The 57264-nt window shown below is 61.1% G+C and carries 52 protein-coding genes (1 of these 52 only partly in view); 34 read left to right on the top strand and 18 right to left on the bottom strand.

Annotated elements, in window-relative coordinates; translation table 11 throughout:
• Positions 1-890, top strand: an 890-nt coding sequence (locus tag EGI20_RS00440) for an NAD(P)(+) transhydrogenase (Re/Si-specific) subunit beta (RefSeq protein ID WP_498628709.1), incomplete at its 5' end; no start/stop codon positions are given.
• A 76-nt stretch (positions 891-966) separates the two neighbouring features.
• On the opposite strand, the gene EGI20_RS00445 is transcribed toward EGI20_RS00440, so the two are convergent.
• Positions 967-1590 (bottom strand): 3'-5' exonuclease, encoded by a 624-nt coding sequence (locus EGI20_RS00445; RefSeq protein ID WP_498628711.1) that lies wholly within the window; start codon positions 1588-1590, stop codon positions 967-969.
• On the opposite strand from EGI20_RS00445, the gene EGI20_RS00450 reads away from it, so the two are divergent.
• The 4 genes from EGI20_RS00450 (at position 1589) to EGI20_RS00465 (ending at position 5822) form a co-directional block, all read left to right on the top strand.
• Positions 1589-1927, top strand: a complete 339-nt coding sequence (locus EGI20_RS00450; protein ID WP_498628713.1) for a hypothetical protein — start codon at positions 1589-1591, stop codon at positions 1925-1927. The two genes, EGI20_RS00445 and EGI20_RS00450, sit on opposite strands and share 2 nt — an antisense overlap.
• A 79-nt stretch (positions 1928-2006) precedes the next feature.
• Complete coding sequence (gene moaA / locus EGI20_RS00455) at positions 2007-2999, top strand: GTP 3',8-cyclase MoaA (protein ID WP_498628831.1); 993 nt, start codon at positions 2007-2009, stop codon at positions 2997-2999.
• 208 nt (positions 3000-3207) lie between these two features.
• Complete coding sequence (locus EGI20_RS00460) at positions 3208-5148, top strand: type IV pili methyl-accepting chemotaxis transducer N-terminal domain-containing protein (protein ID WP_498628715.1); 1941 nt, start codon at positions 3208-3210, stop codon at positions 5146-5148.
• Positions 5149-5168: 20 nt separating this feature from the next.
• Entirely contained in the window at positions 5169-5822 is a 654-nt protein-coding gene (locus EGI20_RS00465; protein ID WP_498628717.1) for a response regulator, read from the top strand.
• Positions 5823-5882: 60 nt separating this feature from the next.
• Here the strand turns inward: EGI20_RS00465 and EGI20_RS00470 are convergent, their stop codons facing one another.
• Positions 5883-6194 (bottom strand): high-potential iron-sulfur protein, encoded by a 312-nt coding sequence (locus tag EGI20_RS00470; protein ID WP_498628719.1) that lies wholly within the window; start codon positions 6192-6194, stop codon positions 5883-5885.
• A gap of 248 nt (positions 6195-6442) precedes the next feature.
• Here EGI20_RS00470 and crcB point away from each other — a divergent pair, with 248 nt between their 5' ends.
• A complete protein-coding gene (gene crcB, locus EGI20_RS00475) occupies positions 6443-6826 on the top strand; it encodes a fluoride efflux transporter CrcB (RefSeq protein ID WP_124733860.1) in 384 nt (127 codons plus the stop codon).
• Here crcB and EGI20_RS00480 read toward each other — a convergent pair.
• Positions 6803-7723: a LysR substrate-binding domain-containing protein gene (locus tag EGI20_RS00480; protein WP_498628721.1), complete on the bottom strand. Its 921-nt coding sequence runs from the start codon at positions 7721-7723 to the stop codon at positions 6803-6805. The genes crcB and EGI20_RS00480 overlap by 24 nt on opposite strands.
• Before the next feature lie 124 nt (positions 7724-7847).
• Between EGI20_RS00480 and EGI20_RS00485 the strand changes: the two genes are divergently transcribed.
• Positions 7848-8819 (top strand): DMT family transporter, encoded by a 972-nt coding sequence (locus EGI20_RS00485; RefSeq protein ID WP_498628723.1) that lies wholly within the window; start codon positions 7848-7850, stop codon positions 8817-8819.
• Positions 8820-8912: 93 nt separating this feature from the next.
• Positions 8913-11270, top strand: a complete 2358-nt coding sequence (locus EGI20_RS00490; RefSeq protein ID WP_498628725.1) for a heavy metal translocating P-type ATPase — start codon at positions 8913-8915, stop codon at positions 11268-11270.
• 70 nt (positions 11271-11340) lie between these two features.
• Here EGI20_RS00490 and rsgA read toward each other — a convergent pair whose 3' ends face one another.
• Genes rsgA through EGI20_RS00505 form a run of 3 tightly spaced genes read right to left on the bottom strand, consistent with a single transcriptional unit; the run spans position 11341 to position 13771 of the window.
• Positions 11341-12204 carry a ribosome small subunit-dependent GTPase A gene (gene rsgA, locus EGI20_RS00495; protein WP_124733864.1) on the bottom strand — a complete coding sequence of 288 codons (864 nt, stop codon included), beginning with the start codon at positions 12202-12204 and terminating at the stop codon, positions 11341-11343.
• The gene (locus EGI20_RS00500; RefSeq protein WP_498628728.1) at positions 12201-12524 is read right to left on the bottom strand and encodes a 4a-hydroxytetrahydrobiopterin dehydratase; all 324 of its coding nucleotides are present in this window, start codon (positions 12522-12524) and stop codon (positions 12201-12203) included. Before EGI20_RS00500 ends, rsgA begins: the two co-directional genes overlap by 4 nt.
• Positions 12521-13771: a M48 family metallopeptidase gene (locus EGI20_RS00505; protein WP_498628730.1), complete on the bottom strand. Its 1251-nt coding sequence runs from the start codon at positions 13769-13771 to the stop codon at positions 12521-12523. Before EGI20_RS00505 ends, EGI20_RS00500 begins: the two co-directional genes overlap by 4 nt.
• A gap of 69 nt (positions 13772-13840) precedes the next feature.
• On the opposite strand from EGI20_RS00505, the gene orn reads away from it, so the two are divergent.
• The 6 genes from orn (at position 13841) to ompA (ending at position 21807) form a co-directional block, all read left to right on the top strand.
• Positions 13841-14386, top strand: a complete 546-nt coding sequence (gene orn / locus EGI20_RS00510; RefSeq protein ID WP_498628732.1) for an oligoribonuclease — start codon at positions 13841-13843, stop codon at positions 14384-14386.
• Between the two features lie 67 nt (positions 14387-14453).
• On the top strand, positions 14454-16103 hold the full coding sequence (gene pgi / locus EGI20_RS00515; protein ID WP_498628734.1) for a glucose-6-phosphate isomerase: 1650 nt from the start codon (positions 14454-14456) through the stop codon (positions 16101-16103).
• On the top strand, positions 16093-16587 hold the full coding sequence (locus EGI20_RS00520; protein ID WP_498628736.1) for a CinA family protein: 495 nt from the start codon (positions 16093-16095) through the stop codon (positions 16585-16587). Before pgi ends, EGI20_RS00520 begins: the two co-directional genes overlap by 11 nt.
• Before the next feature lie 234 nt (positions 16588-16821).
• A complete protein-coding gene (locus EGI20_RS00525) occupies positions 16822-18792 on the top strand; it encodes a sensor domain-containing diguanylate cyclase (protein ID WP_498628738.1) in 1971 nt (656 codons plus the stop codon).
• 154 nt (positions 18793-18946) lie between these two features.
• Complete coding sequence (locus EGI20_RS00530) at positions 18947-20596, top strand: formate--tetrahydrofolate ligase (protein WP_498628740.1); 1650 nt, start codon at positions 18947-18949, stop codon at positions 20594-20596.
• 176 nt (positions 20597-20772) lie between these two features.
• Complete coding sequence (gene ompA / locus EGI20_RS00535) at positions 20773-21807, top strand: porin OmpA (RefSeq protein WP_498628742.1); 1035 nt, start codon at positions 20773-20775, stop codon at positions 21805-21807.
• 89 nt (positions 21808-21896) lie between these two features.
• Here the strand turns inward: ompA and EGI20_RS00540 are convergent, their stop codons facing one another.
• A complete protein-coding gene (locus EGI20_RS00540) occupies positions 21897-23591 on the bottom strand; it encodes a methyl-accepting chemotaxis protein (protein ID WP_498628745.1) in 1695 nt (564 codons plus the stop codon).
• Between the two features lie 497 nt (positions 23592-24088).
• Between EGI20_RS00540 and EGI20_RS00545 the strand changes: the two genes are divergently transcribed.
• From EGI20_RS00545 to EGI20_RS00570, 6 genes are all read left to right on the top strand, one after another.
• Complete coding sequence (locus EGI20_RS00545) at positions 24089-25270, top strand: acyl-CoA dehydrogenase family protein (protein ID WP_498628747.1); 1182 nt, start codon at positions 24089-24091, stop codon at positions 25268-25270.
• 63 nt (positions 25271-25333) lie between these two features.
• A complete protein-coding gene (locus EGI20_RS00550; protein ID WP_498628749.1) occupies positions 25334-27049 on the top strand; it encodes an FAD-binding protein in 1716 nt (571 codons plus the stop codon).
• Positions 27043-28746 (top strand): FAD-binding protein, encoded by a 1704-nt coding sequence (locus tag EGI20_RS00555; protein WP_498628750.1) that lies wholly within the window; start codon positions 27043-27045, stop codon positions 28744-28746. The genes EGI20_RS00550 and EGI20_RS00555 overlap by 7 nt, the downstream gene beginning before the upstream one ends.
• Positions 28743-29516, top strand: coding sequence for an SDR family oxidoreductase (locus EGI20_RS00560; protein ID WP_498628752.1), 774 nt, complete (start codon positions 28743-28745; stop codon positions 29514-29516). Before EGI20_RS00555 ends, EGI20_RS00560 begins: the two co-directional genes overlap by 4 nt.
• 29 nt (positions 29517-29545) lie before the next feature.
• Positions 29546-30571: a 2Fe-2S iron-sulfur cluster-binding protein gene (locus tag EGI20_RS00565; protein ID WP_498628754.1), complete on the top strand. Its 1026-nt coding sequence runs from the start codon at positions 29546-29548 to the stop codon at positions 30569-30571.
• 474 nt (positions 30572-31045) lie between these two features.
• Positions 31046-31396, top strand: coding sequence for a hypothetical protein (locus EGI20_RS00570; RefSeq protein ID WP_498628756.1), 351 nt, complete (start codon positions 31046-31048; stop codon positions 31394-31396).
• A gap of 292 nt (positions 31397-31688) precedes the next feature.
• Here EGI20_RS00570 and EGI20_RS00575 read toward each other — a convergent pair whose 3' ends face one another.
• From EGI20_RS00575 to EGI20_RS00585, 3 genes are read right to left on the bottom strand one after another with little or no spacing between them, the layout of a single operon-like run.
• On the bottom strand, positions 31689-33251 hold the full coding sequence (locus tag EGI20_RS00575) for a hypothetical protein (protein ID WP_498628758.1): 1563 nt from the start codon (positions 33249-33251) through the stop codon (positions 31689-31691).
• Positions 33248-34102, bottom strand: coding sequence for an SDR family NAD(P)-dependent oxidoreductase (locus EGI20_RS00580; protein WP_498628760.1), 855 nt, complete (start codon positions 34100-34102; stop codon positions 33248-33250). The genes EGI20_RS00575 and EGI20_RS00580 overlap by 4 nt, the downstream gene beginning before the upstream one ends.
• Positions 34099-35532 (bottom strand): coniferyl aldehyde dehydrogenase, encoded by a 1434-nt coding sequence (locus tag EGI20_RS00585; RefSeq protein ID WP_498628761.1) that lies wholly within the window; start codon positions 35530-35532, stop codon positions 34099-34101. Before EGI20_RS00585 ends, EGI20_RS00580 begins: the two co-directional genes overlap by 4 nt.
• 260 nt (positions 35533-35792) lie before the next feature.
• Here EGI20_RS00585 and EGI20_RS00590 point away from each other — a divergent pair, with 260 nt between their 5' ends.
• From EGI20_RS00590 to EGI20_RS00605, 4 genes are all read left to right on the top strand, one after another.
• On the top strand, positions 35793-36611 hold the full coding sequence (locus EGI20_RS00590) for an SDR family NAD(P)-dependent oxidoreductase (protein WP_498628763.1): 819 nt from the start codon (positions 35793-35795) through the stop codon (positions 36609-36611).
• Positions 36612-36621: 10 nt separating this feature from the next.
• Positions 36622-37398 (top strand): SDR family NAD(P)-dependent oxidoreductase, encoded by a 777-nt coding sequence (locus tag EGI20_RS00595; protein WP_498628765.1) that lies wholly within the window; start codon positions 36622-36624, stop codon positions 37396-37398.
• Positions 37399-37401: 3 nt separating this feature from the next.
• On the top strand, positions 37402-38031 hold the full coding sequence (locus EGI20_RS00600; RefSeq protein ID WP_498628767.1) for a nuclear transport factor 2 family protein: 630 nt from the start codon (positions 37402-37404) through the stop codon (positions 38029-38031).
• Positions 38032-38219: 188 nt separating this feature from the next.
• Complete coding sequence (locus EGI20_RS00605) at positions 38220-39284, top strand: alkene reductase (RefSeq protein ID WP_498628768.1); 1065 nt, start codon at positions 38220-38222, stop codon at positions 39282-39284.
• A gap of 165 nt (positions 39285-39449) precedes the next feature.
• On the opposite strand, the gene EGI20_RS00610 is transcribed toward EGI20_RS00605, so the two are convergent.
• Positions 39450-40349, bottom strand: a complete 900-nt coding sequence (locus EGI20_RS00610) for a LysR family transcriptional regulator (RefSeq protein WP_498628770.1) — start codon at positions 40347-40349, stop codon at positions 39450-39452.
• Between the two features lie 112 nt (positions 40350-40461).
• Between EGI20_RS00610 and EGI20_RS00615 the strand changes: the two genes are divergently transcribed.
• Complete coding sequence (locus EGI20_RS00615; protein WP_498628772.1) at positions 40462-41325, top strand: Vmh family MBL fold metallo-hydrolase; 864 nt, start codon at positions 40462-40464, stop codon at positions 41323-41325.
• 66 nt (positions 41326-41391) lie between these two features.
• Positions 41392-42033 carry a DsbA family protein gene (locus EGI20_RS00620; RefSeq protein WP_498628774.1) on the top strand — a complete coding sequence of 214 codons (642 nt, stop codon included), beginning with the start codon at positions 41392-41394 and terminating at the stop codon, positions 42031-42033.
• Between the two features lie 73 nt (positions 42034-42106).
• Here the strand turns inward: EGI20_RS00620 and EGI20_RS00625 are convergent, their stop codons facing one another.
• From EGI20_RS00625 to EGI20_RS00655, 7 genes are all read right to left on the bottom strand, one after another.
• Complete coding sequence (locus EGI20_RS00625) at positions 42107-43294, bottom strand: acyl-CoA dehydrogenase family protein (RefSeq protein ID WP_498628776.1); 1188 nt, start codon at positions 43292-43294, stop codon at positions 42107-42109.
• Positions 43291-44439, bottom strand: coding sequence for an acyl-CoA dehydrogenase family protein (locus EGI20_RS00630; RefSeq protein WP_498628778.1), 1149 nt, complete (start codon positions 44437-44439; stop codon positions 43291-43293). Before EGI20_RS00630 ends, EGI20_RS00625 begins: the two co-directional genes overlap by 4 nt.
• A 1-nt stretch (position 44440) precedes the next feature.
• A complete protein-coding gene (locus EGI20_RS00635) occupies positions 44441-45754 on the bottom strand; it encodes an MFS transporter (protein WP_498628780.1) in 1314 nt (437 codons plus the stop codon).
• Positions 45755-45838: 84 nt separating this feature from the next.
• Positions 45839-47074, bottom strand: a complete 1236-nt coding sequence (locus tag EGI20_RS00640; protein ID WP_498628781.1) for an anaerobic sulfatase maturase — start codon at positions 47072-47074, stop codon at positions 45839-45841.
• A 5-nt stretch (positions 47075-47079) separates the two neighbouring features.
• A complete protein-coding gene (locus EGI20_RS00645) occupies positions 47080-48591 on the bottom strand; it encodes an arylsulfatase (protein ID WP_498628783.1) in 1512 nt (503 codons plus the stop codon).
• Between the two features lie 78 nt (positions 48592-48669).
• Positions 48670-49647, bottom strand: coding sequence for a flavin reductase (locus EGI20_RS00650; RefSeq protein ID WP_498628785.1), 978 nt, complete (start codon positions 49645-49647; stop codon positions 48670-48672).
• A 20-nt stretch (positions 49648-49667) separates the two neighbouring features.
• The gene (locus EGI20_RS00655; protein ID WP_498628786.1) at positions 49668-50450 is read right to left on the bottom strand and encodes an enoyl-CoA hydratase; all 783 of its coding nucleotides are present in this window, start codon (positions 50448-50450) and stop codon (positions 49668-49670) included.
• A gap of 130 nt (positions 50451-50580) precedes the next feature.
• Here EGI20_RS00655 and EGI20_RS00660 point away from each other — a divergent pair, with 130 nt between their 5' ends.
• The 8 genes in view from EGI20_RS00660 to EGI20_RS00695 are tightly spaced (at most 14 nt apart) and all read left to right on the top strand, a layout consistent with a single transcriptional unit that may run on beyond the window.
• A complete protein-coding gene (locus EGI20_RS00660) occupies positions 50581-51339 on the top strand; it encodes an SDR family oxidoreductase (protein ID WP_498628788.1) in 759 nt (252 codons plus the stop codon).
• Positions 51340-51353: 14 nt separating this feature from the next.
• Positions 51354-52091 (top strand): bifunctional MaoC family dehydratase N-terminal/OB-fold nucleic acid binding domain-containing protein, encoded by a 738-nt coding sequence (locus EGI20_RS00665; protein ID WP_498628790.1) that lies wholly within the window; start codon positions 51354-51356, stop codon positions 52089-52091.
• Positions 52092-52097: 6 nt separating this feature from the next.
• The gene (locus tag EGI20_RS00670) at positions 52098-52301 is read left to right on the top strand and encodes an OB-fold domain-containing protein (protein ID WP_498628833.1); all 204 of its coding nucleotides are present in this window, start codon (positions 52098-52100) and stop codon (positions 52299-52301) included.
• Complete coding sequence (locus EGI20_RS00675) at positions 52298-53359, top strand: acyl-CoA dehydrogenase family protein (protein WP_498628792.1); 1062 nt, start codon at positions 52298-52300, stop codon at positions 53357-53359. Before EGI20_RS00670 ends, EGI20_RS00675 begins: the two co-directional genes overlap by 4 nt.
• The gene (locus tag EGI20_RS00680) at positions 53356-53787 is read left to right on the top strand and encodes a MaoC family dehydratase (RefSeq protein WP_498628794.1); all 432 of its coding nucleotides are present in this window, start codon (positions 53356-53358) and stop codon (positions 53785-53787) included. The genes EGI20_RS00675 and EGI20_RS00680 overlap by 4 nt, the downstream gene beginning before the upstream one ends.
• The gene (locus tag EGI20_RS00685; protein ID WP_498628796.1) at positions 53784-54962 is read left to right on the top strand and encodes a lipid-transfer protein; all 1179 of its coding nucleotides are present in this window, start codon (positions 53784-53786) and stop codon (positions 54960-54962) included. Before EGI20_RS00680 ends, EGI20_RS00685 begins: the two co-directional genes overlap by 4 nt.
• A 10-nt stretch (positions 54963-54972) precedes the next feature.
• Positions 54973-56145 carry an acyl-CoA dehydrogenase family protein gene (locus EGI20_RS00690; protein WP_498628798.1) on the top strand — a complete coding sequence of 391 codons (1173 nt, stop codon included), beginning with the start codon at positions 54973-54975 and terminating at the stop codon, positions 56143-56145.
• On the top strand, positions 56142-57264 hold the 5' portion of the coding sequence (locus EGI20_RS00695; protein ID WP_498628800.1) for a long-chain-acyl-CoA synthetase. It continues 704 nt past the right edge of the window; the window shows 1123 of its 1827 coding nt (coding positions 1-1123); the start codon lies at positions 56142-56144; its stop codon lies beyond the right edge, outside the window. Before EGI20_RS00690 ends, EGI20_RS00695 begins: the two co-directional genes overlap by 4 nt.

Consider the following 57264-nt stretch of genomic DNA (forward strand, 5'->3'; position numbering starts at 1 on the left):
TGTTGGCGATCGCCATGGTCGGCTTCGGCGTGGTGTACTTCACCACCGACAGCCATGCTGCTTTCCTCGCCATGGTGGCAGTGGCGCTGGTGCTGGGTGTGACACTGATCATCCCGATCGGCGGTGCCGACATGCCGGTGGTGGTGTCGATGCTGAACTCATACTCGGGCTGGGCGGCAGCCGGTATCGGTTTCACCCTGAACAACCCGGTGCTGATCATCGCCGGTGCCTGCGTCGGCGCCTCCGGTGCCATCCTGTCCTACATCATGTGCAAGGCGATGAACCGCTCCATCGTATCGGTGCTGCTGGGTGGCTTCGGTGCCGAAGCGGCCGCTGGCGGCGGCGCGGCTTCCGGCCCGAAGAACTACAAGTCCGGTTCGGCTGAAGACGCTGCCTTCCTGATGAGCAACGCCGACAGCGTGATCATCGTGCCGGGCTATGGCCTGGCGGTGTCGCGTGCCCAGCATGCGCTGCAGGAATTTGCCAACTTGCTGACCGAGAAGGGTGTCAATGTGCGCTACGCCATCCACCCGGTGGCTGGTCGTATGCCGGGGCATATGAACGTGCTGTTGGCGGAAGCCGAAGTGCCGTACGAGCAGGTGCAGGAGATGGAGGAGATCAACTCCGACTTCGCCAACACCGACGTGGTGCTGGTGATCGGCGCCAACGACGTGGTCAACCCGGCTGCGCTGAAAGACAAGGCCAGCCCGATCTATGGCATGCCTATCTTGGAAGCGCACAAGGCGCGCACCGTGATCGTGGTCAAGCGTTCGATGAGCGTGGGTTACGCGGGTCTGGATAACGAACTCTTCTACATGGACAAGACCATGATGGTGTTCGGTGACGCCAAGAAGGTGGTCGAAGAGCTGGTCAAGGGCGTCGACCACTAAGCCCGTCTAGCAACAGATGTAAACAAAAGCCCGTCTCACTGCGACGGGCTTTTGATTTGAAGAAAGGGCGGAGCCTTTACACTGGTGCGTGCACCAGCCCTGCATCCAGTAAGGCCTGATGCACGCGAATGGCGGCATAGGCATCGTTGGCGGCATACAGCAACTGGCGTTCGGCCAGCTCTTTGCTGGCCCAGTTGGAGGTGCTGATGTGCTTGGATTTGGCCAGCTTCTGGCCAAACAGCATGGCGATGGCGGTTTTGGCGCCGATCTGCTGGCGATAGCCCTGGCGTCGGAAGGTGTGATCCAGATCGATAAGCTGCTGCGGAATAATGCCGAAGCGCTTGCCCAGATGGCCCAGATCGCTTTTTAACCCGAAGCCGACCTTGGCGACCTGTGTCGACTGCAGCACTTCAAATGCTGCTGCTAGTGTGTCGTGCTGATGGCTCTGGAATAGCCAGGCCCGGTCCAGGCTGGAAAACTGCAGCACATGCGGGCCTTCCGAATTCTGCCCTTTGTGGAAGGTGGGCCGCGATTCGGTATCAAAGCCCAGCGCCTGATGCTGTCGCATTTCCTGCAAGGCGGCTTCTGCGCTATCGCGACAGCGCACCACCGTGATGTGGTCCAGTGTCAGCCCGGCAAAAGGCGGCAAGGTGGCGATATGGGTTTTGTCCGGCGGGGTCAGGGGCAAAGGCGAAGGCATGGTGTTCCAGTTTTTTGGTCTGGTGCCATTGTCCAGCATTGTGCGCGGCATGGCTATGGTGGAGCCAGTCCGAAGTGGTCAGATACTGCGCTCATCGCTACCATGCCAGGGCAGGGTGGCTGGACTGTCGGCCCGGATGCCACTGCCGGCCGAGGGCCGCCTGTTTATGGGGGCGCTGTTTGTGGTCTTTCCACTCACGAGTCATGTGTTGTCGGCGACTGCGCGTGATGCGGCCACCCGGCATGATTTGCAGCTATTGGCGGGACAAGGTCGGATCAGCGGGATGACGCTTGCCACTACCGACTCGCTGCTGGTGCAGCAAGTGATGGTCTGCTGATTAGTTTGTCGTGCCTATGGCATGTTTCTCGCCAGGGTGGCACAGTGCGCGGCATACTTGCTTGGGGTTTGTTATGGTAATGCCTGAAAAGAATACGGCGCTGATCGATGGTTTTGGCCGTCGCATCGACTATTTGCGCGTTTCGGTGACCGATCGTTGCGATCTGCGCTGTACGTACTGCCTGCCCAAGGGTTTTAAAGGCTTCGAGGAGCCGGCGCACTGGCTCTCGCACGAGGAGATGGCCCGCCTGATCGGCCTGTTTGTCGGTCTTGGCGTATCCAAAGTGCGTCTGACCGGCGGGGAGCCCTTGTTGCGGCGCAATCTGACGGATTTGGCTGCGCGCATCACCGCCTTGCCGGGGCTGCGTGACCTGTCTTTGTCTACCAATGCAACCCAGCTTGCCCGCCATGCACATGCGCTGAAAGAGGCTGGCGTTAAGCGGCTCAATGTCAGTCTGGATACGCTGGATGCGGCACGTTTTGCCGAGATTACCGGGCGCGATTGTCTGCCCCAGGTGCTGGAAGGGCTGCTGGCGGCACGTGCTGCCGGCTTTGCGCCTGTCAAACTCAATGCCGTGGTGCAAGCCGGGGTCAATGAGGCCGATATTTCGCGGTTGCTGGTTTTTGCTTTGGAACACCGTTTTGTGCTCAGGCTGATCGAGACCATGCCCATAGGCGACACCGGACGCCAGGCGGCTTATATCGATGTGACGGCCTTAGGTGAGCGTATCGCGAAGCAATACCGGCTGATTCCCCAGGTGTTGGGGCAGGGGGCCGGGCCGGCCCGTTACTGGACCAGTGCCGATGGCGGCATGAGTTTCGGCGTGATTACGCCGATGTCGCGCCATTTTTGCGCGGCCTGCAACCGGGTGCGCCTCGGCGTAGACGGTACGCTTTACCTGTGTCTGGGACAGAACGATAGCGTGGCGTTGGGCAGTCTGCTGCGGGAGGGCGCGAGCGATGATGAACTGTTGGCCGCCATCCATGCGGCAATTGCCGCCAAACCGGAGCGCCATCATTTCAACGAGACGCCGGATAAAATCGTGCGTTTTATGTCGCAAACCGGTGGCTAAAACGGTTTTGTGCACGATATCGAACGTTTTATTGATGGCTTTACGGCGTATCCGCCGCGATACGGGCCTATTCGTCGCGCCCGGATGCTTTTTTGCCGCTGGTTTGTCAGTCTGATGCAAGCTGTCAACTTGCCGACGGTGCCTGCCTTGCTGCATGATGCGCACACTTTGAATACATGATGTTGCTTTACCCTCCCATTTGTGTGCCATGACTACACCAGACCCTGGCTTTACCGCCTCGCCTCCTGCTCTGTCCCAGCGCCTGTCTACCCGCATCGTTGCCAGTGCCATCGCCGCCCTGTTGCTGATCATGGCAATGATTTTGGGCACTTTGTGGCTGTCCTGGCAGCTCGAAGGTGCGGCGGCAGCGATCAATGACGCAGGTAGTCTGCGCATGCGGGCAACCAAAGTAGCGGTGGAGTTGCAAAAGCCTGCGCCAAATCTCACCGTCCATCAGTCAAGGGTGAACGCCGAGCTTGCGCTGCAAGATCTGACCCTGGCGCAACTGGTGTCGGGCAATCCGGCGCGCCCCTTGTTCCTGCCATCAGAGAGCCTTGTGCAAGAGCAGATGGCACAGGTGGTGCGCTATTGGCAAACAGTGCTCAAGCCAGCGGCGGCCACTTCGCTACAGACGGGCAGCAGTCAGCCGTATTTGCAGGCTCTGCCCGAGTTCATTCGCCACGCCAATCAATTGGTGTTGCTGGTCGAGCAGAACAACGAGCGCCAAAACGACTGGTTGCGCCTGTCGCAAGGCGTGCTGGCTCTGGTGGCGTGCGGCGGTACGCTGGTGATGATTTACCTGCTGTATTTGTGGATCATCTTGCCGGTACTGCGTTTGCAGCAGGGCTTGCAAAAAATGGCCCGCCACGAGTTCGGCGTGCGTTTGCCGATTGAAAGTCGCGACGAATTGGGCATGCTGGCGGGGGGCTTCAACCAGATGGCCGATGAGCTGGAAGGCTTGTATCGCGATCTTGAAGCCAGGGTGCAGGACAAAACGGCACAACTGGCGGCGCAAAACCGCGAGTTGTCCGCCTTGTATGAAATCGAGGCGTTCCTCAATCAGCCCGGCGATATCGAGACTTTGTGCCGCGGTTTTTTGCAGCGGGTCATGCCGCTTTTAGATGCCGAAGGCGGCAGTCTGCGCGTACTGGATGGTCACAGCGGTAAGTTGCACCTGACGGTGTCGGAAGGGCTGGCCGATGCCTTGGCGGCTGAGGAAAATTGTACCCGGCTACACGACTGCTTGTGTGGCGAGGCCAGCCAGAGCGGGATGGTGCTGGTGCATGATTTTCGCCAGCGTCCGCGAGCAGAGGGCTATCGCTGCAGCAAGGAAGGCTTTGCTGCGCTGGCCGCGTTTCAGATCATCGCGCCTGATCAGGTTTTGGGTACGTTTGCTTTGCATTTTCATGCGCCGCGCGACATCGGCTCGGCCGATAGCCAGTTGCTGCGCACCTTGGGCCAGCGGCTGGGTGTTGCATTGCTCAACCGGCGCCTGAGTGCAAAGGCACGCCAGCTGGCTGTGGTGGAGGAACGCTCGCTGGTGGCACAAGGCTTGCACGACAGTATTGCCCAGGGTTTGAATTTCCTGAATCTGCAGGTGCAGATGCTGGATGTGGCAGCCAAGGCCGATGATATGGCGGAAGTGCGTGAAATTGTGCCGCTATTGAAGACCGGTGTGGAAGAGAGCTATCAGGATGTGCGCGAGCTGTTGCTGAATTTCCGCAGCAAGCTGGGGCCGGGCGAGCTGATGAGCGGTATTGAAGACACCGTTGCGCGTTTTCGCCGCCAATGTGAAGCCGAGGTTGTGCTGAATGTGCAGGAGCAAGGTGGTGCACCCTTGCCGCCCGAGCAACAGTTGCAGGTGCTGTTTATCTTGCAGGAGGCTTTATCCAATGTGCGCAAGCACGCTTGTGCGAGCAAAGTTGAAATCATGATGCAAAATGGGGCGGACTTTGTGTTGCAGGTTAGTGACAATGGCGACGGTTATGATCCGGCCGAGGTGGTTTCCCGCGCTGAAGGGCATATTGGCCTGCATATTATGCAGGAGAGGGCTCGTCGTCTTAACGCAAGCCTGACCCTGAGTTCGGTGCCGGGTGAGGGCAGCAGCTTGCTGCTGAAGCTATCACAGGCGGTGCGCCAAGCCGCTTGAAAACAAAAAAGAGTCCAAAGATGACTATCCGCATATTGCTGATCGATGACCACACCCTGTTCCGTTCGGGCATACGCTTGCTATTGCAAAGACAAGATGATTTTGACGTCGTGGGCGAGGCGGCAGATGGGGTCGAAGGCATTAAACGCGCCAAGACCTTGCGCCCGGATGTGATCCTGCTGGATTTGAACATGCCGGGCTTGTCCGGGCTGGATACCTTGCAGTTACTGGTGCAGGATCTGCCCGAGGTGGCGATCCTGATCCTGACCGTGTCGGAAGAGGCGGACGAACTGGCGCAGGCCTTGCGCGATGGCGCGCGCGGTTACCTGCTGAAGAATATCGAGGCGGACACATTAAGTGCGGCCATTCGTGATGCGGCAGCGGGCAAGTCGGTGATTGCCGCCGATATGACGGCCAAACTGGTGGCTCAGTTCCGTACCCAGCCACGTGCCACGCCGGTGCCGGCTGTACCTGCCGAACATGACAAGCTGACCCCGCGTGAGCGCGAAATCGTGCAATGTCTGGTGCGAGGTGAAAGCAACAAGGAAATCGCCCGCCATCTGGATGTGGCCGAGAGTACGGTGAAGATACATGTGCAGAACGTGCTGAAAAAACTGGGGCTGTCCAGCCGGGTGCAGGTGGCGGTATACGGCGTAGAACACGGGCTGGGTTGAGGAGAGCACGCATAAAAAAACGGACCGCGAAGGTCCGTTTTTTTATGCAGAGGTTCGGGCTCAGGCCTTCTTGACCCAGGCGCTGCACCAGCCCTTGTTGGCGACCAGCTTGCCGCCGAAAATGGCGCAAGGTGCAGAGGCTGCAGTGGCTGCGCCTTGAAATAGCTGGCAATTGCCGCAGTACTGGTTAGCGGCGTGCTTGGGGAACTTGGTCTTGTCGACTTTGGCGGTATTAGCCTTGTAGCCCAGTGCGATGGCTTGCGGGTCGGTTTCTACAACGGCAGCAGGCGCGGCCATGGCCTTGCCGCCAAGTACGGCAAGTGCACCGGCAGCTGGGATTACTTTAAGCAGGAAAGTTCTACGGCTGGTCATTTCTTCACTCCTTCGGGTTTGTCTTGTTGCATCCACTTTATCCGGATGCACAGTTTATAATCTTACATTATGCCGATAGTATTTTTTGGCAATTTACCCGACATATGCTTGCGCCTGTTTGACATTTATCAAGCTTGATCTGCTTTGTATGCTTTTATTTGATCAGGTCTGTGTGAGGTTTGGTCTTTTATCTTTCCATGCGCTTAGTGCATGAATAAACTTGTACGTTTTGCCAGACAGAGCAAGTCATGAAACAAGTCATAGCCATTTGCTGCGGCGCCAGTCTGGGCGCCTTGTCGCGCTGGGGGCTGAGCGAATTGAACCGCCACTTTCCACTGCTGCCACCGGGCACCCTGATCGCCAATTTGCTGGGGGGCTACCTGATCGGCCTGGCGATTGCCTATTTTGCCCATGCCGATATTGCCCCGCACTGGCGCTTGTTTGTGGTGACCGGATTTTTGGGGGCGCTGACCACATTCTCGACTTTTTCGGTCGAGGTCACGTCCTTGTTGCAGCAGGGACGACCATTGTGGGCGTTGTTTGCCGTCAGCAGCCATGTATTGGGCTCGCTATTCATGACCGCGCTGGGTATGGCTAGCTGGAATGTCCTACACAAGGCCGGTTTGTTCTGATCTGTTTGATGTCGTGTCCTCAAGCAGGGCTTTCACCAGTTTTTGGCCAGGTGCGGGTAGCTCTTGCCAGTCCGTGAAGCAGATTTTCAGCTCCCGCTCTGCCCAGTGATCTTCCAGCCGGATAATGCGCAGTCCGTACAGCACTGCCAGTTGTTGTGCGCTTTTGGCAGGGAGTATGCCCAAGCCGCAGCCTTGTCCTACCATATTGGCCAGGGTCTGGAAGTTGGGCATGCGAACGCGTATACGCAGCGTGCTCCCCTTGAGCCTGGCCATGTCCTGCAAAAAGCGCTGCATGGCGCTGCTTTCGGATAAACCGACAAACGGTTGATCCAGTGCCTCGGCAAACTTCAGGCTGGTCCTGCCCGCCAAGGCGTGCGAAGCGGCACAAACCAGTACCAGCCGGTCGCGGGCAAATGGCAGTGTGCTTAGCTGGTTGATGCCCATGCTGCCATCCAGAATGCCGATGTCGATCGAACCTTGTTCCAGCTGGCCGATGATTTCATGGCTGGGTGCCTCGCTTAGCAGCAAGTCTATCTCTGGCTCATGCGCGAGCACATCGCCCAGCCTCTCCGGCAAAAAAACATGGCAGGCCATGGTGTTGCCGCAGATGCGTAGTGCGCGGCATTTGCCTTGCCCCAGTTCGACCAGTTCATCCTCCAGCTTGTCCGTCGCTTGTATCAGTTTGCGCGCATGCGCCAGCAGCAGCTCGCCCGCAGCACTCAGCGTGATGCCGCGCGAGTGCCGCTCAACCAGTGTCAGCCCATAGAGCGTTTCCAGTTTTTTCAGCCGTTGGCTCGCCGCCGATAGCGCCATAGGGAAGCGCAAGGCAGTCGTGCTCAGGCTGCCGCTTTCAGCCAGCAGCAGGAAAAAGCGCAGGTCTACCAAATCCAATCGCATTGATACCCTTCTGTTTTAATGAAAGCTTGTTATGGCAATGACAGAGGCTGGTTCAGCGTCTGTTGCGCATAATGACGGCTTCAAAGCAAGCATATTCATATATTTCATGAACAGGTTCAAGGTAATGATGGATCAAGCTGCCTTCGCAAAAAACAAAGGCTTATTACTGGCAGTTTTATCCGCCGCCGGATTTTCAGCCAAGGCTATTTTCGTCAAACTGGGTTTTGGCTATCACGCCAGTGCCGAAGCTTTACTGATGCTGCGCATGCTGTTTGCGCTGCCTTTTTTTGTCATCATGGCCTGGGCCTGTATCCGCCAAGGCGCTCTCAGGCGCATGGGGCGACAGGAGACGGCGGCGGTGATTATTTTGGGACTGTGCGGCTATTATCTTGCCAGTTTGTTTGACTTCATCGGCTTGCAATATATTTCGTCCGGACTTGAACGCTTGCTGTTGTTTCTTTACCCCACCGTGGTGCTGCTCATTTCGGTCTTGTTCCTCGGTAAGCGTTATCCGCAGCGTGTCTGGTTGGCGGTGTTGCTCGCCTACGCCGGTGCGGCACTGGCTTTGCAGCATGATCTGGCCGCAGCAAAGGCAAACGAGCAGGTATGGACCGGTGTCGCATGGGTTGGCGCCAGCATGTTAGTCTATGCAGTGTATGTTGCAGGTTCTGGCGAATGGCTTGCCCGCATCGGCGCAACGGCGTTTGCCGCCTTTGCCTCTCTTGTGGCTTGTATGGCGGTGATGCTGCATTTCGGTTTGACCAGTGCCTGGTCGTCGCTGATTTTGCCACCTCAGGTCTATATCATCGCGCTGGCTATGGCATTGTTCAGCACCGTGTTTCCAGTCTGGGCATTGAGTCAGGCCATACGGCTGCTGGGTGCCGGGCGTGCTGCTTCGGTCAGTACATTGGGGCCGGTGCTGACGCTGTTTATGGGATGGAGCATATTGGGCGAAAGCTTGTCTGGCTTGCAGCTGGCGGGCGCTGCGCTGACGATAGGCGGCGTGGTGCTGATTGCCCGAAGCGGGCAGCCAGGTGAAAAAACGACAGGTCATTGCGCAGCAAGGCTGGGCGCCAGGCAATCTGAGTGCGCATAAGTGTGCCGTTGTTGTATTGCAACTGATCATGCCTAGTTAAGGCATGAATCATGCCCACCCCCGCGGTGGGCCTTATTTTTTTGGAGTGTCGTCATGCGTACCGTAACCCTGACCTTGCCCATAGACGGCATGAGTTGTGCCGCTTGCGCTACGCGGATAGAAAAAGTGCTGGGGCGGCTGGATGGGGTGGAGGCCAGCGTCAGCTTTGCCAGCGAAAGCGTGCAGCTCAATCTGGACACCGACAAGCAAACCGTGCTGGCCGTCACGCAAGCCATTGCCAAGGCCGGCTTTAGCGTGCCGCAGGCGTCGGTTACGCTGGCGCTGGAGGGCATGAGCTGCGCGTCTTGTGCCACGCGCATCGAAAAGGTATTGAATCGCCTGCCCGGGGTGGAGGCGGTGGTCAATTTTGCCAGTGAAACGGTGCAAGTGCATTTTCCCGAGGGTACGCAAAGTGCCGGTGCCCTGATTGCGGCCATTCAAAAAGCCGGCTATGGCGCACGCGCGCTGACGGATGAAACTGACGGCGATGCCGCCAAAGTTCGCCATGCGGCCGCTTACCGGCATGAGCTGAAAATTTTCCTCTTGTCCTTGCTGCTGACTTTGCCCTTCTTGCTGGAAATGCTGGCCATGCTTGCTGGCGGGCATCATGGCTGGTTGCCGCGGTCTTTGCAGCTGGTCTTGGCAACGCCGGTGCAGTTTTATGTGGGCTGGCGCTTTTACAAGGGGGCGTATAGTGCATTGCGCGGTGGCGGCGCCAATATGGATGTGCTGGTGGCACTGGGCACCAGCATGGCATGGGGGTTTTCGGCTTGGGTCACGCTGGCAGGCCTGCACCATCTGCATGTGTATTTCGAGGCCAGTGCGGCCGTGATTACGCTGGTACTGCTGGGTAAATTGATGGAGGCGCGGGCCAAGGGCAAGACCAGCGGCGCGATCGAGGCGCTGATCCGTCTGGCCCCCAAGCAGGCCAGAGTCGAGCGCGATGGCGGTTTTGCCGATGTCGCTGTAAGCGAGCTGGTAGCCGGCGATATCGTGGTGGTGCGTAATGGTGAAAACGTGCCGGTAGACGGGGTCATCTTGTCCGGGCAAGCCAGTTTTGACGAAAGCCTGCTTACCGGAGAGAGCCTGCCGCTGGCCAAGGCTGAGGGCGCGCAGGTGTTTGCGGGCAGCAAGAGCCAGGACGGTATGGTCAAAATACGTGCCACCGGCGTAGGGGGGCGCACCCAGCTGGCGCAGATCGTCAAGCTGGTGCGCGAGGCACAAGGCTCGAAAGCGCCGATACAGCGCCTGGCCGATGTGATTTCCGGCGTATTTGTGCCGGTCGTGGTGGCGATTGCCGTCGTGACCTTTGCCGCCACCGGCTGGTTGACGGGCAGCTGGACGCAGGCGCTGGTGCATGCGGTGGCGGTGTTGGTTATCGCATGCCCGTGCGCGCTGGGTCTGGCTACTCCAACGGCGGTGATGGTGGGGATAGGCAACGGGGCGCGGCGCGGCATTCTGTTTCGCAATGCAGCGGCGCTGGAAACCGCCGGCCGGCTGAGTCTGGTGGTGCTGGATAAAACCGGCACGCTGACCGAAGGGCGGCCTGAACTGGTTGGCGTAATCGCGGGCTCGCGTAGCGAAAACGAAGTCGTAGCACTGGCTGCCGCTGTCGAGGCTGGCTCCGAACACCCGCTGGCGCGCGCACTATTGGCGGCGGCGCAAGCGCGCAGTCTGAGTTTGCCTGCCAGTCACGGTTTTTTAGCTTTGCCCAGCCAAGGGGTGCTGGCCGAGGTTGAAGGGGTAGGGCAAGTCAAGGTCGGGGAGCCCGCCTGGATAGGCGTGACCCTGCCCGAAGAAGCGCAAGCCTGGACGCGACAAGGCTGCACGGTGGTGGCGGTGGCTATCGCGGGCGAACTGGCGGGGCTGATGGCGATTGCCGACAAGCTTAAGCCGTCTTCGCGCGCGGCGGTGGCCGGCTTGCAGGCGCTGGGTATACGTGTGGTGATGCTCACCGGGGACAATCAGGATACGGCTGCCGCCATTGCCAGGGAGGCCGGTATCCGCGAATTCAAGGGCGAGGTCAAGCCCAAGCACAAGGCCGCCGAAATCGAGGCGTATAAAAAGACCGGTCTCAAGGTCGGGATGGTGGGCGATGGGGTGAATGATGCGCCGGCGCTGGCCGCCGCCGATGCAAGCTTCGCCATGGGCGCCGGTTCGGATGTGGCAATAGAAGCGGCCGATGTGACGCTGATGCATGGCGATCTGCTGCACTTGCTGGACGCTATCCGTCTGTCGCGTGCCACGCTGGCCAAGATCCGCCAGAACCTGTTTTTTGCTTTTATCTACAACACGCTGGGCATTCCGCTGGCGGCATTCGGCCTGTTGAATCCGGTCATTGCCGGTGCGGCCATGGCACTGAGTTCGGTGTCTGTCGTCAGCAACTCCCTGCTGCTCAGGCGCTGGAAATAAGGTTTGATTCCAGCGGCACAAACCAGACGGGCTTCATGGTTGCATGAAGCCCGTTTTGTATGGCTATTTTTTAATCCAGCTTGCCGCTGATCAGGCGCTGGAACAATTCCAGCCGGTGCGGGGCGATATCGCCGCGTGCGGCGGCGGCCTTGATTGCGCAGTCAGGCTCGTTGCGGTGTGAGCAATTGTGAAAACGGCACTGACCGATAAGCGGCCGCATTTCGGGGAAGTAGTAAATGAAATCGGTCGCGGCAATATGGGCCAGGCCAAAAGCCTGCAAGCCGGGGGAGTCGATCAGCTGGCTGTTTTCATCCAGATGGTAGAGCGCAGCATGGGTGGTGGTGTGACGGCCGGTATCCAGTGCGGTGGAAATGTCGCCCACGCGCGCATTGACATGTGGCAGCAGGGCATTGGTCAGCGTCGACTTGCCCATGCCGGACTGGCCGACCAGTACCGAGGTATGCCCCGCAAGAAACGGGCGAATGGCATCGGCGTTTTCCAGCGCCGACAGTACCACCACCTGGTAGCCCAGTTGCTGATACAGCTCAAGCTTCTTCAGCCATGCTGCCGTTTCCGGCAAATCGCTTTTATTGACGATAATCACCGGGTCGATATCGGCGGCTTCGGCGGCAATCAGGCAGCGCCCAAGCAGTTCCTCGCTGGGCGAGGGCACGGCGGCTGATACAAACAGGATGCGCGTCACATTGGCGGCGATGACCTTGGTTTTCCAGTCGTCCTGACGGTAAAGCAGGCTGCGCCGTTCCTGCGTGCCCTCGATGACCGCCTGCTCTTTATTCTGTATGGTGATGTCGACCCAGTCGCCACAGGCATAGTCGACCCGTTTGGCGCGGGTCGTGGCATCGTATTCGGTGTCGCCACACTCGACGATAAAACGGCGGCCGTAACTGCGGATAATCTGCCCGGTCGCCTTCATGCGTGTGCGCCTGCGAGCGCACTGCATTTGGCGGCGCAGATGACATCATTCAGTGTGATGCCGTTTGCGTCATGGGTGGAGAAGCGCACGACAACACGGTTGAAATGCACGGATAAATCCGGATGGTGGTTTTCCTTATGGGCAATAAAGGCCAGCGCATTTACAAAGGCCATGGTGCGGTAGTAGTCGGCAAAGTGCCAACTGCGCACCAGCGCGCCATCCAGCAACTGCCAGTCGGGCAAATCCTGCAGATGGATCAGTAAATCGTTGGCATCCAGCGCGGTATAGCTCTCGCTGCAAGAGAGATCGGTCAGTTTCATGCGGGTAATCCTTTGAGATGGGCGATACGCAGCGCCGCTGGCGGGTGCGAGTCGTAAAAAGCCGAATAAAGCGGGTCTGGCGTCAGTGTGGACGCATTATCGCGGTAGAGTTTGACCAGTGCCGAGATCAGGTCGCTGGCCGCCGTTTCGCCGGCGGCAAACGCATCCGCCTCATATTCATGTTTGCGCGACAGCAGGCTGGACAAGGGCGTCAGCGGAAAGGTGAAGAGTGGCATGACCATGAAAAACAGCACAAGGGCGATGGCATAGCTCTGGCTGGATAGGCCCAGGCCCTGATAAAACCAGAGATTAGTCAAGCATTGGCCCAGTACAAACAAAAAGACCAGCGCCAGCGCAAAGGTCGTCGCCATGCGTTTGGCGACATGTTTTTTCTTGAAGTGCCCCAGTTCGTGCGCCAGTACCGCTTCGACTTCGGCATGGCTTAGCGTGCCCAACAGGGTGTCGAAAAATACGATGCGCTTGGCAGCACCAAAACCGGTGAAATAGGCATTGCCATGACTGGAGCGGCGTGAGCCATCCATCACGAAAATGCCCTGGCTTTTAAAACCGGTGCGGGTGAGTAGTTTGTCGATGCGCGCAGCCAATACCTTGTCGTCAAGTGGCTGAAAGCGGTTGAAAAGCGGGGCAATCAAGGTCGGGTAAACCAGCAGCAAAAGCAGGCTGAAGCCGGCCCAAGCCAGCCATACCCATAGCCACCACAGCGTACCGGCGCCTTGCATCAGCCACAGCACCAGCGCTAATAGCGGCAAGCCCAGCAGCACCGACAGCAAGGTACTGCGCAGCAGGTCGGTGATAAAGAGGCGTGGCGTGACCTTGTTAAAGCCGTAACGCGCCTCGATGCCGAAGGTCGAAATCAGGGTAAAGGGCAGGCCGGCAAGCGAGCTTGCCAGTGTGGTCAGTGCGACAAACACAAGACCGCGGCCTAGCTCGTCCAGACCGGAAATGGCACTTGCCTGCCATAAATACTGCAAACCACCCCCCAGCGTCAGTACCAGCAGGAGCAGGGCATCAAACAGGCTGGAGGCCATGGCTAGGCGCATTTTGGCGATGGTGTAGTCGGCCGCATGCTGGTGGGTCGATAGCGGGATGCTGGCGGCGAACTCGGCCGGAACCGCATTGCGGTGCGTGCGTACATGGGCTATCTGGCGCTGTGCCAGAAACAGGCGCAAACACAGGCTTAAAGCCAGCGCAAAAAGAAACAGGATGTTAAAAAGGGGTGCGGTCATGGCGTGTGCCGTTTGCCGAACGGGCGGCAATCACGGAGAATAGGCAGTCTTTATAGAAAGCTGGCAAGTATGGCACAAGATCCGAACAAGCTCATCTGGCTCGACATGGAAATGACCGGGCTGGAGCCTGACTCCGACCGCATTATCGAAGTGGCGATGGTTGTGACCGATAGCCAGCTGAATGTGCTGGACCAGTCCGAAGTCTACGTGGTGCATCAGAGTGATGCGGTCATGAACGGCATGGATGAATGGAATACCAAGACCCATGGCCGCACCGGCCTGACCGAGCGCGTGCGCGCATCCTCCTTGAGCGAGGCTGAAGTCGAGGCAGCACTCTTGGCATTTATGCAACAGCATGTGGCAGAGCGCGTCACGCCGATGTGCGGCAATTCCATCGGCCAGGACCGTCGCTTTATGGCGCGCTGGATGCCCAAGCTGGAAGCCTATTTCCACTACCGCAATCTGGATGTCTCCACGCTGAAAGAACTGTGCAAGCGCTGGAAGCCTGATGTTTACAAGGGCGTAGTGAAAAAGGGCAAACATGAGGCGCTGGCCGACATCATGGAATCTATTGAAGAACTGCGTTATTACCGCGAAAATTTCATTCGCGAATAGGCTTTTTGCATATCATAATCAAAGGGTGATGCGTCGCCCTTTTTTCATTTTTGGCTGAACCTGACCCATGGCTGCTATCTGTTTCAACGACATCAATGCCTCGCAAGTGTGGGCCAAACTGCACCAGCACCAGCGCGCCACGCGCTATGTGGCCATGCGCGAACTGTTCGAGGCCGATCCGCAGCGTTTCGAACGCTTTTCGCTCAAGCTGGACGGCTTGCTGCTCGACTATTCGAAAAACCGCATTAGCGAGCGCACGCTGGAATTGCTGCTGGAGCTGGCCGATGTGGCCGATCTGTCCGGCTGGATGGCGCGCATGCGTGCCGGCGAGCGCATCAATGTCAGCGAAAACCGGGCGGTCCTGCATACCGCCTTGCGCCTGCCCAAGGATGTGGTACTTGAGGTGGAAGGCCGCAATATTGTGGCCGATGTACATGAAGAGCTTGCGCGTATCCGCGATTTTTCCCGGCGCGTGCGTTCAGGCTTGTGGCGCGGTCACGACGGGCGTGCGGTGACCGATGTGGTCAATCTTGGCATAGGCGGCTCGGATCTGGGGCCGTTATTGGCCACGGAAGCGCTGGCGCCCTATGCCCAGGGCGGGCCGAGGCTGCATTATGTCTCCAATGTCGACCCGGCCCATCTTGCGCGCACGCTGGCCAGGCTGGACCCAGGCACGACCTTGTTTATCATCGCTTCCAAATCGTTTACCACGCCGGAAACCTTGCTGAATGCGCAGGCGGCGCGGCGCTGGTTTGTCGAGCGCGTATCCGAAGCGGCCATAGACAAGCATTTTGTCGCGGTATCGACCAATGAAGCGGCCGTTGCCGGTTTCGGTATCGATACGGCCAACCGTTTCGGCTTCTGGGACTGGGTAGGCGGGCGTTATTCTGTATGGTCCACCGTGGGGCTGTCGGTCATGCTGGCGGTAGGGCCCGAATGTTTTGACGAATTGCTCGCCGGTGCCCACGCTATGGACGAGCATTTCTTCAATGCACCGTTTCAGGCCAATATGCCGGTGCTGCTGGCGCTGATCGGCATCTGGTACAACACCTTTTATGGTGCGCATACGCACGCCATCATGCCCTACGATCATGGCCTGCGCCGTCTGCCGGCCCATATTCAGCAACTGGATATGGAGTCCAACGGCAAGCGTGTCGGCCGCTATGGCGAGCGCCTCGATTTCGATACCGGCCCGGTGATCTGGGGCGAGGAGGGTGTCAACAGCCAGCATGCCTTCTTCCAGTTGCTGCATCAGGGCACCCGGCTGGTGCCGTGCGATTTTATCGTGCCGATGCAAGGGCATTACGATGCAAGCCAGCATCAGGTGCTGGTGGCTAATGCCTTTGCCCAGACCGAGGCGTTGATGCGCGGCAAGACCGGCACCGAGGCCATGGCCGAACTGGCCGGCATGGATGGCGAAGTGCTGGACATGCTGGCACCACAAAAGACATTCCCCGGTAATCAGCCCAGCAATACGCTGGCGCTGGAAAAGGTGACGCCACACAACCTGGGCATGCTGCTTGCTTTGTATGAACACAAGGTCTTTGTGCAGGGGGCGATCTGGGGATTGAATTCCTTCGATCAGTGGGGGGTCGAGTATGGCAAGGCGCTGGCGTGTACCATTTTGCCCGAGCTTAATCCTGGCAAAGGCGTGGGCGTGCATGACAGCTCGACTACGGGCTTGATCCATCACTATCGGCAAGTGCATGAACACTGAAGCGTTGTGTCGCCGCATAGGCGAGTGCTTATTGGCCAAGGGTCAGACGCTTGCAACGGCCGAGTCCTGTACTGGCGGCCTGATCGCCGCTGCGCTTACCGATATCGCTGGCAGCTCCGCCTGGTTTGGCTGGGGCATGGTCAGCTATGCTAATGCGGCAAAGGTCGGACTGTTAGGTGTTAAGCCGCAGACGCTGGATGACTATGGTGCAGTCAGCGAGGAGACCGTGCGCGAGATGGCGGCAGGCGCCTGTCGGGTGGCGGGGGCAGACTGGGCCATCGCGGTGTCCGGTATTGCCGGCCCCGGCGGCGGTTCGCCCGGCAAGCCGGTCGGTACCGTATGGCTGGCACTTGCCGGGCCTGAGGGGATCGAGGCCTTTGTGTGCCACTTTGCTGGCGACCGCGCTGCAGTGCGCCGGCAGACCGTAGAGGCAGCCTTAACTGTGCTTGATGCCCGGCTAAGTGCCGGGAAGGCTGTTTATTGACAGGTATCTTTCATAAGACATCTTGCAGTTGATGTGGGTATTTATTCCTTGTAGCCAATCGACAATGACGAAGGCATTGGTGTAGAGTCGTTTTGTCTTTAGAGAAGGCAGAGCCACGTCATGGAAGTAATGGCAAGATTAACCATATTCTGAGGGATGTAAATGCGCTGGAAACGCTCATGGCTGCCAGGTCCGCTTGCCCGAAGGACGGCGCTGATCCTGACCTCATCGTGTATGGTGCTTGCCCTTCTGATCGGGCTGCTGGGTCGTGGCCTGCTTATCCCTTCGTTTGACGCAGCAGAACGCCGTCTGGCTGAGGATGCCGCCACCCATACGCGTGATGTCTTTCTGGAAAGTGCCTATGGTTTGAGCCGTTCTGCCGCGGACTGGGCCAACTGGGATGAAGCCGACCGTTTTATCCGGACCGGAAACGCCAAGATTCTGCGCGGAATGTTCTCGCCCAAGCGCTTTGGCGATATCGGCATCGATTTCATGGCATTTTTCAATGCCGAAGGCTTAATGCTGCTCTCTGTTGAAAACGCTTCCAAGACTATGGTGTATAACCCGCCCTGGCTTGTGAAGGGCTTGGTTGCCGACAGCGAGTTTGGCCGTCATCTGTTCCAGCTGGTTACGACCTCCAATAGTGCAGTGCTGTCCGGTGTGGTGCGTTTGCCTATCGGGGCGTATTACATCATCTTGACGCCAGTGAGGCCGACGGCTGCGAAGGGGGCACCATCCGGTTATATGGCGTGGGGTGTGCGCGCGGATAAGATACTTTTACGTAACAAGGCGACTTTTTTCTCCAGTGATACGCGGATTCTGTCTGTGACTTCGCGCGACTTGCCCGATGAGGTGACTGCGTGGGTAGCACAAAAAATGCCCGGTGGGGATGTTTTGGTGTTGCCGGGCGATCATCGTATCGAGAGCTGGATTGCAGTACGCAATCTGGACAATAAGCCGGCTTTATTGCTGGGGCGCAGTGCTAAGCGCGAGGTGTCGGCGCTGGGTGTCTCCAACATCAATATCATGGCCTTGGTCTCGATTGCCGGTATTTTACTGATCGGGCTGCTTGCCTTGTATCTCTTGCAATTCAGGGTGGGTCGGCGTTTGCATCATCTGCTGATGGCTATCCGGCGCATCCGGGGGGAGGGGCAGGTCGAGCGGCTGATGCTGGATGGTCGCGACGAGGTGACTGATCTTGCAGGAGCCATCAATGAGCTGATTGACGACAAAAACCGGATGCTGCATGAACGCGATGAGAGCGAGCAGCGTTTTGCCTCTGTTTTTGCCAGCTCCATTGACGGTATGCTGCTGCTGCGCGATGGCCAGGCCTGCGAAATAAATGCCAGTGCGGCGCTGTTGTTTCATGAACCTTCGCCTCAACAATTGCTTGGCCGTGCCTTGGCCGAGATGCTGGATCCAACCGATATGCGTGCTGTGCAGTTACTGGCGATGCTGGATGGCGGGGTGAATGCCGGCGATACCAAACGCTGCGAATGCCGTTTCCGCCGGGCTGATGGTTCGGTGTTTGATTGTGATGCCACCGCTACGGTGCTGCTGCAAAATGGGTGCAAATTATTGCATTTGCATTTGGATGACATCACCGAGCGCAAGACAATTTTGCACCAGATCCGTCATATGGCTTTTCATGACACGCTGACCGGACTGGTGAACCGCAATCTGTTTCATGATCGTCTGGAACAGGCATTGCGTCAGCAGCAACGTGATGGTTTGCAGTTTGCCGTGCTGTTTATCGATCTTGATGGCTTTAAAGCCGTGAATGACCGCTTTGGTCATGCGGCGGGCGACGCATTGCTACAGGCCTTGGCTTTGCGCATGAGCGCATGTGTGCGTAGCCACGACACGCTGGCGCGTTTGTCCGGTGACGAGTTTGCCTTGCTACTGACCGGTAGCGCACAGCCCATGGCCGTGCTGCATCTGGCCAGGCGTTTGCTGGCTGAACTACGCCACCCCGTCGTACTGGGCGCAGATCTGGCTCAGGTGGGGGCCAGCATAGGCGTATTGCTGGGGCATCGTGGCTATACGGATGCCGAACGCGTGCTGCATGATGCCGATATTGCGATGTATCAGGCCAAACGCGGTGGCAGAAACCGTATTGTCCTGTACCGGCCAGACCCTTCCAAGGTCACTGCAGTGCCTGACTGCGTCAAAGATTGCGCTTATGTGCAGCAAGCGCAAGCCTGACTGACAGCTTATATTGCGCTTCGCGCATGCATGAGCCGCCCTCGCGTTTCATTTCAATCGCGGCATTGGCGACGCAATCATCTGATCTGGCTCATGGTTGAAAGCTTCCGCTTTCTTTACTCTATCGGCTCATCTCCTCCTGCCGAGTCTGCCGATGCTATCCGATATCGAAATTGCCCAGTCTGCTACGCTTATCCCCATTGATGTGTTAGCCGGTACGCTGGGTTTTTCTCCGAGCGAATACGAACCCTATGGCCGTGATAAGGCCAAGGTCACCCGTGCTCCTGGCAGGGCGCCTGCGGGCAAGCTGGTACTGGTTACGGCTACCAGCGGTACGCCGTCTGGCAGTGGCAAGACCACGGTATCGATTGCGCTGGCACAAGGTCTGAAGCGCCTGGGCGAGTCGGCCGCTTTGGCCTTGCGCGAGCCTTCGCTTGGCCCCTGCTTTGGCATGAAGGGTGGGGCGGCTGGCGGTGGTTATGCGCAGCTATTGCCTATGGAAGCGATCAATCTGCATTTCACCGGCGATTTTCACGCCATCACCAGCGCCAATAATCTGATCGCCGCCATGCTGGACAATGTGCGCCACCATGCGCTGGCTGATCTTGAAACCGTTTACTGGCGCCGGGTGCTGGATGTCAATGACCGCTCGCTGCGCCATATGGTGACCGGCCTTGGCGGGCCGGCGCACGGCATTCCGGCCGATACCGGTTTCGATATTACCGCGGCCTCGGAAATCATGGCGGTGCTGTGTCTGGCCGAAGACGAAGCTGATTTGCGCCGGCGACTGGATGGTTTGTTGCTGGGGCTGCGTAGTGACGGCACCCCATTTTATGCGCGCGAACTGGGCATCACGGGTGCCCTGATGGCCTTGCTGCTGGACGCATTCAAACCGAATCTGGTGCAGTCACTGGAAGGTAATGCAGCTTTTGTTCATGGTGGACCGTTTGCCAATATTGCCCATGGTTGCAACTCGGTGCGCGCGACCCGTGCCGCCCTGTCCTGTGCCGATTGGGCGATTACCGAAGCCGGTTTTGGTGCCGATCTTGGCGCGGAAAAATTCTTCAATATCAAATGCCGGCAAAGCGGGCTGGCACCTGCCGTGACCGTGCTGGTGACCTCGCTCAAGGCGCTGAAGTGGCATGGCAAAGTAGAGCTGGCGGCCTGTTCGCAAGCCCATCTGGCCGCGCTCACTGTCGGTCTGCCCAATTTGCACCGCCACCTGACCAATCTGGCAAGCTTTGGCCAGCGCGTGGTGGTCGCGCTCAACCGTTTTGCCGGCGATAGCGAAGATGAAATTGCCGTGGTCGCGCAAGCGAGTCGCGAAGCCGGTGCTGCTGGCTTTGCCGTCTGTGACGGTTTTGCCAGAGGCGGCGAAGGCGCGCTGGATCTGGCGCGCGCCGTGATGGCAGCTGGGCAGGAGTCGGCGCCGGCGGTACGCTTTAGCTATCCGGCGGATGCGACATTAAGCGAAAAACTGGATACGCTAAGCCGCCAGCTTTATGGCGGCGCGGGCGTCGCCCTGTCACCGGAGGCGGAGGATGATCTGGCGCGCTTGCAGGCATGGGGCCTGGATCGCTTGCCGGTGTGTGTGGCCAAAACGCCATACTCGTTTAGCCATGATCCTGCGCTGCGTGGTGCGCCGGATGGCTTCGTTTTGCCGGTTGCCAGATTGCTACCCAATACGGGTGCCGGTTTTGTCGTGGCGTTAGTGGGCAAGGTGCTGCGCATGCCCGGTCTGCCGCGTTCGCCGCAGGCTTACCACATCGATGTGGAGGATGGGCGCATCTGCGGTCTGGGCTGAGCATGCAACAATGCGTTGTGTTGTATTTCAGCTACGCGCTTCGCTCTTATATCCGGGTTTTAATGCAACAAAACATGGCATTTCGCGTTTTCGTCTACCCATACTGGAATCGTGAGTTGGGCGTAATGGGCGTTGCGCACAGCTTGTGTTGCCATCATCCGGATTAGGAGCGGTTCATGAAAAAATCTTTGCGCGTTTTGTTGTCACTTGCCGGCCTGGCTGCACTGCCTCTGGCGCATGCTGCTAATGTCGATGAGCCCGGCTATTTTGGGGCCAAGGTGGGTTGGTCTGATTTTTACAATCAAAACTATGCTCCCGGATTGATGGAGGGGCATAACAGTAATAGTGACGAGGTCGGCGGTGGTGTATATGGCGGTTACCAGATCAACGACTGGTTTGCGTTGGAAGGGGGCTATGACTACCTAGGCAAGCAAAGGGTTGATAAATTTTCCGGGCAAGAGGAAGGCAAGGCCAAATTCCAGATTTTGCAATTGTCGGGTAAATTCAGCGTACCCTTGGCCGATAGTCTGGATCTTTATTCCCGCATAGGTGTTGCTGCTTATCGTGCGGATGGCTTAGGCGAAAGCCATAGCGGTGCTTCACCCTTGGGGGCGGTAGGTCTTGATTATGCGTTCGATAAGAACTGGTCGAGCCGCTTCGAGTATCAATACAACTATCGGTTAGGTAAAACTGGAGACAACAGACTCCGTACTGACAATGGCTTGTTGTCATTAGGCTTGACTTACCACTTCGGCGGTGCGCCTGCCCCTGTGCCGGTTGCCGTGGTGACACCACCACCGGCACCTGCACCGGTGCAATTGATGGAGTTCGCCCTGAAGGGTGACACCCTGTTTGCCTTCAATAAGGCGAACCTCAATGATGCCGGCGTGGCTGAACTGTCGACCATTGCCCAGCAGATCAAGCAGGCACGCCCACAAGAAGCCGCCATTAATATTGCCGGTTACACCGACCGCATCGGTTCGGATGCCTACAATATGAAGCTCTCCAAGGAGCGTGCGGCGACGGTTGCGGATTTCCTTGTTCAACAGGGCATTCCAGCCGGCATCATCACCGCCGAAGGCTTTGGCAAGGCTGATCCTGTGACCGGCAACCAGTGCGACAATGTGAAACCGCGCGCCGAACTGATCAAGTGCTTGCAGCCTGACCGCCGTGTCATCATTCGCGTGAAGGGAATGGCGGTACAGCAGTAAATCCGTCATCAAAGCTTGAAAGCCCGACATCTTGTGGTGTCGGGCTTTTGTTTTTTATTCAGTATCCTGACAACGGCGCCTCGCTTTACTCAGACGCGGAAGTGCTCGACCTGTGCCTGCATCGCTTCGCTTAGTGCCGTCATTTGCTGCGCGGCAGAGGCTGCATTGTCAGCGACACGCTGATTCTGCTCGGCGATCACACCGATATTCTCGACATGGGCATTGATGTGGCTATTGGCACTGACATGTTCTTCGATCGCACGCGCAATCTCGGCGGTCTCGCGCTCCAGGTCCATCGTCCGTTTATGGATGGCTTGCATGGCGCTGCCTGCATCCTGAGCCAGTTTGACGCCGGACTCGACTTTGTTGCTGACGACCTGCATGCGCTCGACCGACTGTGCGGTGCCGTGACCGATTTCGCCTATTCGTTCCGAAATATCGGCAGCGGCCCGTGCGCTGCGCTCGGCCAGCTTTCTGACTTCGTCTGCCACCACCGCGAAACCACGCCCCTGCTCGCCGGCCCGCGCGGCCTCGATGGCGGCATTCAGTGCCAGCAGATTGGTCTGGTCGGCGACATCCTTGATCACCTGCACGATGCTGCCAATTTCGCTTCCCTTGCGGCCAAGTTCGCTTACCGAGCCGGCGGCGGCTTCAACGGCTGTAGCAATACCCTCGATCTCGCGCACGGTGGCGGTGATAATGCCTGCGCCGCGCTCGGCTACTTCGCGGGTATCCCGGCTTTGTGCATCGACCCGGCTGGCGGAGTGTGCCACCCCATCCATGCTGGCCGACACTTGCTGCATTCCGGCTTCCATGCCGCTGGCAGCCTCTGCTTGATGGCTGGAGCTTTTGGAAACCTCGCTGGCGGCATGGTCCATTTCTCCTGCCGAGATCGCGACCTCGCGGCTTTGTTCGCGCACACTGGCCAGCGTGCCTTGCAGCGACTGGCGCATGGTTTCAAGCTGGCCGAGTATGCTTTCACGGCCGGTGTAGCTCACTGCTTGCGAAAAATCGCCGGCGGCAAAGGTGGTAATGCTGCGATGGGCGCTGTCGACCGAGCCGCCAAGCTGGGTGCGCAAGGTGCGGTTAGCCAGCCACAGCGCGGTAAATATGGCGACCATCAGGCATGCCAGTAAAATTGAAATGCCGGTTTTGATCTGCTCTGCCTGGGAAACGGCCTGTGCCGAACGGGTTTTCAGCAAGCCAAAAAAGGCATCGACCGGTTTCATGATCTGGGCGATTTGGGCGTGATAGCGCGGGCCGTGTACCAATTCGCGTGCACGCGCCTGATCTTCCGGTGTGCCGCTTGCCAGTTTCATTGCCTCTTCTTCCAGCTTGATCAGCGCATCGGACGCCTGCTTTGCCTCATCCAGCTTGGCCAGCTCTTCCGGGGTGAAGCCGGCCTGCTTCATCAATTCAAGCAGGGCGACCTTTTCGCCGTCCGGGCGCGGCTTGCTGCCGCCAGCCTCAATGAAAGGCCAGTAAATGCGTTCGGCCTCCTGCGGGCGTGCGACTTTGCCGTCAAGCATGTCGGCAATAGTCTGGTATTCGCTCTGAAAGCGTGGATCACCGGTCACGACAAAGGTACGTGCGGTGCGGGTCAAATCATCCGAAGACTGGCGAAACTCGTCCGCGAGCAGGTAGGAGTGATATTGCGCCTGATAGGCCTGTTCAAGGTTGTTGCTGGCTTTCATCAAGCCTATGAAACAGGCCAGCAGTAGTGCAGATAGCGCACCAATCAGGATCAGTACACGCGCAAAGGGGTTGCTATGCATCATCATCATGAAATCTCCTAGAGTGAATTTTGCATTGCGTCAATTATGTCATAGATATTTTATTGCATTGTTATCAGTAAGGTTATTTGCCGATATTTTTATAAAAAGCGTCTGCCATCAATATAAAAAGCCCGGTCATGTGCCGGGCCTTGCTGGGCGGTTTAAAAATCGTGTCCGGTTTTAGCGATCTTTACCGGGCACTCATGGTTTGGACGTCGCCAATCAAGAAGCGACCAACGCGGCAGCCATTTGTTGCCGCGCCTTATCGAGTTGGGTTGTCTTCCTGCCCGCCAACCATGCCGCGCTGCCTTAGTTCAAGCAGAATTTCACGCGCCGGAGGGCCCGAGACGGTGGCTTTGGCCTAATTGCGCGTGGGGAAATGGGTTTTGTGGGCTTGAGCTTTTTGTGCAGCAAAGCCCCTAATCCAATCAGACGATTCCGTACTGGCGTCAAGGTGGAAGTATCTGCATCAGCCTACAGGGCTTAGACAAGCCAGGAGAGATGCCATGACCCAAGCCACCGCTGAACAACTGATTGCCCGTGCCCGCGCGCTGATACCGGCGCTGAAAGAGCGTGCCGAGCGCGCCGAGCGCGAACAGACCATTCCGGCCGAAACCATTGCCGACATGCAGGAGGCGGGCCTCTTTCGCATCTTGCAGCCCAAGCGTTATGGCGGTTACGAGATGCATCCGGCGGTGTTTGCCGAGGTGCAGTTCGCGCTGGCCGAGGGCTGCATGTCGACCGCGTGGATGTATGGGGTGGTCGGTGTGCATCCGTGGCAGCTGGGGCTGTTCCCTGATCAGGCACAGCAGGAGGTGTGGGGCGGGGACAGCAGCACGCTGATCGCGTCGACCTATATGCCGGTGGCCAAGGTCACCGAAGTGGACGGCGGCTACCGCATCAGCGGGCGCTGGAGCTTCTCCACCGGTTGCGAGCGTTGCGACTGGGTCTTCCTCGGCGGCAACCTCAAGCCCACAGAAGGCAAGGGCGGCGACACCTACCGCACCTTCCTGTTACCCAAGTCCGACTACCGCATCGAGCGCAACTGGGATGTGATCGGCCTCAGGGCCACCGGCAGCCACGATATCGTGGTCGAAGATGCTTTCGTGCCGGTGCACCGCACCCACGCGACCAACCAGCATGTGGAAGCGGCGCACCCGGGGCGCGAACTCAATACCTCGCCTCTGTATCGCATCCCGTTTGCCCAGATGTTTATCCCTGCAGTCTCCAATTCCTGCATTGGCGCACTCAAGGGCGCGACCGAAGCCTTCCGTGACTTCGCCACGCCGCTGGTCGGCAAGAATATGGGCAACCGCGCCATCGAAGACCCCAATGCGCAACTGGCGTACGCGCAGGCGATTACCGCTTACGAAGAAATGCGCACGCTGCGCCTTGAACACTACCGGCGCGCGTATGCGGCGGCAGAAACCGGCGAGCCGGTTGATCCCAACACGCGTATGGCCTGGCGCTATCAGCTCACCCGCGTTGCCTACCAGAGCGGCGAGCTGGTCAACCAGTTGCTGCGCTGCTGCGGTGGCGCCGGCACCTACCGCAAGAATCAGCTGACCCGCATCTTCCTCGACCTGATGACCGGGCGCGCGCATATCGCCAACAACACCGATATGTTCGGCCGCGGCCTGGCGGCCACCTTGCTCAAGAACGAACAGACGCTGGACCCGTTCCTGTAAGCCTGACTCAAGTGCTCGCGGCATTCGCTGCGGGCGGCGGATGCCTAGCAAAGGAATGGACCGATGAAACAGGAATTTGATGTGGTGGTGGTGGGCTCCGGCGCCGGCGCGATGCTCGCTGCGATCAAGGCGCACGACGAGGGCCTGAGTGTCGTGGTGCTGGAAAAAAGCGAACAGTACGGCGGCACTTCGGCCATTTCGGGTGGCGGCATCTGGATTCCGCTGAACGAGCAGATAAAAGATACGCGCGAGACGGCGCTCACGTATATGCGCGCGGCGGCGCAGGGGCAGGTCGACGACAAACGTTTGGTCGCTTATGTCGATACCGCCGCCGAAATGGTGCGCTATATGACGAGCGCCACTCGCGTGCGTTACGCCGCCTGTCATCGCTACCCTGACTACTATCCGGATCTGCCTGGCGCACGCGAAGGCGGGCGCACTATGGATCCTGAGCTGTTTGATGGCGCGCTGCTGGGGGATGAGCTTGCGCGCTTGCGCTCTCCGTCGCCGGCCACGCTATTGATGGGCAAGGTCAGCATGACTGCGCGCGACGCGCACAAGATGCTGGCCAAGGAAAAAGGCTGGAAGCTGATATTCGCCAAGCTGATGCTGCGCTTTATGCTCGACTGGCGCTGGCGCAAGAAAACCGGCCGCCGCACCGACCGCCGTCTGGCTCTGGGCAACGCGCTGGTGGCCGGCCTCAGGCACGGGTTGATGACGCGCCATATCCCGCTTTACCTGAATACGCCGCTACGTGCACTAAGCGGTAGCAGCGAGCGCGTCAGCGGCGTGCTGGCCGAACACGATGGCAAAGCGATTGAATTCGTGGCGCGCCGCGCCGTGGTGCTTGCTGCCGGCGGCTTCGAGCGCAATCAGGCGCTGCGCGACCAGTACCTGCCGCAGCCCAACAGCGCCCAGTGGGGCGTGACGCCGCCTAACAACACCGGCGACACACTCGTGGCGGCGCAGGCGCTGGGTGCGCAGACCGACCTGATGGGCTGGGCATGGTGGGTGCCGACGGTGGCCGTGCCCAAGGAAGACAGCCAGCGCGGCCTGTTTGCCGAGCGCTCCTTGCCCGGCTGCATCGCCGTTGACGGCGAGGGGCGGCGCTTTGTCGATGAAGCCAAGCCCTATCTCGAATTCGTCACCGCCATGCATGCGCGCCACCGAGAAAACGGGTGCTGCGTGCCGGCGTGGCTGATTTTCGATGCCGATTTCCGTTACAAATACCCGATGGGCCCCTTGATGCCGGGCCAGGTCGCACCGGACAGCCGCTTGCGTAAAAGCTGGCTCAATACCGTGTACTGGAAGGCGGACACGCTACAGAGCCTGGCGGCGCAGATCGGCATCGATGCCGCCGGCCTAGCCGCGACCGTCGTGCGGGTCAACGAGGACGCCGCCAGCGGCGTGGACCGCGACTACGGCAAGGGCAGTAATGTGTTCGACCGCTATTACGGCGATGTGAATGTGAAACCCAATCCTTGCCTCGCGCCCGTGAGCTGTGGGCCGTTCTATGCGATGAAGCTCGATGCCGGTGATATCGGCACCAAGGGCGGCCTGCTGACCAATGAGGACGCGCAGGTGCTGCACCAGAGTGGCGCGCCGATTGCCGGGCTGTACGCGATCGGCAATACCTCGGCCTCGGTGATGGGGCCATCCTACCCCGGTGCCGGCTCGACGCTGGGCCCGGCGCTGACCTTCGGCTATCGTGCCGCACAGCATATTGCGCGCGCGCCGTTGCCATCCGCCACCCCCTCTCAGGAGTATGCAATATGTTAAGCGCGCGCTGGACAGTCAAACCGCAAGTCAGCAGCAGCGAGGTGTTGCCGCCGCTACGGGTGGGCGACGCGACCGAAATTGCATGGGCGCAACAGACCGATGTGCTGGTGGTGGGCTTTGGTGCGGCCGGCGCGGCTGCCGCCTTGCAGGCGCGCGAATCCGGGCGCGAGGTGCTGGTGGTCGACCGCTTCGAGGGCGGCGGTGCCAGCCAGCTCTCGGGTGGAGTGGTGTACGCCGGTGGCGGTACCCGCCAGCAGCGCGAGGCAGGCATTAGCGATTCGCCCGAGGCGATGTTCGAATACCTCAAGCAGGAAACGGCAGGCGTGGTATCCGATGCCACGCTATTGCGCTTCTGCCGCGACAGCGTCGCCAATCTCGAATGGCTGGAAAAACATGGCGCGCGTTTTGCCAGCACCACGCCCAAACAGAAAACCTCCTATCCGCCGGACGGGGTGTTCCTCTATTACTCGGGCAACGAGACGGTGCCGGCGATGGCCGGCCAGCACCCGCCTGCCATGCGTGGCCATCGCACCGTGTCGGCAGGTCAGTCCGGCGCCACCTTGTATGGCGCGCTGAAAAAGGCGACCCGCGCCAGCGGCGCGATGGTGCAAATGCAAAGCGTGGTGCGGCGTCTGGTGGTGGATGCGAGCGGGCGCGTGATCGGCGCCGAGGTGTGGCAGATTCCGCCAGGCTCACAGGCGGCGGAGCGTCACAAGGCGGCACACCGCGAAGCCAACGCCTGCTATCCGTTCAACCCAAACCGCGCCGAAAGCCTCAGGCGCGAGACGCTGGAGATCGAGCTTGCGCACGCCAGGCCGACACTGGTGCGTGCCCTCCATGGCGTGGTGCTCGCCAGCGGCGGCTTCATGTTCAACCGCGAGATGCTGCAAGCCCATGCGCCGCGTTACCTCTCCAACTGGCGCAACGGCAGCACCGGCTGTGATGGGTCGGGCATCCGTCTGGGGCTGTCGGCGGGCGGGCGCGGCGCGCATATGAACAGGGTGTCGGCGTGGCGCTTTATTTCGCCGCCCTATGCCTGGCCCAAGGGCATTGCGGTCAATGCCCGAGGCGAGCGCTTTTGCAACGAAGAGGTGTATGGCTCGACGCTGGGCAACGAGATTATCGAACACCAGAATGGCCGTGCCTGGCTGATTCTGGATGCGCGCCTGCGCTGGCAGGCGATACGCGAGTGTTTCGGCAAGGAGTTGTGGGGCTTCCAGAAATGGCCGGCGCTGGCCGGCATGCTGCTGGGCGTGACCCGCGCCTTCACCCCCGAGCGTCTGGCCCGCAAGCTGGGCATGGAGCCGGCTGCGCTGCGTGCCGCCATCACCGCCAATAACCGCGCCGCACGCGGCGAGTGTGACGATGTGGTCGGCAAATCGCCGGCCATGCGGCGCGAACTCGCGCGCGGCCCCTGGTATGCACTGGATCTGTCGCCTGCATTCAAGTTTTTCCCCTTGTCGTCCATTACCCTGGGAGGCCTCGTTGTCAGCGAGGAGACGGGCGAGGTACTTTTGGGGAATGGTCAGGCCATACGTGGGCTGTATGCTGTCGGTCGCTGCGCGACCGGCATTCCGTCCAATATGTATATCTCGGGCCTGTCGCTGGCCGATTGCGTGTTCTCGGGCCGTCGTGCCGCCCGCCACGCCGCGCTTGAAATTTCCGACAAAGTCGCAAGCAAGGAGTTGACGCCATGAATGCAACAAGCAAGGCTGGCCGTCTGGCCGGCAAGGTCGCCCTGATTACCGGTGCCGCCAGCGGCGTCGGGCGCGAAGACGCACTGTTGTTTGCCGCCGAAGGCGCACGGGTCGTGATCAGCGATGTGAATGCCGACGCCGGTCTTGGGCTGGCCCGCGAGATCGGCGATGCCGCCATCTTTATCCGCCACGACATTGCCGATGCCAGCAGCTGGGATGCGGTGATGGCCAGGACGTTGTCGCATTTCGGCCAGCTTGACGTGCTGGTCAATAATGCCGCCATCTGCCCGATGGCCAGCATCGAAGACTGCACGCTGGAGGCGTGGCAGCAGGTGATGCGGATCAATGGCGACGGCTATTTTCTCGGCTGCAAGGCTGGTGTTGCCGCGATGAAGGAGCGGGGCGGCAGCATCATCAATATGTCGTCGGTCACGGCGCTGGGCGGCATGGAGTCCTTTGCCGCCTATGGCGCCAGCAAAGGCGCGGTGACGGCGCTGACGCGCTCGGTCGCCGTACATTGCCGCAAGCAGCGCTACCGCATCCGCTGCAACTCGGTTCATCCGGACGGTATCCTGACACCGCTCACCGCGGGCATGTACCCGAAGGGCATGGACATCAGCAAGCTCACGATAGATTACGACCCGATGGCACGGATGTGCCTGCCACGCGATGTTGCCAATATGGTGCTGTTCCTGGCTTCGGATGAGTCGCGCGCGGTCAACGGCAGCGAAATGCGCGTTGATAGCGGCCAGCTGGTGATGAGCTTGTAAGCACGGCCGATAACAATAAAGGACGCACCATGTCGCATTACCACACCCTGAGCGTCGAGCGCGTGATTGACGAGACGCACGACAGCAAGTCCATCGTGTTCAAGCTGCCGCCGGCACTTGGCGAAACTTTTCGCTATGCCAGCGGCCAGTTCCTGACCCTGCGCATTCCGCACCCCGATGGTGCCTTGCCGCGCTGCTATTCGCTGTCCAGCTGCCCGGGCATAGACGATGCGCTCAAGGTGACTGTCAAGCGCGTGCGTGACGGGCGGGCTTCCAACTGGCTGTGCGATGAGGTCAAGGCCGGCGATACGCTGCAGGTGATGGCGCCGGCCGGGGTGTTTACCTGCAAGCACCCGGGGCAGGATCTGTTGCTGTTTGCCGGCGGCAGCGGCATCACGCCGGTGTTTTCCATTGCCAAAAGCGCGCTCGTGCATGGCAAGGGGCGGGTGCTGCTGGTGTACGCCAACCGCGACGAGCGTTCGGTGATTTTTCATGATGAACTGCGCCGGCTCTCCGGCGACTATCCAGCACGCTTAAGCGTGATCCACTGGCTCGATAGCGTACAGGGCGTGCCATCGGCCGAACAGCTGGCTGCGCTGGCGCGCCACCTGCCCGAGGCCGAAGCCTTTATCTGCGGCCCGGCGCCGTTTATGGACGCCGCCGAGGCCGCACTGGCGGGGCTGGGTTTGGCCAGAGGCCGCGTACATGTAGAGCGCTTTGTGTCGCTGCCGGGAGAAAACGAGGCGGCGGCGGTGATCGAGGCGGGGAGCGGCCCGGCCGAAGTGAGCCTGAGCGTGACGCTGGATGGTGAAACCTACCGCATGGCGACCCACGGCGGCGAAACCCTGCTCGATGCCATGGACAAGGCCGGCATGCGTGCGCCGCATTCGTGCCGCGTCGGCGGCTGCGCCTCGTGCATGTGCCGCGTGACCGAGGGCGAGGTGAAGTTGCTGGCCAATAGCGCACTAGACGAGGCCGATCTGGCCGACGGCTGGACGCTGGCCTGCCAGGCGGTGCCCATGAGTACATCGGTGGTGGTGGCTTTTCCTGATTGACGGTCTGATTGTCCCAGACAAAGACGCCGGCCTAGTGCCGGCGTTTTGTTTGGCTATTACCCCGTTTTGTGTCCGCTGCGCGGACGTATTTTTTACTTGCCGCTTCCGCTGACCGAGCGCGGCAAGCGCAGCGGCGCGAGGGAATACATGCGGCCAGGGGCCGGATGCGCCCGGCCCCTGGCATCCCCGGCGCGAGCCCACGGGGTTGGGCTGCTGGCGCATGGGTGTCATTCATCGCCGACAGCAAACACACAACGTGTGTGGGATACAGCCAATTAAAATCCAATTTGCATGTTAAAATCCATTGCGTAGCATATGGTGATTTCTGGCGGTCTGCTATCAGACGCACTTAATTCCAAGTATTTGAAAAATAGATATAAATAGTGGAATGTGGCTGCTTGCTCTTACACGCTAGCTAGATGTGCACCTGTACAGATGTACATTTCACATTAGGCATTTTCTGGAGACCAACTTATGCACTTTGCAGACATCAGAAACGAAGTAGTCGCAATTCTTGGAGCTTCTCAAGGGCGCTTCCTGACTGCGTACCAAATCTGCCAACGACTTGAAGTGAGATCTGAACTAACGTGGCAAGCCCTCGTTACAGAATATCCTTCTGCTAATGCGGCAACTCCAATGGGTGAAGGAACCGGCCGCCAATACTCACCAGCATCGTTTGTGGCCAATGCACTCCGGCATTTTGTCGAAACCAGTGCAGTTCCAAATCTCAGGCAAGAGCTTTTAGAATGCGAAGGGGTTTCCTTCAACGGAATAGATCCTGGATTCACCGGTAATTTCGTTGGTATCTGGGCCATCAAGGCCTAATCTGGCGCTCAACCCCGTTCCTTCGCTCTCTGGTCGCTGCGCGATAAGGCCGCGCTGCGCTGGTTAAATCTACGTTAGGCGACTTACCTAATGCAATCCGCCCCACCATCTCCATGCCTGATCAACCGCCTCGTCATCACCTGCTCAACCGTTAGAGGTTCACTGCGCAGTTCGCAGGGGCGGTTAGCCGCTAAGCAGCGGCGCAACCCACCACGTTGCTAAGTGCCCATGGTGGGCATCACCAAACAAAACGCCGGCTTAATGCCGGCGTTTTGCTGACTGGCTGCCAAGCTCACAGCTTGACGCGGAAAGGCCCGGCGATGGAGTTGAACATCAGGTCGCCATTGGCGTGGAACTGGAAGATGGAATAGGCACCGTTGCCGTAGTTGTCGTGGCCGAACAGGGTGCGGTGGACGGTCTTGCCGCTGTTCCAGTCCAGCCCGGTCACTTCCCAGCCGTCCTTGGCCGTATAGCCGTTGACGAAGACGATGCCGGACGGGGTGCTGACGGCCGGCACCATGCTGGTCGATACCAGATCCGGACGGCTCCAGACGCGCTGCCAGCGGTCATTTCCCGTATCCCATTGCAGGCGCTCCGCCCCTTTGGGGGTCGGGGTTACCGGGCCGATGGCGACCACATCGATGATTTTGTCCTTGATCGGGACTTCGGCGATATTGTTGACGACAAAAGCGCCGTAGCCATTGACGCTGACCGACTGTTCGCTTTGCAGGAAAGCCGGCGGCTGCTTGTAGCCGGCCGTAATCTTGATCTGGTCGGCAATGCGCCGGCTTTTGGTGCCGGGCTTTTGCTGGAAGCCGGCCGGGATCTGGTCGCGCCAGAATGCCACCAGATTCATGTTGTTGCTGCCGTCGGTGATCACCACCAGCTTGTCCGGGTCCTGGCCAAAGCCCATCAGCGTCGGGGTCGAGCCGGTGCCGGTGCCCCATTTGATGGTGGGCGGAACGTCGCCGGTGTCGTAGCGGCTGCGCCAGCCGCCATCTTCTTCCTTGTCCGACAACTCCTTGCCGTTGAACACGATCTTGCGCAGGTAATGGTCGGTTGCGATATAGACGGCGTTGTTTTCATCCAGCGCGAAAGAGTTGGAGTTGATCTCGCCATCGCCGTATTCGAAAACCTGCGGCTTTTCCTTGAACTCGCGGTCCAGCGTGCCCATCAGGCTTTCCGAGGCGAATACCAGACGCCCGTTCCAGTCGATGCCCAGCCCGACCAGCGTGGTGCCCTTGCGTACATGTTCCTTGATATTGATGCTGCGCTTGAGCTCGATGCCTTCTTCGGGCTTGTCCGGGTTTTTCAGCCCCAGCGCCATGATGGTGTAGCCGGCGCTGACATACACGGTGTTGTCCTTGTCGGCCACGCTGTAGATGCCGTTACGCATCCAGGCCGCCGGCACGGCGCCGTAAGCCTTGCGTGTGGCGGCATCAACTTCGGCGACGCTCTTGTAGTTGCCGGTCAGCAAGGTGCGGTGCTGCTCCGGCTTGACCGGCTCCAGCCCCGGGTAGCTAAAGTAGGCGAGTCGTTTCCAGCCGCCATTGCGTGCATCGACGTAGCTGACGCGGTCGGTACTGATCGCCCACATAAAGCCCGGCACCGCCGCCTGCAGGTTGAAGTTGTTGAATACGCCGGCCTCGACCTGAGGCATGGTGGCGAGATTGACCTTGAAAGTGCCGCGCTTGACCTGATACGGAATCGCGTCGCTCTGGCTTGGGTCCATATGGGTGACGCCATAGACCGGGGCCGACAAATAGGGGTTGGCCGGAGGGCGCGGATTTGGTGCCGCCATTGCCGGCAGTGCCAGGCTGACGGCCAGTGCCAGCAGGGTACGGGGTGTGTTCATGATGCGTCCTTTGTCGGTGTGCGTAGCGTATCGCCGTCCAGTGCAAACTCCGGCACCTGGACGGTGCATTTTTGCCATGATTGGGTGTCGGTCGAACTGGCCAGCCAGTAGATGACGGCAGCAGGCAGCTCGGGGGCGTTGGCGCCCAGGCGCCGTGCCAGCTCGCCGTTGTCACCTATGGTGGCTTTCAGGGTTTCGGTGGCAACCACGCCGGGGTTGACGGTGTAGGCGCGGATGCCGGCGTCGCCAAGCTCGGTCGCGATCACGCCGGCCATGCGCGACATCGCTGCCTTGCCAGCACCATAGGCCACACCCCAGCCGCCCTCGGCTGCGGGTAGCGGCGGATCGGCTTCGCCGGCGCCAGAGCTGACATTGATGATGGCGCCGCTGCCTTGCTCCAGCATCACCTTGAGCGTGCGCCGTGTCAGCTGGTGTGGCGCGATCACATAGGCTTGCAGCACGCGCTCCCACTCCTGGCTGTCCAGCTCCATGAACGGGGCATTCAGTTGCCTGCTCTGGTAGACGGCGTTGTTGACCAGCGCGTCGATGCGGCCAAAGCGTGCCAGTACCGCGTCCAGCGCCGCATCAACCGAAGCGGCGTCCAGCAGATCCATGGGAATGGCCAGCGCCTCGCTGTCCCAGTGCTGCAGTTCGGCAAGCGTGCCGGTCAGGCTGCCGGGCAGGGTCTTGCCGTCGCGGGTTGGCACCTGATAGTCATGCTGCTGGCCTTCGGTCTGGGTGCGGGCGGTGATGGCGACATGCCAGCCTTCATGTGCGAACTTGAGCGCGGTGGCCTTGCCGATGCCGCGGCTGGCGCCGGTAATCAGCACCACGGGCTTGGCCGTATTCATGCGCCCACCCATTTTTTGATGGTGGCCATAAATTTGTCGTTGTAGGGCGGCAATACGCCCATGGCTTTTCTCGGGTCATACCAGCCGGCACGGTAGACGCTGCGCAAATGCGAAAACTGCTGGAAGCCCTCGCGGCCGTGGTAACTGCCCATGCCCGAAGCGCCGACCCCGCCGAAGGGCGCGTCCTGCAGCGCGGCGTGCATCATCACCTCGTTGATGGCGACGCCGCCCGACAACGTATGGTCGAGAATGTAGCGCTCCTCGGTGGCATCCTTGCCGAAGTAATACAGCGCCAGCGGGTGGGCACCGGCATTGATCGAGGCCACCACCGATTCGACATCGCGGTAGCTGCGCACGATCAGTGCCGGTCCGAATATTTCTTCCTGTGAAATGCGCAAGCTGCCTGCCGGATTGACCACGATGGCCATCGGCAGGCGGCGGCTGCCGTCGCCGGGCAACTCGCCTGCGGTTTCGATACGGGTGCCGGCGGCGCGCGCCTCGTCGACATAGCCTTTGACGCGCTGGTAGTGACGCTCGTTGACCACCGCGGTCACATCGGGGTTGTGGCTGATTTTTGGAAACTGGGCGATAAATTCGGCCTTGAGTGCGGCTACCAGGCTATCGAGCCGGCTTTCATGCACATACAGGGTGTCCGGCGACACACAGATCTGGCCCGAGTTATTGCCCTTGCCCAGCGCGATATGGCGCGCTGCGCGTTCAAGATCGGCACTCTTGCCGATAATCACCGGCGATTTGCCGCCCAGCTCGAGCGTCACCGGTGTGAGGTTGGCGCTGGCGTTCTGCATCACTTTCTTGCCGATGGCGGTCGAGCCGGTGAACACCAGGTGATCAAGCGGCAGGCGGGTGATGGCGTCAGCCACTTCCGGGCCGCCTTCGACCACGGTGATTTCTTCGGGCTTGAAAAATTCGGCGATGCCCACGGCCAGCGCATGCGCGGTGGCCGGCACGATTTCCGACGGTTTGAGGATGGCGCGGTTGCCGGCAGCCAGCACATAGGCCAGCGGGCTGATCAGGGTGAAGACAGGCGCGTTCCAGGTGCCGATGATGCCGACCACGCCTTTGGGCTGGTAGCGTAGCTCGGTTTTCTGGCCGAATAGCGAAAACGGAATCAGGCCGGCGCGGCGCTCGGTTTTCATCCACTTGCCGGCCATTTTGTGGCAGTGCTTGACCGAGGCGAGCGGCGCCAGCACGTCGTTCATCATGGAAAAACCGGGATGGCGACCACCGACATCGGCGTCCTGTGCCAGTGCCAGTGCTTCGGCGTGCTTTTTCAGCATCGCTTCCAGCCGCGCGAGTCTGTCCTGGCGCACGGCGGCCGATACATGGCCTTCGGCGATAAAGGCCTGGCGCTGGCGATCCAGCACTTCGGCGGCGGCAAGGCTGGCCAACTGGCCGACATGTGCATTCATCTGTCTCTTCCTCTTATTGTGCTGCGCTCACGCTAAGGCGCGGCGGCACTTCGCTCATCGTCTGATCGGACGAGTCGTGTTCAGGCCCAGCGTAAGGTCTGGTGACGAGTCTTTCAAATGTCATTACTAGGTGTATGGCGGGGCGTTGCATTGTTGCCATACAGCAATCGCCCCTAGTCTTCGCGGACGATGACCCTTTGTGTGCGCCGGCTGACCATGGCGCCATACCGGACAGGGTGTCCGTCTTCAGGAGAAGAGCGATGCGGTTTGCAGGCAAGGTAGCGCTGGTCACCGGCGCAGGGCAGGGCATGGGACGCGCCATTGCGCGGCAACTGGCAAGCGAAGGCGCGGCCGTGGTCGCGGTCGACATCAATCTGGCTGCCATCGAAGAAACGGTAGCCGGTCTGGAAAACAGCATCGCGCGTAGCGTCAATATCGCCGACAGCGCGGCGGTCGCGGCCCTGTTTGCCGAGGTGGACAGCCGCTATGGCCGCTTCGATGTGCTTATCAATAATGCCGGCATCGGCAGCAGCAAGAACGATGGTTTTGACAAGCTGATGACCCGTCTTGCCTTGCGTGGCGAGCAGCAGGCCCGTGGCGAGACCGTCACCGTCTACCCCGATCTGATTGTCGATATGGAAGACGAAGGCTGGCAGGGGGTGATGAACGTCAACCTCAATGGCAGCTTCTACTGCACGCGTGAAGCGGTGCGCCTGATGGTCAAACACGGCATCAAGGGCAGCATCGTCAATATTTCGTCAACGGCGGCCCTATCCGGCGAAGGCGGCTTGCACTATGTGGCATCCAAGGCCGCGCTGCACGGCATGACCCGCGCGCTGGCCCGCGAACTGGGGCCGCGCGGCATCCGCGTCAATAATGTGGTGCCGGGCCCGACCAATACCCCGATGATGCAGACCGTGGGCGAGGCGTGGATCAACAGCATGATTGCCGCCATTCCGCTGGGACGCATGGCCGAGCCGGAAGACATTGCCCGCACCGTCGCCTTTGTCGCCTCCGACGACGCAGCCATGGTCACCGGTGCCGACATCGTCGCCAACGGCGGCAGCTACTTCAAGTAAGGGGGCGATCATGGGCAACAGACTGCAAAACAAGGTGGCCTTTATCAGCGGCGGCGGCTCCGGTATCGGTGCGGCGACCGCGCTGCGCTTTGCCGAAGAGGGCGCCGAGGTGTTTATCTGCGGCCGGCGCGAAGAACCGCTGGCGGCGGTGGTCGAGGCGATACGCGCGCATGGCGGCAAGGCCGGCTATGTGGTGGCCGATGTCAGCGACGAGGCGGCTTTCAGCGGCGCGATCCGCGAGGCGGCGCGGCGCGGCGGCCGGCTCGACATCCTGGTCAACAATGCGATGGCCTACTCGTGGGGCAGTATCGCCGACACAGATACTGAGGCATGGCGCAGCAATTTTTCCACTACCGTTGACGGCACATTCTGGGGTACGCGTACCGCGCTGCAGATTTTTGCCGAGCAAGGCAGTGGCGGCGCCATCGTCAATCTCGCATCCATCTGCGGCCTGTTCGGCACCGCGTGGATGGCCGGCTATTCGGCCGCCAAGGCCGCGGTGATCAACTTTACCCGCGCCACCGCCAGCGAAGGAGCGGCCGCGGGGATACGCGCCAATGTGGTGATTCCGGGCGTGGTGGAAACGCCGGCCACCGCCGGCATGCTGTCCGATGACAAGACCCGTGCCGGCACCGAGCGCCTGATCCCGATGCGCCGCGTCGGCACGCCCGAAGAGCTGGCCAATGCCATCCTGGTCCTCGCCTCGGACGAAGCCAGCTACATTACCGGCGCCTGCCTGTCGGTCGACGGTGGCCGCGCGGCCGATCTGATCACCGCGCTGGAGTAAGCCATGCCCAGAGAAACATTGGATGAACGCATCGACCGGCTGGAGTCCATCGAGGACATCCGCCAGCTGGCCGGCAAATACTCGCTGTCGCTGGACATGCGCGATCTGGACGCGCATGTGAATTTGTTTGCGCCCGATATCCGTGTAGGCCGCGACAAGGTGGGGCGCGCGCACCTGAAAGCCTGGGTGGACGATACCCTGCGCCACCAGTTCACCGGCACCTCGCACCATCTGGGCCAGCACATCATCGAGTTTTCCGACCCAGACCACGCCATCGGCGTGGTGTACTCGAAGAACGAGCACGAGTGCGGGCGCGAATGGGTGCTGATGCAGATGCTGTACTGGGACGACTACGAGCGTATAGACGGGCGCTGGTTTTTCCGCCGCCGCCTGCCGTGCTACTGGTACGCCAGCGACCTTAACCAGCAGCCGGTCGGCGACATGAAAATGCGCTGGCCAGGGCGCGAGCCCTATCACGGCACCTTTCACGAGATTTTTCCGTCGTGGCAGGCGTTCTGGGCGCAGCGCCCGGACAAGGACAGCCTGCCCGAGGTGGCGGCACCCGCGCCGCTTGAAGGCTTTCTCAAGGCGATGCGCCGTGATGCGCAGCCACCGAAGATACGGGTGCGCTAAGTCGCGGCAGGTGCGGGGCGGCTGATCTGGCCGGGTACGGTGAGTAGGGTGGGTTAGCAGCTGACCGAGCGCGGCAAGCGTAGCGGCGCGAGGAAATGGCTGCGTAACCCACCGGCGTCCCCCGCTTCTGTGCCTTTCAGATTGTGCCTCCTGCGCCCACCCCCGCCATTTCACACACAGGACCCACCATGCCCACGCTATTTGACCCGCTCACCTTGGGTGAGCTCAAGCTGAAAAATCGCGTCGTGATGGCGCCGATGACGCGCAACCGCGCCGACGCACACGGTGTGCCGACCCCCGAGATGGTCGACTATTACGCGCAGCGCGCCAGTGCCGGCCTGATCGTGGCCGAAGGGACGTGGCCTTCGCCCGAGGGGCAGGCTTACTGTCGCCAGCCCGGCATCGCCACGGCGGAGCAGGTGCGCGCCTGGCGCGGCATCACCGATGCGGTGCACGAGGCTGGCGGCACGATCGTGCTGCAGATCATGCACGGCGGGCGCATCGGCAGCCGCCAGATCAAGGGAGAGGATGTGCGCACCGTCGCGCCGTCGGCCATTGCCGCGCGCGGCGAAATCTATACCGACGCGGCCGGCATGCAGCCCTTCGACACCCCCGAGGCGCTGACGACGGTCGAAGTGCGCGCGGTGGTGGCCGAGCACGCACGTGCCGCGCGTCTGGCACGCGAGGCCGGTTTTGATGGTGTCGAGCTGCATTGCACCAGCGGCTATCTGCCGATGAGCTTTATGTGTTCAGGCACCAACACCCGCACCGACGAATACGGCGGCACAGCCGAAAACCGTGTGCGCTTTGCAGCCGAATGTCTGGGGGCGATGGCCGATGCCATCGGTGCCGGTCGTGTCGGCCTGCGCGTCAATCCCGGCAACAGCTACAACGACACCTCCGATGTCGACCCGGCCGCGACCCATGCCGCGCTGCTGCGCGCCGCCTCGCCGCTGAATCTCGCCTATTTGCACGTGATGCGTGCGCCCAGCACCGACATCGACGCATTTGCACTGGCGCGCGACAACTTCAGGGGCGGCGGCATCATCCTCAATGACGGTTTTTCCGGTTCGGATGCCGATCTGGCGATTGATGCCGGCATCGGCGACGCGGTGTCGTTCGCGCGCCACTATGTCGCCAACCCCGATCTGGCGCGCCGGTTGCGCGAGGGCCTGCCGCTGGCGCGCTTCGACCGCAATACCCTCTATACCGCCGGCAGCAAGGGTTATAACGACTACCCGGTCTTGCCCTGACACTGGCCCCGCTCAGAAGGACTGCGCGGCTTGAGTTGCAAGCTATTCAGGCTCGCGGCTCAAGCCGTGCATGCATTCCGCTATGGTGCACGACAGTTGCGGTGAGTCGTTTGTATCGGTAGGCGCTTGGTGCCATGGGTATGAGGGATGTCGATTTTTAGCGGTTTAATCTCTCCACAGCGGGTCGAGCGCCATCCTCTCGAGCAAGAAATCGAGAAAGGTGCGCAGTAGCGGCGACATCTGTTTGCGCGTGCTGTATACCCCGTAGATATCGATTTTCTTCGGCTGCCACTTTATCAGCAGCGGGATCAGCTCACCCCGGTCGATATAGGGCTGTACCGAATAACGGGGCTGCATGCTGATGCCGGTCCCTTTGAGGGTCGCCTCCAGCAGCAGGTTGGAGATGTTTGCGCTTAAATTGCCGCAGACCGGTACCGATTCGGGGCCATCAGGGCCTGTGAATTCCCATATGCTCTTGCCGAAATAGGCATAGGACAGGCAATTATGCACTGCCAGATCCTGCACCTTCATGGGGGTTGGGTGCTTTTCCAGATAAGCCGGGCTGGCACATACGACCGAGTGACAAGTGCCAAGGCGGCGGGCCACCAGATTTGGATCCGGTTTATTGGTAATACGGAGCGCCAGATCAATCCGCTCTTCGACCAGATTGACGACTTTATCTTGCAGCAGGATATCGATAGATGTGCCGGGGTATCGAGCCAAATAGTCATTAACGACCCCTGCCAGCAGCGTTTGGGAAAGCGAGTAACTGCTGGTAATTCTCAGTAGCCCCTTGGGTTCTTCTGCATCGCGCTCGGCGATTTGCTTCATTTCGTCTTGCAGTGCCAGCATGGCCCGTGCATTCCTTAGCGCCTCTTCTCCCGGCCCCGTCAGACTGAGTCGCCGGGTCGTGCGGTGCAATAAGCGCACCCCCATCCAGTCCTCCAGTTCAGCCAGATAGCGCGACACCATGGCGCGAGACATGTCCAGTTTGTCGCTAGCACGGCTCAGGCTGCCTTGCTCGACAACGTTGACGAAGACCTGCAAGGCTGTCAGCCGATCCATCTTCAATCCTTATATGTCCGATTATTGCAACAGTCTAATGTCTTTTTTGCAGTATTTAAATAAGTGGATATTTCATATGATCAATTTCCACTTTTGAATAACGACAAAAAACATGATGAATACCTCCCTGATCCGTAAGCTGACCCTGGCGAGCACGCTGCTGAGCGGCGTGGCCATGGCTGGCCCGCTGAACGTGACTGTTTTCAACCCTGGTGAGAAGGCCATCTTCCCCGTCTCGTCATCACTGGTGAGCGGCGACAAAGAAGCCATCCTGATTGATGCCCAGTTTGATGTAAAAAATGGCGCGGCATTGGTCGACCTGATCAAGAAAAGCGGCAAAAAACTGACCACCGTTTATATAAGTGGCGGTGATCCCGACTTCTACTTTGGTCTGGAGCCCATCAAGGCGGCATTCCCCGATATCAAGGTGCTGGCTGATCAGCATGTGGTTGATCACATCAACAAGACCAAGGATGCCAAGCTGCGTTACTGGGGGCCTATCCTGGGCGACGGGGCGCCAAAGAGCCTGACCGTCCCCGAAGTCATGACTGCCAGCCGTATGCTGCTTGAGGGCAAGCCGATCGAGGTCAAGGAAATGAATACTCCCAACGCCTATCTGTGGGTGCCATCCATCAAGACAGTGCTGGGCGGGGTACCGGTTTACTCCGGCGTCCATGTCTGGATGGCGGACAACCAGACTGCACAGGCGCGCGCGAGCTGGATCAAGGCACTGGACAAACTGCAGGCACTGAAGCCCGAACGCGTGGTGCCGGGCCATGTCCTCGGCGCAGAGCCAAAAGGCACCGCCGCGGTGACTTTTACCCGTGGCTATGTACAGCGTTTCGAACAGGAACTGGCCAAGGCTAAGCACTCCGGAGAATTGATCAACGCGATGAAGCAGGCTTATCCATCCTTGCCCGTCGATGACGGACTGAGCATTGGCGCGAAGGTCAATACGGGCGAGATGAAGTGGTAATTCCCGTTTTTCCGAGTTTTCCGGGCCGGCTGGCCCGGTTCTTGATTGACTTGCGAGCACCTTGCCATGAATAGATCCAACCCGACTTTTCACTACATTTATGACCCGCTCTGTGGCTGGTGCTATGGCGCGGCCCCCTTGCTGCAGGCACTTTCAGCAATGCCGGATATAGCCATAGCGCTGCATGCCGGTGGGCTTTGGCTGGGAGATAGGCGCCGGCCGACAGGGCAGGCCTTGCGTGACTATGTGCGCCCCCATGATCAACGAATTGAGGCGCTCACCGGCCAGCATTTTGGTGATCGTTACTTCAATGAGCTGCTGCTGCGCGAAGGCGGCTTGCTGGATTCGGAGCCTGCTATCCGGGCCGTAGAGTCAGTACTTGCCTTGGGCGGGGATGGTCTGAAAATGCTGCACCGTATCCAGCGATCTCATTATCAAGATGGGCTATGGGCTGGCGAGTTACCCTATCTGGCATCTTTGGCGGCGGAGCAGGGGCTTGATCATGCCGCATTCGAGCATGCATACCATCAGGTCAATCTCGGCAATCATCTTGCTGAAAGTCAGGACTGGCTGCGGCGCATGCGGGGACAGGGATACCCGACATTGGGGGTGGAGATTGATACGCAGATCACGGTGATTCCTGTCATGGATTTTCTGGGGCAGCCCGAACTTTTTTATCAGCATATTGCGACTCTCCTGAGAGCATGAGCAGGGGGCTGAAACTATCTGCTGCATGCTCAGCGGCAGCGGGCTGCTTGCAAAACGGCAGCAGTTGAACAGTTCAGCGGCCGCGGGCTTCCCTGGGCATGCCCAAGCCCCGCTCGGCGATCAGGTTGCGCTGAATCTGGTTGCTGCCACCATAAATGGTGTCGGCGCGGCTGAACAGAAACAGCGACTGCAGGCGCGTCAGCGCATAGGGCTCTCCGTCATTCGGGCACAGCTCGGCAGCTTCGCCCAGCACATCCATCGCCAGCTTGCCTAAGTTACGATGCCAGCTGGCCCAGTGCAGCTTGTAGACCAGCGCGGCTCTTTGTTCGTCGGCACCGGCGTCTTCGCTCAGCATCCTGAGCGCATTGGCGCGCATCACGGTCAGCCCCATCCACGCTTCGGCGATGCGGCTGCGGATGTTGGCTTGCCGCGCCGCGCCGTTTTCGCGCGCGATGCGGATGATTTCATCCAGTTCGGTACGGAACAGCATCTGCTGGCCCAGGGTCGAGACGCCGCGCTCGAAACCCAATAGCGCCAGCGCGATCTTCCAGCCGTCGCCGGCATCGCCCAGCAGGTCGCTGGCGCGTGCGTCATCGAAGAATACCTCGTTGAATTCGCTGCTGCCGGTAATCTGGCGGATAGGGCGCACGCTGATGCCATCCTGCGCCATCGGTACCAGAAAGAAGCCCAGACCGTAGTGGCCATGGCTTGTCGGGTCGGTGCGTGCCAGCACGAAACACCAGTTGGCGATATGCGCAAGCGAAGTCCATACCTTCTGCCCGCTAATGCGCCAGTGTCCGTCCGCATCCTGCGTGGCGCGGGTCTTGACCGCCGCCAGATCCGAGCCGGCTCCCGGCTCGGAGAAGCCCTGGCACCAGAGCTCCTTCCCGCTAACGATGCCCGGCAGGTAGCGCGCCTTTTGTGCAGGGCTGCCGAAGGCGGCGATGGTCGGCCCGGCCAGCCCCTCGCCGATATGGCCGATGCGCCCGGGGCCGCCGGCGCGCGCGTATTCCTCGGCGAAGATCACCTGTTGCGCGATGCTGGCACCGCGCCCGCCGTGCTCGGGCGCCCAGCCTAGGCAGGTCCAGCCACCGCTGGCCAGATGACGCTCCCACGCCTTGCGCTCGTCGATAAAACTGTGTTCGTCGCCCGGCCCGCCACGGAACCTGAGCGCGGCAAAGCGCCCGCCCAGGTTGTCGGTTAGCCACAGCGCCGCTTCGCGGCGGAAGGCTTCGTCTTCGGGGCTGAAGTGGATGTTCATGCTGCGTGCTCCTCGGCGCCCAGCAGACTGTCCGCGATGCGCGCACGGTGCAGCGCCGGGCTGCCCAGCAGGGCGCTGCCGCTTTGGGCGCGTTTGAAATAAAGGTGGGCGTCGTATTCCCAGGTAAAACCGACGCCGCCCATGAGCTGTATCGCCGAGCCGGCATTGAAAAATGCCGCTTCGCTGGCGTAAGTCTTGGCCAGACTGGCCGCATCATGCAGCGAGGTCTCGCCGGTATCACTGTTTGCCGCCGCATCGGCGACACAGGCGGCGTAGTAGACGGCAGAGCGCGCCAGCTCGCACTTGAGCATCATGTCGGCGGCGCGGTGCTTGATCGCCTGAAAACTGGCGATCTCGCGCCCGAACTGGCGCCGCTCGCCGGTGTAGGCGACTGCCATCTGCAGCGCCGCTTCGGCTACGCCCAGCTCTTCGGCGGCCAGGGCAATCGCCGCGCGCGACAGGATGTTCTCCAGCGTCTCCGCCGTGCCTTGCGCTAGTCTCGCGGACTCGGGCACCCACACTGCGTTAAGCGTCAGCGCGCCTTGCGCGCGGGTCTGGTCCATGGTCGCGCACTTATGCGTGGACAGCCCGGCAGTGCCCGCCGGTATGGCGAACAGTGCAGCGCCGGCTTCACCGCTTGCCGCGACGATGATCAGGTCGGCCACATGGGCGTGCATGACCAGCGGGAAGTGGCCATCCAGCCGGTAGCCATCGCCATCTCGCTGCCAGCGGGCGCTGCCGGTGCCGTGCTGCCTGGCAAAATGCGCGCCGGCCAGCGTGGCGATAGTGTCGCCGCCGGCAATGCCGGGCAGCCAGCGCTGCTTTTGTACGTCGGAGCCTGCCAGCAGCAAGGCGTTGACCGCGAGCGACGCGGTGGCGTGAAACGGCACGCAGGCTAGGTGGCGGCCGATTTCTTCTTCGACGATGGCCAGCTCGACCTGTCCCAGACCCAGGCCGCCGTAGGCCTCGGGTATGGCGATGGCGCAGCAGAGCATCTCTTGCGAGAGCGCCGGCCACAGTGCGTGATCGATGCCGCTGTCGCTTGCCATGGCGCGGCGCACGGCTGCGCTGTCCGATTGCGCGGCCAAGAGCGCGTGCACGCTGTCGCGTATCATTTTTTGTTCATCGCTCAGGGAAAAATGCATGTCAGCCTCCATGGGCGAGGGCTAGTGCCGGCCGTTGACGGGCACGGCGGTAGCGTGGCAACGCGAGCGCGAGGGTGCAGCAGGCGAGTGCGAGCAGGGCGGTGGAACTGGCCAGCGCGTAGCGCAGCGCCTCATTGCCGTAGCTGGGGGTAAGCAAGTCGGACAGGGTGCCGGTCACCAGAGGGCCCACACCGATGCCGAACAGCGTCATCACCGCCGCGAGCACGCTGGTTGCCTGCGCGACGCGCCCGGCAGGAAACAGGTGGCTGATCGCGCCGATGCACGGCACCGACCACCATACGCCGAAAAACGAGAAGCCCAGATAGAAAAGGATGGCTTCGGGCACCGCGAGCGAACCCAGTTGCAGCAGGATGCCGGCCGGCCACAAAAAGTAGCCCAGCGCGAACGGCAGGCTCAGTAGCGTGCCCGCCAGTGCGGTGCCGATCTGCCAGCCCGGGTCGCGCCGAGCCAGACGGTCGGTGGCCCAGCCGCAGGCGAGCGTGCCGGCGAAGGTCATCAGCCCGCCGCCAACGCCGGCGAGCAGGCCGGCTTGTTGCATGCTCAGTCCGTGCGAGCGGATCAGGAAGCTTGGGTTCCAGGTGCCGACCGCGTAGCCGCAGATCGCGGCCAGCGCTGCGCTGGCCAGCAACCACGGGTAGCCTGCTGTGCCGACGATGCCGGCAAGTGTCTCCGCCCAGCTTTCACTGGCCGCCTGCTCTGCCGATGGAGCCGGCCCCCTGGTGTGGGTGACGGTCAGCCATATCAGTGCGCCGACGAGGACGCCGGGTGCACCGATCAGGATAAAGGCCATGCGCCAGCCGTAATGGTGGGCGACCCAACCGCCGGCGGCCAGCCCGAGCAGGGCACCTAGGCTGGGCCCCATCATGAATACGGCGACCGCACGCGAGCGCTGCTGGGGCGGGTATAGGCGCGAGATCAGCGCGACCGAGGGCGCCATGCCGCCGGCCTCGGCAGCGGCAACGCAGATGCGGCAGACCAGCAGCAGCGCAAAGCTGGTGGCGAGGCCGCACAGCACGGTGAAGGCGCTGAACGCGACCGCGCAGCAGGCGATGACCGGCACCGCGCCGATACGGTCGGCCAGCCGTCCCAGCGGCAGGCCGGCGATCGAGTAGCACAGGCCGAACACCAGGCCGGAGAGCAGGCCGATCTCGGTGTCGGAGACGCCGAACTCGAGCTTGACCGGCTCGATCAGGATGGACATCAACAGCCGGTCTACATAATTGAACACATAAGCCAGTGCCACCAGTGCCAGTGCATAGTGGCTGCGCCAGCCGGGGCGGAGGGTTTCAGTCATGACCGGGGTTCCTTGTCGGGGTGAGGTTTGCAGGTTTGACGATGCCGCTAAGAGCGGCATCGTCCTGCTGGATGAGAGGTGCCGCTAATGCCGTGACAGGCTGGCCACAATGCCCGGCATGTCGCGCGCGATATGGCCGTAAAAGGCTTGCCAGCCGCGGCATAGGTAGTTGAGGCCGGCCTCGCCGGATGCGGTCTTGAGCAGGCGGTTTTTCGGGCACTCGCCCCAGCACAGCTTCAGATGCGGGCAGGTGCGGCAATCGGTGGGCAGCGTGTCACGCTTGGCAAAACCGAACGCCTGCTGGCGCGGCGACAGTGCCAGTTCTGCCTGATGGTGGCTGGCGATATGGCCCAGCCGGTATTCGGGGTAGACGAAGTGGTCACAGCTGTAGACGCTGCCGTCGTGTTCGAGCGCAAGGCCTTTGCCGCAGAACTCGGACTGGGTGCAGGTCTGAGCCGGCAGTCCCATGCTTTGCGCCACCGCCGTTTCGAACAGGTTGACATGCACGCGGCCGAAGTCGCGCGCTAGCCATTCGTCCCATACCGCGATCAGGAAGCGCCCCCAGTCGTCCGCATCCACGCTCCAGTCGGTGACGATGGACAGCGGGTGGCCGGGGCGGGCGCGTTCCGAATCAGGCGTCACCCGCGCGCTGTCCGGCCACAGTCCCGGCGCGGTGTCGCGAAAGGCTCGCGCCTCGACGCAGGGGGTGAACTGCACCCGGTAGGTGCCCAGCTCGTCGGCCAGAAAGCGGTACACCTCGCGCGGCGCGCGCGCGTTGTCGCGGTTGACGACGCACAGCGCGGCAAACGGCACCTCGTGTGCATTCAAGAGCCGTGCCGCGCGCAGCACCGCCGCGTGGGTAGGCTTGCCGCCCTTGCTTGGTCGGTGTTTGTCGTGCAACTGTGCCGGGCCGTCGACCGACAGCCCGACCAGGAAACGGTGGTGCTTGAGAAAGTGCACCCAGTTCTCGTCCAGCAGCACGCCGTTGGTCTGCAAATCGTTCTCTATCGCCTGGCCGGGTTTCTTGTACTTGGCCTGCAGCGCGACGATTTTTTCGAAATAGGGCAGGCCCAGCACGGTCGGTTCGCCGCCCTGCCAGGAAAACACCACCGTGTCGCCGCTCTGGCCTTCGATGTACTGGCGGATGTGTTCTTCCAACAGCGCGTCGCTCATCTGCGGCTTTTGGGGCTGATCCAGCAGGGTTTCCTTGTGCAGGTAAAAGCAGTAGCTGCAATCAAGATTGCACAAGGCGCCTGCCGGCTTGACCATCATATGGAAGCGGCGGCGGCCATTGGCGGGTAGCGGGTGCAGGGTGGGCATCGGCCTTACTCCACGCGCAGGCTGCCGCCAATCTGGCGCGGCGGGAACTGGGCAAGCGAGGCGCGGTGCGCGCCGATGATGTCGCGCACCTGACCGCCCCAGGCCATGCCCAGCTTCATCGCGATCTCCTGCGATTTCCAGCCGCCCTGGCGCTCGTACGGGTCCATCCTGAGGTTGAAGATCAGCGCCGCCGGCTTGTTTTCGTCAAAGAAGCCCTCGCGCGTCTTCATATGGCTTTTCCAGTTGCCGATGCGTACCGCAGAGAGTTCGCGCTCGTTGTAATAGAGATGAAAGTTGCGCGCCGATGCGGCCTTGCCCTGCCAGTGCGCGAGATTGTTGACCCCGTCGATATACACCTTGTGGCTTTGTTTGAGCTCGGCGGCAACGTCGGGTTTGCCGGCGGCAGCAGATAGCGTGGTGAAGAGGTCGGTATTGTCCTGGATGCCGTTGCTCACCGATTGCGCGGCAATCTTGGCCGGCCAGCGGATCAGCATCGGTACGCGCACGCCGCCTTCCCAGGTGGTGGCTTTTTCGCCGCGAAAAGGGCTGGTGCCGCCATCCGGCCACCACTGCGACATCGGGCCGTTGTCCGAGGTGAACACCACGATGGTGTTGTCGGCGACGCCCAGATCCTCGAGTTTCTTCAGCATGCGTCCGACCGAGCGGTCCAGTTCGATCAGCCCGCTGCCGTAGATATCCATTTCCGACGAGTAGGGCTTGGCCAGCGCCTTGTGCTCGTCACGCACATGGGTGTAGATGTGCATGCGCGTCGGGTTGTGCCAGACGAAGAACGGTGTGTCCGCCTTGACCGCGCGCTGCATGAAGTTGACCGCGCGTGCCTCGAATTCGTCGTCCACCGTCTCCATCCGCTTCGGGTTCAGTGCGCCGGTGTCGCGGCAGGCCTGTTTGCCCACCTTGCCGAAGCGGCCATCCTCGGTCGCGTCGTCCGTGCTTGTTGCCTTGCAGTCGAGTACGCCGCGCGGCTTGTAGCGCGCGTCATAGCCCGGATCCTGCGGCCAGTCGGGGCGGAACGGCTCTTCCTCGGTATTGAGGTGGTAGAGGTTGCCGTAAAATTCGTCGAAACCGTGCACGGTGGGCAGATGCTCGTTGCGGTCGCCCAGATGGTTTTTGCCGAACTGACCAGTGCGGTAGCCCTGCGTCTTCAACACCTCGGCCAGGGTCGGGTCGCGCGCATCCAGCCCCTGTTTGCCGCCCGGCAGCCCGACCGTGGTCAGCCCTGTGCGTATCGGCAGCTGGCCGGTAATAAAGGCGGCGCGCCCGGGGGTGCTCGAAGGCTCGGCGTAGTGGTCGGTAAACAGCATGCCTTCGCGCGCGAGGCGGTCGATATTCGGGGTCGGCACCATCATGCCGTGGCTGTAGGCGCCGATATTGCTGACACCGACGTCGTCGGCCATGATCACCAGGATATTGGGCTGTGCTCTCTGTGCGGCCACAGCCGGTGTGGCAGCCAGTGCACTGGCCAGCAGGCCGGCGATGGTCTTCATGTGCTGCTGCATGCTGTCCCCTTGTTTGTTGCAGGCGTGATGCGCTGGTTTTTTAATTCATTTTTTGTTGTCGCCGGGCAGAGCGGGTGTTCAGGCGGCGCTGCCTTGCGCCGCACGCCACACTTCGACCGAACCTGCGTCGGTCAGCGCGATCATCTGCTTGAGCAGGTTCTTCAGTACGCGTGCGTCCCAGTCGCCCAGCTTTTCCAAGAGGTCCGCTTCGCGCGCCTTGGCCGCCGCGATCACGAACAGCACCGCGCGCCGCCCGCTGGCGGACAGGGCGTAACGGGTGGCGCCGTCCTGCTGCGTTTCGCGCACCATTTCGCGGGCCATCAGCCGCTCCAGTGGCAACATCAGCCCGGCAAAGCCGCTGTGCTGCAGCATCTGGTCCAGCGCCGCCCGGCTTTGTGCGCCGCGCTGCAGCAAGGTCGACAGGGTGTAGAACTCGGGGTCGGACAGCGCCTGCGCTGCCAACTCGGCGCGGATGCCGTCGAGGAACTGGTAGTGCGCGCGCCCGACCAGATAACCCAGAAAATCCTCGGAAAAACTGTGCGGCTCGTCGGCCGCTTCCAGATTCAGCGCACCGGTCTTTTTGGTCGCCAGCGCATAGCGCCCGCCATGAAACACCAAGGGCGCCTTGTCGGCACTGTCAAAACCCACGACTTCGCCGACCAGGATCAGGTGGTCGCCGCCGTCGTACTGGAAGCTGGTGCGGCACTGGAAACGCGCGGCACAGCCGGTCAATAGCGGGCAACCGTTGATGCCGGCTTCGGTTTCAAGCCCGGAAAACTTGTCTTCGCCGCGGCGGGCGAAACGGTCGGACAGCGCTTCCTGTTCGGCCGACAGCACATGGACCGTCCAGTGGCCGCTGTCCGAAAACGCAGCGAGGCTCTTGGCGCTCTTGGCCAGGCTCCACAAAACCAGCGGCGGGTCCAGCGACACCGAGTTGAAGCTGTTGGCAGTGACGCCGACCGGTGTACCGTCAGCGTCGCAGCTGGTGACGATGGTGACGCCGGTGGTGAAGGCGCCCAGCGCGCGGCGGAATTCCTGCGGATTGATGTCGGGCATGGTGTTTCCTTGCTGTTTGCCTAGTGGCCGCCAAACTCTGGCCGGCGCTTGTCGATAAAAGCCTGCATGCCTTCTTTTTGATCGAGCGAGGCAAACAGGGTGTGGTTGGCCTTGCGCTCCAGCGCCAGTGCGGTTTCCAGCGGCGCGTCCAGCCCCAAAAGCACGCACTCCTTGATCTCGGTCGCGGCCAGGGGAGGCATGGCCGCGATGGTGGCGGCCATGGCCAGCGCGTAAGGGATCACTTCGCCGTCGGCGACGACATCGGACACCAGACCCATGCGCTGTGCTTCGTGCGCGCTGACCGGCTTGCCGGTCAGCAGTATTTTCATCGCATTGCTCTTGCCCACCGCACGCGTAAGGCGCTGGGTGCCGCCTATGCCGGGCATGATGCCGATGCGGATTTCTGGCTGCGAAAAGCTGGCGCTCTCGCCGGCAATCAGGATGTCGCAGTGCATGGCCAGCTCGCAGCCCCCGCCAAAGGCATAGCCGCAGATGGCGGCGATCACCGGCTTGGGGCAGTGCTGGATCGGTGCCCACAGCCGCTCGGTGTGGCGCTTGAGAATATCGACCGGCCCGCAGCCGGCCATGGATTTGATATCGCCGCCGGCGGCAAATACGGTTTCTCCTCCGGTAAGCACGATGGCGCGCACGCTGTCGTCGCAGGCCAGTTCGGCAAATGCCTGTGCCAGCCGCGTCTGTAATTCCAGGCTTAGCGCATTGGTCGCTTGCGGCCGGTTCAGTGTCAGCAGTGCCACGCCTTGGCTTGGGCGGCTGATCAGCAGGATGTCGTGTTCGCTCATCATCAAGGCTCCGTTTCTCATTAGCGCCGATTCTCCCTGCCACCCCAACCCCATTCATCGTCCGAACAGACGACGATGGCCTTGCCTTGCCGCCGTAAATTGCAAAGCGTGAACAAAGGCTCAGGAGGCTTTCATGTCTGTGGCAATCGACTACAGCGGCAAGGTGGTGCTGGTCACCGGCGGCACCCGAGGCATCGGGCGCGGCATCGCAGCGCGTTTTCTTGCTGCCGGCGCGACCGTGGTGGTGTGCGGGCGCAATGCGCCCGAAGGTTTGCCAGAACGCTGCCACTTTATGGCCTGCGATGTGCGCGACCCCGATTCGGTCGCCGCACTGATGGACAGCATCGCGACAAGCTTTGGCCGCCTCGACGTGCTGGTCAATAACGCCGGCGGCAGCCCGAATGCCGATGCAGCGACCGCATCGCCGCGTTTCTCGGAAGGCATCATCCGCCTCAACCTGATCGCTCCGCTGATTGTCGCGCAAGGAGCCAACCGCCTGATGCAGCAGCAGGACGGCGGCGCTGTGCAGCTCTTTATCGCCAGCGTCGGCGCGCACAGGCCCAGCCCCGGCACCGCCGCCTATGGCGCGGCCAAGGCCGGCGTGCTGAGTCTGGTGTCTTCGCTCGCCATCGAGTGGGCACCCAAGGTGCGGGTAATGGCGATCAGCCCGGGCCTGGTCAAGACCGAACAATCGCATCTGCACTACGGCGACGAGGCCGGCATTGCGCGCGTGGAAGCCACCATTCCGGCCGGGCGTATGGCCGAGCCTGCCGATATCGGCAATGCCTGCCTGTTTCTGGCGTCCGATCTGGCGAGCTACGCCAGCGGAACTCATCTCTTGCTGCACGGCGGCGGCGAAGCGCCGGCGTTTATGGCTGCTGCAGCGCAATAACAAGGAGGACGACAGTGAGCGAACAACACTCTGACTGGATGGCCGAAGCGCGTGCGCTGATTGGTCACGAATACGGACGCATTTATGCATGGGACGCGGTCAACCAGCCGATGATCCGCCAGTGGTGCGAGGCGCTGGGCGTGAGCAATCCGCTGTATCTGGACGGCGAGCGTGCCCGCGCGCGCTTCGGTGCCCATGTCGCACCGCCGACCATGCTGCAAGCCTGGGTACTCGCCGGCATCAAGGGCGAGTTTCCGGCAGGTTCAGCCACCGATAACCCGTATCAGGTGCTGCAGATTATCGAGCGCAACGGTTACGCCTCGGTGGTGGCGGTCAATTCCGAGCAGGAATACTTCCGCTATCTGCGTGAAGGCGACCGCCTCAGTTTCACCTCGCAGATCGAATCGGTCAGCGAAGAGAAAACCACCGGTCTGGGTACCGGCTTTTTCGTCACCCAGCTGTTGAATTTCTTCGATCAGGACGACAACAAGGTCGGCCAGATGCGCTTTCGCTTGTTCAAGTTCCGCCCGGCTTCGGCCAGAGAAAAGCCGGCACTGCCGGCGCGCCCGCAGCCTGGCGTCAGCGACGAAAATCGCTTCTTCTGGGATGGCCTCAAGGCGAAGAAGCTGCTGATCCAGCGCTGCAGCGCCTGCGGCACCTTGCGCAACCCGCCGGGGCCGGCATGCCCGTCCTGCCATTCGCTGGCCTCCGACCATGTCGAGGCTTCGGGCAAGGGCACGATCTACTCCTAGTCCGTGGTGCACCACCCGGCCTTGCCTGGCATGCTGCAACCCAATCCGGTCGGCTTGATCGAGCTGGAAGAAGGTGTGCGTCTGGTGGCGGGGCTGGTCGGTGTTGCTACCGACAATATCAGGATCGGCGCGCCGGTCGCGCTCGAGTTTCTCGACTGCGCAAACGAGCTGGTGTTGCCGGTGTTCCGTCCGCTGGGGGGCGCAGCATGAATTTCACCCTGTCCGATGAACAGTTGCAGATACGCGAGCTTGCCGCTGGCCTGTTTGCCGACTTCTCGCACGAGACGTGCGCAGCCGAACTGGCCGCGCATGGCTGGGATGGCGCGTTATGGGCGCAGCTTCAGGAAACCGGCCTGACGGCTTTGATGCTGCCGGGTGAAGTCGGCGGCGCCGAACTTGGCGTCACCGAGCTTGTGCTGGTGCTGCAAGAACAAGGCCGTTTTCTGGCTGCCGCCCCCTTGTGGCGCCATGCGCTGGCTGCAGCGGCGCTAGCGCGCTACGCGCCGGCACAGCTGGATGGCCTCGATGGCAGCGCGCCGCTGGCACTGTGCCTCGAAACCCGTCTGAAGGGGCGCGTCGAGGGGCAGCAGCTATGGCTGTCCGGTTCGGTGCCGGTGCTGGCCATCACTTCCCAGACCACGCATGCGCTATTGGCGCTGCAAATCGACGGGCGGCCGGCACTGGTGCTGGCGGAACTTGCCTTGTTTGAAAAAGAGGCTGGCACCCTGATGCAGGGTGAGCGGGCTCTGGCTCTAAGCGCAGATGGCCTGGCCGTGCCACTGGCGCAGCTATTGCCGGCGGAGGCGCACGACTGGCTCACTCCGCGCGCGGTCGCGTGCATCGCCGCCCTGCAACTGGGGGTGGCCGAAGGCGCGCAGGCCATTACCGTCACCTACCTGTCCGAGCGCGAGCAGTTCGGCCGCAAGCTGGGCAGTTTTCAGGCGGTGGCGCAGCGCATGGCCGACGGTTTTATCGCACTGGAGGCGCTGCGCTCGGTGCTGCTGCAACTTGTGTGGCGGCTGGACGCCGGCGTCGAGACAGGCTCGGCGGTGGCCGTGACCAAGTACTGGGCGTGCGAGGCGGGTAACCGTATCGCGCATAGCGCGCAGCATCTGCATGGTGGCACCGGCTCCGACACCAGCTATCCGGTGCACCGTTTCTATCTGGCCGCCCGCGTGCTCGAGATCGAGCTGGGCGGCGTGGCGGCGCAGATCGAAGCACTGGCCGCAAGAGTCAGCGACAACACATTGTGGGGAGACGCAGCATGAGCGTACAGGACATCCGTTTTGATGAAGTGAAGGTTGGCGACACGTTGCCGCCGCTGGTGATTCCGGTGACGGTGGAGCTGGTGGTAGCCGGCGCCATCGCCACCCGCGACTTCTTTCCCGGTCACCATGACCTGGCCGCAGCTCAGAAGCTGGGCTCGCAGCACATTTTCATGAACATCCTCACCACCAATGGCCTGGTCGAGCGCTATGTCGGCGCCTGGGCCGGTCCCGAGGCGCTGATAGCCAGCGTCAAGATCCGTCTGGGCGCGCCCAACTATCCGGGCGACACCATGACCATGCACGGCGAAGTCAGCGAAAAGGATGACGTAGCGCAGACGCTGAGTGTGGCCATGCGCGGCGTCAATAGCATGGGCGATCACGTCAGCGGCACGGTCAAGCTGATGTTTGCACAGGGGGCATTGGCATGAACAGCAACAGCTTATCCAGTCAGGTGGCCATCGTAGGCCTGGGCGCTACCGAGTTTTCCAAGGATTCCGGGCGTACCGAAATCCGTCTCGCTACCGAAGCGGTACTGGCGGCGCTCTCTGACGCCGGCATCGATCCTGCCGAAGTCGACGGCCTGTGCACCTATAGCGTCGACAACAATCCAGAGCGCGAAGTATTTCGCCAGATCGGCGGCAAAGAGCTGAAGTTCTTTGCCCGCACCCCCGAAGGCGGTGGCGCCGCGTGCGCGCCTTTTTTGCACGGCATGATGGCGATTGCGACCGGCGTGGCCAATGTGGTGGTGGTGTACCGCGCGATGAACGAGCGCTCGTGGTACCGCTTCGGCGCCGGCATGCAGGGCAAGGAGGCGGACCCGTTTTTCGAGACCACCAATTTCGGCTACTACATCCCGCATGGTCTGGTCAGCCCGGCCAGCTGGGTGGCGATGAGCGCGCAGCGCTATATGCATGAATTCGGCGCCACCAGCGAGGATCTGGGCCGCATCGCGGTGGCGGCACGTGATTTTGCCGCGACCAATCCCAAGGCCTTCTTCTATGGCAAGCCTATTACGCTGGAAGACCACCAGAATTCGCGCTGGATTGCCGAGCCCTTGCGCCTTCTGGATTGCTGTCAGGAGAGCGACGGCGCGGTGGCCATGGTGCTGGTGTCGCGCGAATACGCCAAAAAACTCAAGCAGACACCGGTCTTCCTCAAGGCGGCAGCGCAGGGCACCTACGAAGACCAGCAGATGATGACCAGCTACTACCGGGGCAGCATCACCGGCCTGCCCGAAGCCGGTCTGGTGGCGCGTCAGCTGTGGCAGATGAGCGGCCTCTCGCCGAAGGACATCCAGACGGCGGTGATTTACGACCACTTCACGCCTTTTGTCTTGCCGCAGCTGGAGGAGTACGGCTTTGCCGGTCGCGGCGAGGCCAAGTACTTCATCCGCGAAGGCCGGCATGCGCGCGGTGGCGATCTGCCTATCAACACCCACGGCGGTCAGCTGGGCGAAGCCTACATCCACGGCATGAACGGCGTGGCCGAGGCGGTGCGCCAGGTGCGCGGCGATGCGGTCAATCAGGTCAAGGGCGTGAAAAACGCATTGGTCACCGCTGGTACCGGCGTGCCGACCAGCGGCCTGATCGTGGGCCAGGACTAGGAGAGGCGTTATGCATGTGGAGCTGACAGCAGCGCAGCAGGCGCTGAAAAAAGAACTGGCCGATTATTTTGCCTATCTGATGACGCCCGAGGCGCGTGCGCGCCTGGCCGAACCCGAAGAAACCGATTCCATTTACCGCGAACTGATCGCACAGGCCGGCCGCGACGGTTATCTGGCGCTGGGCTGGCCCAAGGAATACGGCGGCGCCGGCATGGGGCCTATCGAACAGCTGGTCTATTTCGAGACTGTGGTGCAATCCGGTGCGCCGTTCCCGTTTGTCACCGTCAACACGGTGGGGCCGGCGCTGATGGCGCACGGCAGCAGCGAGCACAAGGCGAAATTTTTGCCGGGCATCGCCCGCGGCGACATCCATTTTGCCATCGGCTACTCCGAGCCGGATGCCGGCACTGACCTCGCCGCGCTCAAGTGCAGCGCGGTGCGCGACGGCGATGATTTTATCGTCAACGGCAGCAAGATCTGGACCAGCCACGCGCAGTACGCCGACTACATCTGGCTGGCTGTGCGCACCGATCCGGCAGCGCCCAAGCACAAGGGCATCACCATCCTGATCGTCGACGCGAAAGCGCCGGGGGTGTCGGTGGCGCCTATCTATACGGTTGGGCACCGCACCAATGCCACCTACTACGACAATGTGCGGGTCCCGGCATCCATGGTAGTGGGCGAGGTCAATGGCGGCTGGAAGCTGATTACCTCGCAGCTTAACCATGAGCGCAGTGGTCTGGGTGCGCACTCAATGAAGATGGTCGGCATCTACCGCGAGGTCTACGACTGGGCACAGACGCCGGATGCGTCGGGCACCCGGCCGGTCGACACTCCGTGGGTGGCGGCGCGGCTGGCCGAAGCCTGGTGCGAGCTGGAAGCGATGAAGGTGCTCAACTACCGGCTGGCGGCGGATCTGGCCGAGGATAGATTGTCGCCGGCGCTGGCGTCCGCCGCCAAGGTCTACGGCACCGAGGCCGAGCAGACGGTGGCGCGCAAGCTGGCCGAAGTGGTGGGCTCGGCCGGCCTGATCCGTGCCGGCAGCAAGGCAGCGGTATTGAACGGTCTGATCGAGGAGACGGTGCGCCATGTCACCATCACCAGCTTCGGGGGCGGCACCAACGAGATACAGCGCGAAATCATCGCCCAGTTCGGTCTGGGCCTGCCGAGGGTGATCAGATGAAACGCGATGCCATCAGTCCTGCCATTTCGCGCGAGGCAACGCAGGCCAAGCTGGATGCCAGAAGCGCGGTAGCCAATGCCGTGCGCCCCAAGGACGCGTACACCCTGGGCGACCGGCTGGAGCAGCAGGCGCAGGTACACGCTACACGGCCCTTTTTGCTGTATGGCGACGAGACCCTGAGCTACGCGCGCGTCAACGCCTGCGTCAACCAGTATGCGCACGCGCTCTATACGCTGGGAATACGCAAGGGCGATGCGGTGGCGCTGGTGATGGAAAACCGGCCCGAGTACTTTATCGTTTGGTTTGCGCTGAACAAGCTCGGCGCCGTGTGTGGCTTCATCAATACCCATCTGACCGGCACGCCACTACGTCATGCGCTGGCGGCGACCGAGGCGCGCGCGGTGATTGCCGGCGACGAGTGCCTGGCCAATTTTGGCGGGATAGACACCGGCCATGTGCCGTTGTGGCGGGTCAGCGATCCTGCGCATACGCCGGATAGCGAGGTGCTGGCGCTGTCGGCACTGGATCTGTCGCGTCTGGCGCGCCAGAGCCCGGACAGTAATCCGGACCCGCTCTTGCGCGAGGGTCTGACCGGCGAAGACACGGCGCTCTATATCTGCACCTCGGGCACCACCGGCCTGCCCAAGGCAGCCAAAACCAGCCATATGCGCTGGCTTAACGTCGGCGACATCATGCAGGTGACGCTGTCGGCCACGGCTGACGATGTGTTCTATTGCTTCTTGCCGCTGTATCACGGCGCGGCGGCGATGTCGCTGGGTTCGACTGCGCTGCGCTGCGGCGGTGCCATCGTGGTGCGGCGCAAGTTTTCGGTGCGCGAATTCTGGGCGGATGTGCGGCGCTACAACATTACGGTGTGCCAGTACATAGGCGAGATCTGCCGTTACCTGCTCAATCAGCCCGAACGTGACGATGAGCGCTCGCACTCGCTGAACAAGATGATGGGCGCCGGGCTGTCGGCCGATGTGTGGACGCGTTTCACCGCGCGCTTCGGGCCTATGGATATCTACGAGGGATGGGGGGCTACCGAGTCCAATTGCAACATCATCAATGTCGACAATGTTCCGGGCAGTTGCGGGCGCATCCCGTACTGGGACAAGA

The sequence above is a fragment of the Aquitalea sp. S1-19 genome (genome assembly GCF_024343515.1).

Bases quoted from the DNA above. Each gene is read 5' to 3' on its own strand.
- EGI20_RS00585 (WP_498628761.1), bottom strand. From the start codon at position 35,532: ATGAATGCACATGTCGGCCAGTTGGCCAGCCTTGCCGCCGCCGAAGTG.
- EGI20_RS00650 (WP_498628785.1), bottom strand. From the start codon at position 49,647: ATGCCCGACATCAATCCGCAGGAATTCCGCCGCGCGCTGGGCGCCTTC.
- EGI20_RS00620 (WP_498628774.1), top strand. From the start codon at position 41,392: ATGAATAGATCCAACCCGACTTTTCACTACATTTATGACCCGCTCTGT.
- EGI20_RS00630 (WP_498628778.1), bottom strand. From the start codon at position 44,439: ATGCATTTTTCCCTGAGCGATGAACAAAAAATGATACGCGACAGCGTG.
- EGI20_RS00480 (WP_498628721.1), bottom strand. From the start codon at position 7,723: ATGCGATTGGATTTGGTAGACCTGCGCTTTTTCCTGCTGCTGGCTGAA.
- rsgA (WP_124733864.1), bottom strand. From the start codon at position 12,204: ATGAAGGCGACCGGGCAGATTATCCGCAGTTACGGCCGCCGTTTTATC.
- EGI20_RS00605 (WP_498628768.1), top strand. From the start codon at position 38,220: ATGCCCACGCTATTTGACCCGCTCACCTTGGGTGAGCTCAAGCTGAAA.
- EGI20_RS00445 (WP_498628711.1), bottom strand. From the start codon at position 1,590: ATGCCTTCGCCTTTGCCCCTGACCCCGCCGGACAAAACCCATATCGCC.
- pgi (WP_498628734.1), top strand. From the start codon at position 14,454: ATGGCTGCTATCTGTTTCAACGACATCAATGCCTCGCAAGTGTGGGCC.
- EGI20_RS00485 (WP_498628723.1), top strand. From the start codon at position 7,848: ATGATGGATCAAGCTGCCTTCGCAAAAAACAAAGGCTTATTACTGGCA.
- EGI20_RS00685 (WP_498628796.1), top strand. From the start codon at position 53,784: ATGAACAGCAACAGCTTATCCAGTCAGGTGGCCATCGTAGGCCTGGGC.
- EGI20_RS00580 (WP_498628760.1), bottom strand. From the start codon at position 34,102: ATGAATACGGCCAAGCCCGTGGTGCTGATTACCGGCGCCAGCCGCGGC.
- moaA (WP_498628831.1), top strand. From the start codon at position 2,007: ATGCCTGAAAAGAATACGGCGCTGATCGATGGTTTTGGCCGTCGCATC.
- orn (WP_498628732.1), top strand. From the start codon at position 13,841: ATGGCACAAGATCCGAACAAGCTCATCTGGCTCGACATGGAAATGACC.
- EGI20_RS00675 (WP_498628792.1), top strand. From the start codon at position 52,298: ATGAATTTCACCCTGTCCGATGAACAGTTGCAGATACGCGAGCTTGCC.
- EGI20_RS00520 (WP_498628736.1), top strand. From the start codon at position 16,093: ATGAACACTGAAGCGTTGTGTCGCCGCATAGGCGAGTGCTTATTGGCC.
- EGI20_RS00600 (WP_498628767.1), top strand. From the start codon at position 37,402: ATGCCCAGAGAAACATTGGATGAACGCATCGACCGGCTGGAGTCCATC.
- EGI20_RS00490 (WP_498628725.1), top strand. From the start codon at position 8,913: ATGCGTACCGTAACCCTGACCTTGCCCATAGACGGCATGAGTTGTGCC.
- EGI20_RS00680 (WP_498628794.1), top strand. From the start codon at position 53,356: ATGAGCGTACAGGACATCCGTTTTGATGAAGTGAAGGTTGGCGACACG.
- EGI20_RS00590 (WP_498628763.1), top strand. From the start codon at position 35,793: ATGCGGTTTGCAGGCAAGGTAGCGCTGGTCACCGGCGCAGGGCAGGGC.
- EGI20_RS00635 (WP_498628780.1), bottom strand. From the start codon at position 45,754: ATGACTGAAACCCTCCGCCCCGGCTGGCGCAGCCACTATGCACTGGCA.
- EGI20_RS00660 (WP_498628788.1), top strand. From the start codon at position 50,581: ATGTCTGTGGCAATCGACTACAGCGGCAAGGTGGTGCTGGTCACCGGC.
- ompA (WP_498628742.1), top strand. From the start codon at position 20,773: ATGAAAAAATCTTTGCGCGTTTTGTTGTCACTTGCCGGCCTGGCTGCA.
- EGI20_RS00540 (WP_498628745.1), bottom strand. From the start codon at position 23,591: ATGATGATGATGCATAGCAACCCCTTTGCGCGTGTACTGATCCTGATT.
- EGI20_RS00655 (WP_498628786.1), bottom strand. From the start codon at position 50,450: ATGATGAGCGAACACGACATCCTGCTGATCAGCCGCCCAAGCCAAGGC.
- EGI20_RS00470 (WP_498628719.1), bottom strand. From the start codon at position 6,194: ATGACCAGCCGTAGAACTTTCCTGCTTAAAGTAATCCCAGCTGCCGGT.
- EGI20_RS00560 (WP_498628752.1), top strand. From the start codon at position 28,743: ATGAATGCAACAAGCAAGGCTGGCCGTCTGGCCGGCAAGGTCGCCCTG.
- EGI20_RS00525 (WP_498628738.1), top strand. From the start codon at position 16,822: ATGGTGCTTGCCCTTCTGATCGGGCTGCTGGGTCGTGGCCTGCTTATC.
- EGI20_RS00555 (WP_498628750.1), top strand. From the start codon at position 27,043: ATGTTAAGCGCGCGCTGGACAGTCAAACCGCAAGTCAGCAGCAGCGAG.
- EGI20_RS00505 (WP_498628730.1), bottom strand. From the start codon at position 13,771: ATGACCGCACCCCTTTTTAACATCCTGTTTCTTTTTGCGCTGGCTTTA.
- EGI20_RS00640 (WP_498628781.1), bottom strand. From the start codon at position 47,074: ATGCCCACCCTGCACCCGCTACCCGCCAATGGCCGCCGCCGCTTCCAT.
- EGI20_RS00465 (WP_498628717.1), top strand. From the start codon at position 5,169: ATGACTATCCGCATATTGCTGATCGATGACCACACCCTGTTCCGTTCG.
- EGI20_RS00460 (WP_498628715.1), top strand. From the start codon at position 3,208: ATGACTACACCAGACCCTGGCTTTACCGCCTCGCCTCCTGCTCTGTCC.
- EGI20_RS00500 (WP_498628728.1), bottom strand. From the start codon at position 12,524: ATGAAACTGACCGATCTCTCTTGCAGCGAGAGCTATACCGCGCTGGAT.
- EGI20_RS00610 (WP_498628770.1), bottom strand. From the start codon at position 40,349: ATGGATCGGCTGACAGCCTTGCAGGTCTTCGTCAACGTTGTCGAGCAA.
- crcB (WP_124733860.1), top strand. From the start codon at position 6,443: ATGAAACAAGTCATAGCCATTTGCTGCGGCGCCAGTCTGGGCGCCTTG.
- EGI20_RS00550 (WP_498628749.1), top strand. From the start codon at position 25,334: ATGAAACAGGAATTTGATGTGGTGGTGGTGGGCTCCGGCGCCGGCGCG.
- EGI20_RS00530 (WP_498628740.1), top strand. From the start codon at position 18,947: ATGCTATCCGATATCGAAATTGCCCAGTCTGCTACGCTTATCCCCATT.
- EGI20_RS00615 (WP_498628772.1), top strand. From the start codon at position 40,462: ATGATGAATACCTCCCTGATCCGTAAGCTGACCCTGGCGAGCACGCTG.
- EGI20_RS00450 (WP_498628713.1), top strand. From the start codon at position 1,589: ATGGTGTTCCAGTTTTTTGGTCTGGTGCCATTGTCCAGCATTGTGCGC.
- EGI20_RS00625 (WP_498628776.1), bottom strand. From the start codon at position 43,294: ATGAACATCCACTTCAGCCCCGAAGACGAAGCCTTCCGCCGCGAAGCG.
- EGI20_RS00645 (WP_498628783.1), bottom strand. From the start codon at position 48,591: ATGCAGCAGCACATGAAGACCATCGCCGGCCTGCTGGCCAGTGCACTG.
- EGI20_RS00575 (WP_498628758.1), bottom strand. From the start codon at position 33,251: ATGAACACACCCCGTACCCTGCTGGCACTGGCCGTCAGCCTGGCACTG.
- EGI20_RS00565 (WP_498628754.1), top strand. From the start codon at position 29,546: ATGTCGCATTACCACACCCTGAGCGTCGAGCGCGTGATTGACGAGACG.
- EGI20_RS00545 (WP_498628747.1), top strand. From the start codon at position 24,089: ATGACCCAAGCCACCGCTGAACAACTGATTGCCCGTGCCCGCGCGCTG.
- EGI20_RS00570 (WP_498628756.1), top strand. From the start codon at position 31,046: ATGCACTTTGCAGACATCAGAAACGAAGTAGTCGCAATTCTTGGAGCT.
- EGI20_RS00690 (WP_498628798.1), top strand. From the start codon at position 54,973: ATGCATGTGGAGCTGACAGCAGCGCAGCAGGCGCTGAAAAAAGAACTG.
- EGI20_RS00595 (WP_498628765.1), top strand. From the start codon at position 36,622: ATGGGCAACAGACTGCAAAACAAGGTGGCCTTTATCAGCGGCGGCGGC.